This window comes from Streptococcus oralis (genome assembly GCF_001983955.1).
Lineage (GTDB): Bacteria > Bacillota > Bacilli > Lactobacillales > Streptococcaceae > Streptococcus > Streptococcus jiangnanensis.
Genome location: NZ_CP019562.1, coordinates 1807501 through 1865171, shown reverse-complemented (window position 1 = coordinate 1865171; position 57671 = coordinate 1807501). Strand labels below are relative to the sequence as shown.

General features: G+C 41.3%; 51 protein-coding genes, 2 tRNA genes, 2 rRNA genes and 1 pseudogene (2 of these 56 only partly in view). 34 read left to right on the top strand and 22 right to left on the bottom strand.

The window, feature by feature from the left end:
• The 9 genes in view from BWR56_RS09870 to BWR56_RS09250 are tightly spaced (at most 49 nt apart) and all read right to left on the bottom strand, a layout consistent with a single transcriptional unit that may run on beyond the window.
• Positions 1–1402: the 5' portion of a hypothetical protein gene (locus tag BWR56_RS09870; RefSeq protein ID WP_231110158.1), read on the bottom strand. It extends 83 nt beyond the left edge of the window; the window shows 1402 of its 1485 coding nt (coding positions 1–1402); its start codon is at positions 1400–1402; its stop codon lies beyond the left edge, outside the window.
• Positions 1399–2049 (bottom strand): DUF4176 domain-containing protein, encoded by a 651-nt coding sequence (locus tag BWR56_RS09285; RefSeq protein WP_049505352.1) that lies wholly within the window; start codon positions 2047–2049, stop codon positions 1399–1401. Before BWR56_RS09285 ends, BWR56_RS09870 begins: the two co-directional genes overlap by 4 nt.
• 1 nt (position 2050) lies before the next feature.
• Positions 2051–2323: a hypothetical protein gene (locus BWR56_RS09280; RefSeq protein WP_049505353.1), complete on the bottom strand. Its 273-nt coding sequence runs from the start codon at positions 2321–2323 to the stop codon at positions 2051–2053.
• Positions 2324–2334: 11 nt separating this feature from the next.
• Positions 2335–2742, bottom strand: coding sequence for a YwqH-like family protein (locus tag BWR56_RS09275; protein ID WP_038804228.1), 408 nt, complete (start codon positions 2740–2742; stop codon positions 2335–2337).
• A 42-nt stretch (positions 2743–2784) separates the two neighbouring features.
• Positions 2785–7230, bottom strand: coding sequence for a type VII secretion protein EssC (gene essC / locus BWR56_RS09270; RefSeq protein ID WP_076984848.1), 4446 nt, complete (start codon positions 7228–7230; stop codon positions 2785–2787).
• Positions 7231–8457 carry a type VII secretion protein EssB gene (gene essB / locus BWR56_RS09265; protein WP_049505355.1) on the bottom strand — a complete coding sequence of 409 codons (1227 nt, stop codon included), beginning with the start codon at positions 8455–8457 and terminating at the stop codon, positions 7231–7233. It abuts the gene before it with no gap.
• Positions 8458–8465: 8 nt separating this feature from the next.
• The gene (locus BWR56_RS09260) at positions 8466–8723 is read right to left on the bottom strand and encodes a hypothetical protein (protein WP_049505356.1); all 258 of its coding nucleotides are present in this window, start codon (positions 8721–8723) and stop codon (positions 8466–8468) included.
• Complete coding sequence (locus tag BWR56_RS09255) at positions 8686–9168, bottom strand: type VII secretion protein EssA (protein WP_231110157.1); 483 nt, start codon at positions 9166–9168, stop codon at positions 8686–8688. The genes BWR56_RS09260 and BWR56_RS09255 overlap by 38 nt, the downstream gene beginning before the upstream one ends.
• A 49-nt stretch (positions 9169–9217) precedes the next feature.
• Positions 9218–9508, bottom strand: coding sequence for a WXG100 family type VII secretion target (locus BWR56_RS09250; RefSeq protein ID WP_049505358.1), 291 nt, complete (start codon positions 9506–9508; stop codon positions 9218–9220).
• Between the two features lie 778 nt (positions 9509–10286).
• Between BWR56_RS09250 and BWR56_RS09865 the strand changes: the two are divergent.
• Positions 10287–11638 (top strand): annotated as a pseudogene (locus BWR56_RS09865) (IS3 family transposase).
• Between the two features lie 201 nt (positions 11639–11839).
• Here BWR56_RS09865 and rpmG read toward each other — a convergent pair.
• Together rpmG and rpmF are read right to left on the bottom strand one after the other, a co-directional pair.
• Positions 11840–11989, bottom strand: a complete 150-nt coding sequence (gene rpmG / locus BWR56_RS09235) for a 50S ribosomal protein L33 (RefSeq protein WP_001265622.1) — start codon at positions 11987–11989, stop codon at positions 11840–11842.
• 15 nt (positions 11990–12004) lie between these two features.
• Positions 12005–12187, bottom strand: a complete 183-nt coding sequence (gene rpmF / locus BWR56_RS09230; RefSeq protein ID WP_000290417.1) for a 50S ribosomal protein L32 — start codon at positions 12185–12187, stop codon at positions 12005–12007.
• 230 nt (positions 12188–12417) lie between these two features.
• Between rpmF and ilvD the strand changes: the two genes are divergently transcribed.
• Positions 12418–14121 (top strand): dihydroxy-acid dehydratase, encoded by a 1704-nt coding sequence (gene ilvD, locus BWR56_RS09225; protein WP_000137343.1) that lies wholly within the window; start codon positions 12418–12420, stop codon positions 14119–14121.
• Between the two features lie 166 nt (positions 14122–14287).
• Here the strand turns inward: ilvD and BWR56_RS09220 are convergent, their stop codons facing one another.
• On the bottom strand, positions 14288–14629 hold the full coding sequence (locus BWR56_RS09220) for a metal-sulfur cluster assembly factor (RefSeq protein WP_001204052.1): 342 nt from the start codon (positions 14627–14629) through the stop codon (positions 14288–14290).
• A gap of 124 nt (positions 14630–14753) precedes the next feature.
• Between BWR56_RS09220 and BWR56_RS09215 the strand changes: the two genes are divergently transcribed.
• The 14 genes from BWR56_RS09215 (at position 14754) to BWR56_RS09145 (ending at position 25484) form a co-directional block, all read left to right on the top strand.
• Positions 14754–15605: a helix-turn-helix domain-containing protein gene (locus tag BWR56_RS09215; protein WP_049505359.1), complete on the top strand. Its 852-nt coding sequence runs from the start codon at positions 14754–14756 to the stop codon at positions 15603–15605.
• Positions 15606–15802: 197 nt separating this feature from the next.
• Entirely contained in the window at positions 15803–17050 is a 1248-nt protein-coding gene (locus BWR56_RS09210; RefSeq protein ID WP_049505360.1) for an MFS transporter, read from the top strand.
• 77 nt (positions 17051–17127) lie between these two features.
• Positions 17128–18408 carry a histidine--tRNA ligase gene (gene hisS, locus BWR56_RS09205; RefSeq protein WP_049505361.1) on the top strand — a complete coding sequence of 427 codons (1281 nt, stop codon included), beginning with the start codon at positions 17128–17130 and terminating at the stop codon, positions 18406–18408.
• 146 nt (positions 18409–18554) lie between these two features.
• Positions 18555–18758: a helix-turn-helix transcriptional regulator gene (locus BWR56_RS09195; protein WP_000916945.1), complete on the top strand. Its 204-nt coding sequence runs from the start codon at positions 18555–18557 to the stop codon at positions 18756–18758.
• Positions 18758–18946 (top strand): hypothetical protein, encoded by a 189-nt coding sequence (locus BWR56_RS09190; protein WP_049505362.1) that lies wholly within the window; start codon positions 18758–18760, stop codon positions 18944–18946. Before BWR56_RS09195 ends, BWR56_RS09190 begins: the two co-directional genes overlap by 1 nt.
• Positions 18933–19130, top strand: coding sequence for a hypothetical protein (locus BWR56_RS09185; protein WP_049505363.1), 198 nt, complete (start codon positions 18933–18935; stop codon positions 19128–19130). Before BWR56_RS09190 ends, BWR56_RS09185 begins: the two co-directional genes overlap by 14 nt.
• Before the next feature lie 3 nt (positions 19131–19133).
• Complete coding sequence (locus BWR56_RS09180) at positions 19134–19484, top strand: PspC domain-containing protein (RefSeq protein ID WP_049505389.1); 351 nt, start codon at positions 19134–19136, stop codon at positions 19482–19484.
• Positions 19485–19502: 18 nt separating this feature from the next.
• A complete protein-coding gene (locus BWR56_RS09175) occupies positions 19503–20237 on the top strand; it encodes a DUF3169 family protein (protein WP_049505364.1) in 735 nt (244 codons plus the stop codon).
• Positions 20238–20247: 10 nt separating this feature from the next.
• Positions 20248–21072 (top strand): ABC transporter ATP-binding protein, encoded by an 825-nt coding sequence (locus BWR56_RS09170; protein WP_049505365.1) that lies wholly within the window; start codon positions 20248–20250, stop codon positions 21070–21072.
• On the top strand, positions 21065–21763 hold the full coding sequence (locus tag BWR56_RS09165) for an ABC transporter permease (protein WP_049505366.1): 699 nt from the start codon (positions 21065–21067) through the stop codon (positions 21761–21763). The genes BWR56_RS09170 and BWR56_RS09165 overlap by 8 nt, the downstream gene beginning before the upstream one ends.
• A gap of 9 nt (positions 21764–21772) precedes the next feature.
• Positions 21773–22414, top strand: coding sequence for a CPBP family intramembrane glutamic endopeptidase (locus BWR56_RS09160; protein WP_049505367.1), 642 nt, complete (start codon positions 21773–21775; stop codon positions 22412–22414).
• Between the two features lie 17 nt (positions 22415–22431).
• The gene (locus BWR56_RS09155; protein WP_000832174.1) at positions 22432–22650 is read left to right on the top strand and encodes a hypothetical protein; all 219 of its coding nucleotides are present in this window, start codon (positions 22432–22434) and stop codon (positions 22648–22650) included.
• A 151-nt stretch (positions 22651–22801) separates the two neighbouring features.
• A complete protein-coding gene (gene aspS / locus BWR56_RS09150; protein WP_071852020.1) occupies positions 22802–24565 on the top strand; it encodes an aspartate--tRNA ligase in 1764 nt (587 codons plus the stop codon).
• Positions 24543–25484, top strand: coding sequence for a YitT family protein (locus BWR56_RS09145; protein WP_000806300.1), 942 nt, complete (start codon positions 24543–24545; stop codon positions 25482–25484). Before aspS ends, BWR56_RS09145 begins: the two co-directional genes overlap by 23 nt.
• Positions 25485–25517: 33 nt before the next feature.
• Here the strand turns inward: BWR56_RS09145 and BWR56_RS09140 are convergent, their stop codons facing one another.
• From BWR56_RS09140 to BWR56_RS09120, 5 genes are all read right to left on the bottom strand, one after another.
• Positions 25518–26504: a LacI family DNA-binding transcriptional regulator gene (locus tag BWR56_RS09140; RefSeq protein WP_076984846.1), complete on the bottom strand. Its 987-nt coding sequence runs from the start codon at positions 26502–26504 to the stop codon at positions 25518–25520.
• Between the two features lie 9 nt (positions 26505–26513).
• Positions 26514–27314: a DUF1189 domain-containing protein gene (locus tag BWR56_RS09135; RefSeq protein ID WP_076984845.1), complete on the bottom strand. Its 801-nt coding sequence runs from the start codon at positions 27312–27314 to the stop codon at positions 26514–26516.
• A gap of 180 nt (positions 27315–27494) precedes the next feature.
• Positions 27495–28337 (bottom strand): sugar ABC transporter permease, encoded by an 843-nt coding sequence (locus tag BWR56_RS09130; RefSeq protein ID WP_001065654.1) that lies wholly within the window; start codon positions 28335–28337, stop codon positions 27495–27497.
• A 1-nt stretch (position 28338) separates the two neighbouring features.
• Entirely contained in the window at positions 28339–29631 is a 1293-nt protein-coding gene (locus tag BWR56_RS09125; protein ID WP_196769362.1) for a carbohydrate ABC transporter permease, read from the bottom strand.
• Between the two features lie 126 nt (positions 29632–29757).
• Positions 29758–31029, bottom strand: coding sequence for an extracellular solute-binding protein (locus BWR56_RS09120; RefSeq protein WP_000095461.1), 1272 nt, complete (start codon positions 31027–31029; stop codon positions 29758–29760).
• A gap of 473 nt (positions 31030–31502) precedes the next feature.
• Here BWR56_RS09120 and malQ point away from each other — a divergent pair, with 473 nt between their 5' ends.
• Positions 31503–33020: a 4-alpha-glucanotransferase gene (gene malQ, locus BWR56_RS09115; protein ID WP_076984843.1), complete on the top strand. Its 1518-nt coding sequence runs from the start codon at positions 31503–31505 to the stop codon at positions 33018–33020.
• A 24-nt stretch (positions 33021–33044) separates the two neighbouring features.
• Positions 33045–35303, top strand: coding sequence for a glycogen/starch/alpha-glucan family phosphorylase (gene glgP / locus BWR56_RS09110; protein WP_076984842.1), 2259 nt, complete (start codon positions 33045–33047; stop codon positions 35301–35303).
• 62 nt (positions 35304–35365) lie between these two features.
• Here glgP and BWR56_RS09105 read toward each other — a convergent pair whose 3' ends face one another.
• Positions 35366–36214, bottom strand: coding sequence for a putative RNA methyltransferase (locus BWR56_RS09105; RefSeq protein ID WP_049505372.1), 849 nt, complete (start codon positions 36212–36214; stop codon positions 35366–35368).
• 54 nt (positions 36215–36268) lie between these two features.
• The gene (gene tyrS / locus BWR56_RS09100; protein ID WP_049505373.1) at positions 36269–37525 is read right to left on the bottom strand and encodes a tyrosine--tRNA ligase; all 1257 of its coding nucleotides are present in this window, start codon (positions 37523–37525) and stop codon (positions 36269–36271) included.
• 140 nt (positions 37526–37665) lie between these two features.
• Between tyrS and pbp1b the strand changes: the two genes are divergently transcribed.
• From pbp1b to BWR56_RS09070, 6 genes are all read left to right on the top strand, one after another.
• A complete protein-coding gene (pbp1b, locus tag BWR56_RS09095) occupies positions 37666–40170 on the top strand; it encodes a penicillin-binding protein PBP1B (protein WP_076984841.1) in 2505 nt (834 codons plus the stop codon).
• A gap of 77 nt (positions 40171–40247) precedes the next feature.
• Complete coding sequence (locus BWR56_RS09090; protein WP_076984905.1) at positions 40248–41159, top strand: DMT family transporter; 912 nt, start codon at positions 40248–40250, stop codon at positions 41157–41159.
• 84 nt (positions 41160–41243) lie between these two features.
• Complete coding sequence (gene dapD / locus BWR56_RS09085) at positions 41244–41942, top strand: 2,3,4,5-tetrahydropyridine-2,6-dicarboxylate N-acetyltransferase (protein WP_049505376.1); 699 nt, start codon at positions 41244–41246, stop codon at positions 41940–41942.
• Between the two features lie 61 nt (positions 41943–42003).
• Complete coding sequence (locus tag BWR56_RS09080) at positions 42004–43134, top strand: N-acetyldiaminopimelate deacetylase (RefSeq protein ID WP_049505377.1); 1131 nt, start codon at positions 42004–42006, stop codon at positions 43132–43134.
• A gap of 11 nt (positions 43135–43145) precedes the next feature.
• A complete protein-coding gene (locus BWR56_RS09075; RefSeq protein WP_049505378.1) occupies positions 43146–43685 on the top strand; it encodes a 5-formyltetrahydrofolate cyclo-ligase in 540 nt (179 codons plus the stop codon).
• Complete coding sequence (locus tag BWR56_RS09070; RefSeq protein WP_049505379.1) at positions 43669–44349, top strand: rhomboid family intramembrane serine protease; 681 nt, start codon at positions 43669–43671, stop codon at positions 44347–44349. Before BWR56_RS09075 ends, BWR56_RS09070 begins: the two co-directional genes overlap by 17 nt.
• Positions 44350–44507: 158 nt before the next feature.
• On the opposite strand, the gene BWR56_RS09065 is transcribed toward BWR56_RS09070, so the two are convergent.
• From BWR56_RS09065 to BWR56_RS09055, 3 genes are all read right to left on the bottom strand, one after another.
• Entirely contained in the window at positions 44508–44795 is a 288-nt protein-coding gene (locus BWR56_RS09065; RefSeq protein ID WP_000401878.1) for a hypothetical protein, read from the bottom strand.
• A gap of 219 nt (positions 44796–45014) precedes the next feature.
• Complete coding sequence (gene galU / locus BWR56_RS09060; protein ID WP_000811022.1) at positions 45015–45914, bottom strand: UTP--glucose-1-phosphate uridylyltransferase GalU; 900 nt, start codon at positions 45912–45914, stop codon at positions 45015–45017.
• Between the two features lie 21 nt (positions 45915–45935).
• The gene (locus tag BWR56_RS09055; RefSeq protein WP_049505381.1) at positions 45936–46952 is read right to left on the bottom strand and encodes an NAD(P)H-dependent glycerol-3-phosphate dehydrogenase; all 1017 of its coding nucleotides are present in this window, start codon (positions 46950–46952) and stop codon (positions 45936–45938) included.
• Between the two features lie 206 nt (positions 46953–47158).
• Here BWR56_RS09055 and BWR56_RS09050 point away from each other — a divergent pair, with 206 nt between their 5' ends.
• The 10 genes from BWR56_RS09050 to BWR56_RS08995 all read left to right on the top strand — a co-directional run.
• Positions 47159–48865 (top strand): ABC transporter ATP-binding protein, encoded by a 1707-nt coding sequence (locus tag BWR56_RS09050; protein WP_076984840.1) that lies wholly within the window; start codon positions 47159–47161, stop codon positions 48863–48865.
• Position 48866: 1 nt separating this feature from the next.
• Complete coding sequence (locus tag BWR56_RS09045; protein ID WP_076984839.1) at positions 48867–50633, top strand: ABC transporter ATP-binding protein; 1767 nt, start codon at positions 48867–48869, stop codon at positions 50631–50633.
• 139 nt (positions 50634–50772) lie between these two features.
• Positions 50773–51462 (top strand): gamma-glutamyl-gamma-aminobutyrate hydrolase family protein, encoded by a 690-nt coding sequence (locus BWR56_RS09040; protein WP_076984838.1) that lies wholly within the window; start codon positions 50773–50775, stop codon positions 51460–51462.
• A gap of 168 nt (positions 51463–51630) precedes the next feature.
• Entirely contained in the window at positions 51631–52980 is a 1350-nt protein-coding gene (locus BWR56_RS09030; RefSeq protein ID WP_071852036.1) for a glucose-6-phosphate isomerase, read from the top strand.
• A 127-nt stretch (positions 52981–53107) separates the two neighbouring features.
• On the top strand, positions 53108–54568 hold the full coding sequence (gene gltX, locus BWR56_RS09025; protein ID WP_049505386.1) for a glutamate--tRNA ligase: 1461 nt from the start codon (positions 53108–53110) through the stop codon (positions 54566–54568).
• A gap of 12 nt (positions 54569–54580) precedes the next feature.
• Positions 54581–55015: a cytidine deaminase family protein gene (locus BWR56_RS09020; RefSeq protein ID WP_076984836.1), complete on the top strand. Its 435-nt coding sequence runs from the start codon at positions 54581–54583 to the stop codon at positions 55013–55015.
• A 114-nt stretch (positions 55016–55129) separates the two neighbouring features.
• Positions 55130–55201, top strand: a tRNA-Glu gene (locus BWR56_RS09015).
• A 230-nt stretch (positions 55202–55431) separates the two neighbouring features.
• A 16S ribosomal RNA gene (locus BWR56_RS09005) occupies positions 55432–56978 on the top strand.
• 51 nt (positions 56979–57029) lie between these two features.
• Positions 57030–57102, top strand: a tRNA-Ala gene (locus BWR56_RS09000).
• A gap of 122 nt (positions 57103–57224) precedes the next feature.
• Positions 57225–57671, top strand: a 23S ribosomal RNA gene (locus BWR56_RS08995); it runs 2454 nt beyond the window's last position.
• The 16S and 23S rRNA genes sit together here with 2 tRNA genes alongside, the layout of an rRNA operon.

Sequence of the window (57671 nt, the reverse complement as noted above, 5' to 3'; positions counted from 1 at the left end):
AGACTCCAAATCCAAATGTAGATGCACTAAGTGTAACACCATAAATTATAGCACCAATAACAAAAACTGTAGCAACTACTACTTTCCCCGCTTTTAATATCTGTTCTCCATGATCCACCGTTCTCACCCCTGTTTCAGTGGTTGTTTTAACTGTTGCGTAGTCTTGTTTGACCTGGTTATGTTCTTTTACATAGGAAACACGATAGCCATTCTCTGACTTGGTACCAACCTCAAGAGAGCGATTCTTATAGCCAAAGCCAATGGAAAGGTTGGGGGCGAGTCTCCCGTAGCTTGAACTAATCTTGTCTGCTAGACTGAACTCACCCGTTATAGAATAGTCCTTTAGCCCTATCTTCGTCTTATAATTGGGCTTTTCATCTAGGAAATCTGTACTCAGTCCCCCTACGCTATACTCTCCTTCTTGACTTAACTTACCATCTTTATATTTAGTGTTAAAAGTGATGGCACTTTCCCCTTTGAAGTGACCTTTTATCTGGATTTTACTCTTGAGATAGTGCTGACCATCGTCATATACTGTGATCTCCTTCTCAAACGTAACTTCATTCCCTTTCAAGAAATCAATCAGCTCCTGAGGTTTCTTACCGCCATTCCCATGGGAGGCAAGAGAGATCGTACGACCCAAGGTCTGTAGTTCCTGCTCACTCATCTGGCTCAAGTCAAAGGTTGTTTCTGGATTATAATGTCGAATATAACGGATTAGCTCCTCATGCAGAGCTTTAGAATTCTCAATCTGTTGATCCCGTAACTTCGTGTCCTTAAAAATTGCAAGGGCTTCCACATTGTGATAAGGGTCTGTCATAGCAACAGCTTTGCGAGACCGACTCAAACCACTTGCGATTGTGGATAGGGTAGTGGTCACGCCGCTCCCCAACAGTTCACTATTAAATGATTCCATCCGACTTTCAGTTGTACGAAGAGATTGCAGGGCTTCTTCCTTATGGCTTTTGATATCTGCGGAAGAAGGATTGCTGATGCCCACCATACCTCCAATTGCAGAGTAAGCTATTGTCAGGTCTGGATGGGCAATCAAGTTCAAAATCTCTTGAGTCGGTTTTCCCACAGCTGTTTTTAAACCAGAAAATTCTGACGTATCAATGACAGCAGCAGGACTATGCTCATCAACCAACTCCTGAAAGCGTAACATCAGCCGATCCCACTCATTATATAAACCATTGGCTAAATCATGGTAACTAAATAATAAAGGCAGGTTATAATTACTCAGTTCTGCATTAATCGCATCTTTGGTGGCAGAACGAAAACTTTCGGTGCCAATCAACTCTCGAGTCCCTTGAATCGCTGCTAGAATCTTATCCTCAAATCCACTTTTTGAACGATAAAGTCCCTCGCGCGCTATCAATAATTCAGAATACTTATATTTCATTGGCTAGCCTCCATTTGATAATTGTGAAAAGTATAAGAATCCAGATCCTTTGCAAGTAGTTGGCGACGTAGGTTTAAGACATGTTGTTCCTGAATATCATTCTTCTCTGGCCCCCTAAAAAGGACGGATGCAATCATGTCATCGGATATAACTAAGGTTTCTTGATTTGGAATCAAACCTTTGGGCCAAAAATATCCTGTGTAATCTAGATAAAATTTGTTTTCAATTGATACCCGTTGTCCTGTAATTAATACATAGATAGGCATTTCTTCAATAAAATCCTCAAGAGCATCTTTGGGTAACTTTTCTCTATTTATTTGAATAACACTACCTAATGGCAGAATTTCTGTATAAATTTTATCAATTAATCCAAGTAAACGCACAAACTCAGATGTGGAAAAAAGCTGAGTTTCCCCAAGACGAGTGATAATAACCTCTCCCTTATTGAAGCGAAAATCAATACTTGCTCCAATTGTTGGATTGTATTCATAACTCATATCACTCTGAGACAAATTTGAAACCAATGTTCTAAATAAATCTGGTCTATAAATAATAGCTTTAGCGATTTGATCGATGAGTGAATTTGGCTTAAATCCAAGATAGGACTCTGTAAAATACTGCGCCCATAACATTTCTTGTGAAATCATCTTATCCTCCTCTAAAACCTGCAGCCCCAGCAACATCATCAGACACTTTATTCGCTACAGCTTTGGACATATTCCTAGTCTGATCTATTGAATTGCTTTTAAATGTTTTTATCGAACTGTTTAACTCATCTATCATCGTATTAATTTTAAGGAAAGGTTGTAAGTCATTCTCGCTCAAGGCAGGTTTTGAAAGATCGGACAAAGCATCAATTGATGAAGAATATGAAACAACATCAACAGACCAAATATTATAATCTAATTTTATTTCTCCCATAACTCTCCCCCTTAATCTTCATTTTGGCTTTGAAGATAAATATAAGTATTTAGTGATTGGCTAGCGTAATTCATACCAATTGCTAAATTAGAAGCTTCAGCCGTATAGGTTGAGATTTTTTGGTCAATCAAATCAATATTATTCTGGGTATTCTCCAACCATTGGGAAATCGATCCCTTTAGCGTCTCTATTTTATTATTAAAATCATCTCTTCTATTTCCAGCAAAATTAGAAGTAGCTTTTGCCTTTATCAAATCGTATTGAGACAATTGTTCTGAAATTGCGCTTTTCTTGCTCTGTATTTTACTCTTATTCTGTTTTAGAATACTAATTTTATTTAATATATCCGCTCTTTCACTAGACATTGTTGAAATCTGTTGTCGTAAAGAGTAAATCTCATAACTGTAATCACGAGACATAGCTATATCTCCTTTGTTTTTTATCAACTTATGTTAAAGATTCTATCCATTATCTGTAACCAATCGTAAACGATAACCTATTCTACCCACAAAAAAGTTTGTCTCATCCTCTGCTACAACTGGCTCGCTGAAGCTCGTTTGTACTTTTGAAATATTTTGATCTTTGAACCTTGTTCCAACACATCCAGCAGGAACATTGCTCTTTAAGACCTTGTCAACATCTAAGTAGCCTACACTAATAGCTTGTTGTTCTCCCATAAATACAAAATGAATGTGAACTTTCCCGCTATTTCTAACAATCTTTTTAAATACATCCTCGGTTATTTTCATATTTAATAAAGCCCCTAGCATATGCGCCTCTGGGATAAATACGTACATCATTGAAGCCTCTTTACCATTGTGACGGCTTTCAATTTCTCCTTGAATATCGTTAAAGAAACTAGGTATATTATCTCTATCAATAATTTTATCAAATACTTCTGTTTTTTTGTAACTATTGTTGGTATTTAATAATATTTTTTCAATATTTACTAATCTATTCAGACCTGGCATCAAACTATTTTCACAATATTCCAATTGTTGCGGGGTATCATATAAGAATTCAAAATACCCATCTCTATCGGGAACAAACCCTTGAGGATCCGTTGTTTCTTTATCAAACCCTATTGGTAATTCTCCCCTCGACCACATCTCAAGTACTTTAGGATGATTACTAAAGTGTGTAAGCGTCACTTCATTTGGCAACATTGGGATTGGTTCTGGGCAAACTCCTGTCCAGCTTCTTGCAATCAACTTGACTTCTTCTTCCAAGTTATATAGGCGCTCAATGTCCCCTTCTCCACTTATAGGGAGATAAACCTGAATGGCATAAGGAATATCTTCTTTCAACTGGGCACGACCAAAAATTTCTTGCTGAATTAAAGCATCGCGTCCGATAATTTCCTTAGAAGCTCCTTCATCAACCAGGTAAAAGGCCAAGCGCGAGGTGATATTACTTGACATACTGATTTTAAGGCTATTTGAACGAAGTGCTGTCAAAATCACATAGCATCCAAGACTCGCTCCCTCACGTAGGATGCGGTTAATCATACTTTCAATAGCTTCTTCTAGTGGTGTGTCTTTTATAGTATCAAACCCGTCAAAAATAGTAAGAATAGCAGGGAGTTTCTCACCCGATTTTTGTTCGTATTGAGAAAGGCTTGCTACATTATAGAGGGCAAATTTTTCCTTGCGAATCTTCAACTCTTGGTCAATACGTTTTAAAAACTTAACCAGTTTTTCTTCTTCATCAAACCGTGTCAAATCAACTACATGAGGTAAATCTTTTAGTGGCAAGAGTCCATTTGTCCCAAAGTCAAATAAATTGATTTGTACTTGCTCTGAAGTATTCAAACGAGCGAGATTTAACACTAGAGTTTGAAGAGCTAGGGATTTCCCAAAACCAGGTGAACCATAGAAAACTGTATGCCCCATTTTTTCCAAATCAAAATGATAATCCTTCTGACGTTGCTCTGTCGGAATATCCATTCGAGCAAAAGGAACGGCCAATACTTTTTCGTCGGTCCAGTGAATATCTGTTTGAGGGGATATGATGGCTGTCTCTAGTGGTTCTAACCACGGTTTATCTGGCAGGTTGAGGGGAACAGTCTTGCTCACTCTTGCTATGTAGTTTACAACAGCTGAGAGTTCCGTGATTTCTTCCGTCTGATCAGCAGTATAATTTTCGTCCTTAGATAGGTCATCAGATAGTAATTCATATTGTCCTAGGTCATTTATCAACCAGATTCGTTCATCAACAACTTCTTGAACTCCCTCTGTTTGTGGGGCATACTGCGCACCACTCCATGCAGACTGGAACAATTCATAGATTTCGTTGTTTCCTACTTGTAGGTAAGCACGCCCTGGTTCAGTAATGCTCGCCGCATCTGGTGTTTTAATAATTTCATTTGAATCAGACTCATCTGACACTTTCAAAGCTAGTTTGAAACGCGAGTTTGACCATATTTGATCATTCACGACACCTGATGGCTTTTGTGTAGCAAGAATTAGATGAACTCCAAGCGAACGTCCAATACGGGCTGTCGAAACCAGCTCTGTCATAAATTCTGGTTCATGTTCTTTCAATTCAGCAAACTCATCACTAATAAGGAAGAGATGAGGTAATGGTTTGTCTGGATAACCTGATTTGTCAGTAGCTTGTTGACCTTCCTTATATAATTTAGTGTATCCATTGATATGGTTGACGCCAAATTGATTAAATAGTCGTTGACGTTTTTGTAACTCTGCTTTGATAGAAGCTAGGGCACGCGCACTAGCAGCTCCCTCTAAGTTAGTAATAGACCCAAGCATATGTGGTAAATCTTTGAAAAGATTCGCCATCCCACCACCCTTGAAGTCAATGGTAAGAAATCCAACATCCTCCGGACTAAAATTTACAGCCATGGATAATATATAAGACTGAAGAATCTCCGATTTACCTGAACCAGTAGTTCCTGCTACGAGGCCGTGTGGTCCATGTGCACGTTCATGTAAGTTGAGCTCCACCTGATCATCTTTCCCACGCAATCCTAATGGCACCGCTAACGTTTTAAAAGTATCCGCTTTGGACCATCTAGTCGCAACCTGTAACTCTTCAACTTCTCTGACTTGATAGAGTTCCAAAAAAGTAACAGATTTAGGAATCGTGTTCTTCTCTACTTCCATGTGTTTTAGATTTGCTAAAGTACGAATAGAATCTTCATAGCAATCCAACAGCGGATGGGGAATAAAGGTTTGAGCACTATAGGCACCTTCATCATTAATGATTTGACCTAAATTTTGATTCTTATATTCAATTAGAGTTGTGATAGTTTCTGGCAAAAGACGACGTGCCTCTTTCACCCAAATGACTGTTACACCCAACTCTGTCAAATCCTTGGCTAGATACTCATTCAAACTATGGCCAAGTAAATGGGAGTCATCCATAATCGTTAAGACATAATGAGGTTTAAAGCGTGCATCTTTTTCCCCCATTTCACGTTTGATTTGGGAACGTTTTTGAATGATACGGTAAAGCGAATTTAGAACAGCATCACGGCTTCTAGCATCATGAACAAAACCACGAATATTTCGTTCCTGCATATTAAAATGAGGGAGAAAGCGCCACTCAGACCAATCTTTCTCATATCTCTGTTCTTGAACAAGATTGATAAAATTAACATCTAAGTAGCTATGGAACATTGCCATCTGTAAGAGCATATTATACACAGCTGTCCTAGTTACTTCACTGTTTCCAACAAGACCAACTGTCGCTTCAAAGATATTAACCGTGATCGGAACTTTCTTTTGCAAACTGTAGTCTTGCAAGACTGTTCGAGCAAACTGCGATATTTCATCTTTACTTTGCTCATCAAAATTTGTTTGCAACTCTAGCTGACTTAATTTATCTCCTAATCCTAAAGACACCTGTAAGAAATCTTCATTATAGTCCATTCGCTCATAAATTCTAGAATCATACTTTGCAATCAGCTCAGTAATGGTTGATATTGACGGTTGATTGTAATGTAGAATCTTAGTTTCTTCTTTGTAGTAGCTTTCTAAGTCGGATACTTGTTTTAATAAATATGCTTCGTAATCTTGAATACGATTTTTTTCCTGTTCTTTGGTATCCTTTCTCTCCTCAAAATACTGACTCATAGTTGTCGCTGCCGTCAGGAGGCTAAAACCACCCATCCCTAGCATCATTACAGGATTCCCTTTTGTCCAAATTGAACTCAATGCAGTTAAAGTAAACATCCCTAAAGCTGGGACAATGGCTCGGATGAGCGAATTTTTGGGTGGCTTTATCGGCTGTGGAGGTTGATTGATAATGATTTTCCCACTATGGATAATAGGGTTGACTCTCGGACTCCTTCTATACTCTGGAAAATCCATCGGATATTCATTGTTTTTTTCTTGTATCAGAATTTGACTCTTATTCAATTGTGGTTCTTCAAAAAGACATCCAATCTTCCACTGGTTCTTTCTTTTTTCTATAAAATAGTTAGAAACCTTCATTCGGCTCCCCACTTCAAATGGATAAAGTCCTTCCTCTTTGATAAGACAGTCGTTTAGATAGATCGGAGATTCCCCAAGAGTAACCTGTACTTGATTATTTGAGAAAATAAGTTGGTTTGAAGGTGACCAACTAATGTCAGCTGATTCTTTCTTGCTACAAATAAATCGTTGTGGCGGAAAAATATAAGTGATAAAAATATCTTCTTCAGGGACCAATAAGGTTACAGTTTCTTTATCAAAGGTAGATTTTCCTCTTTCTAATTCCTTACCATTTCGATAGACTCTTCTGCCTTCTACTGTATACTCGTTAGTACCTACTCTTACCTCTTGTCCTTCAAACAAATCAATTTTTTCCAATTTTTCTTGTTCAATCAACAAGGTATAAATAGGTTTATGAAGTTCTCCTAATTGGTCTCCCAGTTGATGATCATATTCTAGCTTTTTTGCCTTCATTTATCGTTCACTCTTTTCTTTTGTTTGGTTGTCCTTAGGAGTTGTGGTCTCAGTAGATGCTTTTGTATCACTACTATTTGTAGATGCTTTTGTATCACTACTATTTGTAGTAGCTTCTCCAATCTCAGCAGAAAGTTCTTTTATTTTCTTTTCATATTCTTCAAGTTTCTTTTGTTTTTCAGAACCGTTCATATTGATATCTGCTTTGACTGATTCATATAGATTTGTATAAGCGTGTAAAATCAATTGTGTGTCCCCGATATTTTGTGCCACATCCAGAGCCTTTTCAAATTTTCCACGTCCAAGATAAATCCAATAATAGAAAATTGTATCATCTGTAGATTCTGTAATCGTATTTAAAATAACTTCCTTTTGCTTATCGCTCAAACTATCTAAACGGACATAGCTTGCTGCTAAGATATACTTAGCTTCTTTTGGTAATGATTCTGCACCATAATTTTTTAATGATTCAACTGTTTCAGAATAGTCTTTTCGCATGAAATTTGATTGGGCCATAATGACTGATGATTTTAGGGGGCCGTCTTTAAACATAGACTTATAAGTGGCAAAACTTAAAATGACTGTGGTTGTAGCAAGCAAGGCTCCCCCTATTAACAAAGTCTTCCATTTTTTCTTGTTCACCAACAAATTAGATTTTGAACTCTCTTCTGATAATTTTGCATACTTTTCTGCAATATATTTATTAACATCAGCTACACTCTCTAAGGGACTAATATCCTGTGCCACCTTTTCCTTTATTGCATCAATCCCATGGATGACTAAGTCAAAATCTACCTTGGGTAGTAAAATGGAAATCATTAAAGCTTTATAAGATTCTAAATAGAATTCAGAACTATGCTGTTGAGGTGCAAGTAATTTTTCGATTCCATAATGTAACATTTGTACATTACTGCCAAAAACAATGATGTTCTCAGGATGGATATATGGAATTTTATAATCATTTTCAGAATGAACTAATACCGACATGCTTTGTGCCAAACTAAAACGCTCAAGCTCCGTAGTTCTGTCTAAAATTTCTTCTTTAACAGTTTTAAAATACTCTGGAATAATATAATGCAAAGAAAGAACTCCATCTTTCTGCACTATTTCTACTGGACAATATTCTTTAATCAATTCAAGCTGTTCTCTATGGTAACCTGATGAAGAAATTTGAACTGATATTTGGTTGCCTTCTCTCACAAATTGTAGTTGATCTGCTTCAAACATTTTTTCTCCTATGATACATCTTTAATCTCTATATAATCCCCATCACTAACTGGATAAGCAGCCAAGATATCCGTTGTTTCGATATGAATTTGTTTATTTCTAACTTTGAAACAAAACGAACTATTTAGGGGTAAATTCAACTGTTCTCTAACTTTGGTATCTTTTAATAATTCTTCTAATCTTAACCAAGTAAGGGATTTTGAAACTCGAATATCTATTTGTTTTGTTCTATACTCTAGAGTTAACTTTATTTTTCCGTAATCCATGCCATTTCCTTCCTAAATAGATACCCAAAAAAACCATAAACAACAAGAAAAAACTTGTCAATACACTTCCCATCCAATCCTTAAAAATTGAATAGTCACTTTGTTTAAAAGAGGGTTTCTCCTCTACAGTGTATTGATTAAACAATGATGTTTTAACGCCAGTAGTTTCTAAACGATAAATAGAATGATTTTCACTATCGGTAAATATAGTCTGCTCTGCCCCCTGTAAAAGTTCTTTTGTTGTTTGAGTTCTCTGGTCCACAACCTTTTGGGTACGATTTAAAAATAAATTTGGAGCATATTTGGATTCTATCCTATTTTTGACCGTGTCCTGTGTACTATTTGTAATGATATCTGTATCAAGTTTTAAGCTACCATCGTCTGCATAAACTAGCACAGGAAATACGATACAAAGAATTAATAGGTACTTTTTAATTTTCTTCATCATGGTATAAAAATAAGCGTCAAGTTTCCCTGACGCTCCTCAAAATTAACTACAAACCAAAGCTTTGTGCATCTTGTTGGTCACGTTCAGCTACTGTTTGAGCATAGTTGTTCAATTGTTGGTTGATGCTCACTAGAAGCTCCTCGAATTTTTGAACATGTGTATACAACTGGTTGTATTGCTCAAGGTAAGCATTAAATGCTTGCCCTTTCCATTGTGATGCCATTTCTCCATTTGTGCGATTAACGGTTTGTACCGCTTGTTCAATTTGATCTTTAGCGCTAAGATAAATAGCCGCCTGAGATTGTAACTGTTCTGGAGTCAAACTAATTGATGACATAAGGATTCTCCTTTTAAATTTTTTCCTACTTTAGTTTATCATATATTTTAGTGTTTGTCTATCAGTTACACACTCGTAATACAAATTTGTACAAAAAAAGTATCTGCAAAAACATTTAGATAGAAAGAAGCCTGTATTCAAAGGTTTCGTACGCCCTAAAATGTCAAATCAAGTGCACATTTTCCTCATAGAAAACTTCATATTCTCATTTCATAGTATGTTGAATTAAAGTATCAATTATGATTTTCTTATTTCTATAAGAAGAAACTAAAATAGTTCTGGTATATTTTATCTGAATCATGTGTAATTGCGACCTGTTTTTCAGTATATAATTATTTCTTTAAGATAAGAATATTCTATGGCCAAATTTTGTCTAATTAATTTAAAAATCATTAACAAGGGGGATATTATGGCTGAAAGAATAATACATCAAGCTGATCTTTGAGCTATCGAGAACAACTTGCGCTCTATCCATGAAGGATTGCGAACAATTGGTTTTCATACTTAAGTTTTGTCCCAGCTTTATCCTTTTGATATTCCTTTTGAAGCTCATGAAGTTCTAGTCTCTCATGATTGTAAATACAGTATTGAAATTTGTTTTTTGCAAACATAATAATCCTTTCTAGTTATCAACAATTAAATCTTGTTTAAAAAATCTGAAATGAGTAGTTATCTAAAACCAACATCTAATTTTCTTAAACAACACAAAAACGCTCTAGACAATTGAACTGACCCCAAAAGTTAGACAGAAAACATCTAACTTTTGGGGTGTTTTATTATGAAATTGAGTTATAAAGATAAAGTTCAAATCTATGAACTAAGAAAACAAGGACAAAGTTTCAAACAGCTTTCAAATAAATTTGGGATAAACAATTCTAATCTTAGGTACATGATTAAATTGATTGATCGTTACGGAATAGAGTTCGTCAAAAAAGGAAAAAATCGTTACTATTCTCCTCACTTAAAACAAGAAATGGCTGAGGAAGTTCTGCTAGAAGGTTGTTCACAAAGAAGTGTAGCTTTAGATTATACTTTGCCCGACCGTTCGCTGTTGACAAATTGACTAGCACAATATAGGAAAAACGAGTATACTCTGTTGAGAAAACAAGAGGGAGACCATCTATAATGGGGGGTAAACGGAAGAAAACTTGGGAAGAGTTGACAGAATTAGAACGACCTCAGGAGGAGAATGAACGATTACGGACTGAGGTGGCCTACCTAAAAAAGTTAAAAGAGTTAGAGGAAAGGGACGAAGCCCCAGAGCGAGAAAGGCAGAGACAGTTGGAGAAATGGTTTCAGGAGAATTTCGACTAGATTTTCTTCTTGAAACAGCCCATTTAGCTCGCTCGACTTACTATTATCAAGTTGAAGCAACTAGATGTGTTTGATAAAGATAAAGAGCTTAAAACCGAAATTCAGGCCATTTATAATGACCATAAAGAAAATTATGGCCATCGTAGAGTTACTCTTGAACTAAGAAATCGCGGTTTTGTAGTGAATCATAAGAAAGTTCAACGTCTGATGAAGGTCCTTGGTTTAAAGGCTCGAATTCGTCGTAAACGGAAGTATTCTTCTTATCAAGGAGAGATTGGCAAGAAAGCAGAGAATCTCATTCAACGTCAATTTGAAGTATCAAGGCCAATGGAAAAGTGCTATACGGATGTGACAGAGTTTGCCATTCCAAATAGCACACGGAAACTCTATTTATCGCCTGTTTTAGATGGCTTTAACAGCGAAATTATTGCTTTTAATCTTTCTCGTTCGCCTAATTTAGAACAAGTAAAAACGATGTTGGAGCAGGCATTCACAGAGAAATACTATGAGAATACGATTCTCCATAGTGATCAAGGATGGCAATATCAACACGATTTTTATCACAGGTTTTTAGAGAGTAAGGGAATTCAGCCATCCATGTCACGTAAAGGTAACAGCCCAGACAATGGTATGATGGAGTCCTTCTTTGGCATTTTAAAATCCGAAATGTTTTACGGTTATGAGAAGTCGTTTCAGTCGCTTAAGCAATTGGAACAAGCCATTGTAGACTATATTGATTACTACAACAATAAACGAATTAAGAAAAAACTAAAAGGACTTAGTCCTGTGCAGTACAGAACTAAATCCTTTGGATAAATTAATTGTCTAACTTTTTGGGGTCAGTACAAATATAGCTAGAGCGTTTTCTATATATCCGAACATCTAATTTATTTCACAAAAAATGTAGTCAAAAATGTAGCCATTCGGTTGATTTTTATTGCAATACATTGAACTTTGAAAATTCAAGAATCGCGTTAAATCAAGGTTTTTTCGTTTCTACTGAAACGTAATGACCCACTATTTAACCTCTGTAAACACAACGTGCTTGCGAAGTTTTGGTGAGTATTTCTTCAATTGAAGACGGTCTGGAGTGTTACGTTTGTTTTTAGAAGTAAGGTACAAGCGTTCACCAGATTCTTTGTGTTCAAGTGTGATATTTACGCGCATGATATCTCCCTTCTATTATTCAGCTGATGCAGCTTTAGCGATTTTACGTCCTTTGTAGTATCCTTTAAGTGATACGCGGTGAGAACGTGAGTAATCTCCAGTAGTTTCGTCAAAGTTTACAGATGGAGCTGTTACTTTGTAGTGTGTACGACGTTTGTTTTTCTTCGCTTTTGAAGTGCGACGTGCAGGTACTGCCATTTTGATTTCTCCTTTAGGTATTTAAATTCGATTCAATCTAGTGATTTTCATCAACCATACTAGGATAACACATTTTTTTTGTAAAGTAAAGTTACTTGACAAAAAAAGATGAAAAAATTAGAAGTCATTCAATCAAATTAATCGAAATTTTCTGAAAATTCAAGAATTTTCTTCTGTTCATTGCCTTTAAAATGTGCTATAATAGTAAAAACTGAAATGGGAGGGAACAAATGACTGAATTAGATAAACGTCACCGCAGTAGCATTTATGACAGCATGGTTAAATCACCAAACCGTGCCATGCTGCGTGCGACTGGTATGACAGATAAGGACTTTGAAACACCGATTGTGGGAGTGATTTCGACTTGGGCGGAAAATACACCATGTAACATCCACTTGCATGATTTCGGGAAATTGGCTAAAGAAGGTGTCAAATCCGCAGGCGCTTGGCCTGTTCAGTTTGGTACCATTACCGTAGCGGACGGGATTGCCATGGGAACGCCTGGTATGCGTTTCTCTCTAACATCTCGTGATATCATTGCGGACTCTATCGAGGCGGCGATGGGTGGTCACAACGTCGATGCCTTCGTCGCTATCGGTGGCTGTGATAAGAACATGCCTGGTTCTATGATTGCCATTGCTAATATGGATATTCCAGCCATTTTCGCCTATGGTGGAACTATTGCACCGGGAAATCTTGATGGCAAAGACATTGACTTGGTTTCTGTTTTTGAGGGAATCGGAAAATGGAACCACGGTGACATGACAGCTGAGGACGTGAAACGTCTCGAATGTAATGCCTGCCCTGGCCCTGGTGGCTGTGGTGGTATGTATACAGCTAATACCATGGCGACTGCTATTGAAGTTCTAGGTATGAGTTTGCCAGGATCTTCCTCTCACCCAGCTGAATCAGCCGACAAGAAAGAAGATATCGAAGCAGCAGGACGTGCTGTTGTCAAGATGTTGGAACTTGGTCTCAAACCATCAGATATCTTGACTCGTGAAGCCTTTGAAGATGCCATCACTGTAACGATGGCTCTCGGTGGTTCTACAAATGCCACTCTTCACTTGCTTGCCATTGCCCATGCGGCTAATGTTGACTTGTCACTTGAGGACTTCAATACAATCCAAGAGCGTGTGCCTCACTTGGCCGACTTGAAACCATCTGGTCAGTATGTCTTCCAAGACCTCTACGAAGTCGGTGGTGTCCCTGCGGTTATGAAATATCTCTTAGCGAATGGTTTCCTTCACGGAGACCGCATCACATGTACTGGTAAGACAGTCGCTGAGAACTTGGCCGACTTTGCAGACCTCACACCAGGTCAAAAAGTCATCATGCCACTTGAAAATCCAAAACGTGCAGATGGTCCGCTTATCATCTTGAACGGGAACCTCGCTCCTGATGGTGCGGTTGCCAAGGTATCAGGTGTTAAGGTGCGTCGTCACGTTGGACCAGCTAAGGTCTTTGACTCAGAAGAAGATGCTATTCAGGCCGTTCTGACAGATGAAATCGTTGATGGTGATGTAGTCGTTGTTCGTTTCGTTGGACCTAAGGGTGGTCCTGGTATGCCTGAGATGCTGTCACTTTCATCCATGATCGTTGGTAAAGGTCAGGGAGACAAGGTTGCTCTCTTGACGGATGGCCGTTTCTCTGGTGGTACTTATGGTCTGGTTGTCGGACATATCGCTCCTGAAGCTCAGGATGGTGGACCGATTGCTTACCTTCGTACAGGGGATATCGTTACAGTTGACCAAGATACCAAAGAAATTTCTATGGCCGTATCCGAAGAAGAACTTGAAAAACGCAAGGCAGAAACAACCTTGCCACCACTTTACAGCCGTGGTGTTCTCGGTAAATATGCCCATATCGTATCATCTGCTTCACGTGGAGCCGTGACAGACTTCTGGAATATGGACAAGTCAGGTAAAAAATAAACTCATACTCTTCGAAAATCAAATTCAAACCACGTCAACGTCGCCTTGCCGTACTCAAGTACAGCCTGCAGCTAGTTTCCTAGTTTGCTCTTTGATTTTCATTGAGTATCAAAAAGCAAGCCATCTTCGGCTTGCTTCTTTTTATCTTCAAAAGTGATTTGCCTCATTAACGAGGTGGCAGTCCAAGGGCAATGCGTCCGTAGCGACTAATTCGTGTAATCTTCCAAGCGGGAGACCAGGTAACTTCAACCTTGACATCTTCGATACCCTCGATTTGTTTTAGACCTGCAACGATTTCGATAGGCAAACTTTCGGCACAATCGCAGGCAGTATCGGTGAAGGTCATGACAATCTTACAGAGACCTGTTTCATCCAGATTGATTTCATAAATCAAGCCCAGATTGTAAACATCCAATTCCACATCTGTATCAAAAACCTTCTCTAGTTTTTCGATAATTTGGTCTTGCAAGGCCAAAGCGCGGTCATTGATTTTGATATCGTCTCTCATAACAGTCCCTCCACGTGATAAATATCCTCTATTTTCTCATAATTCTGACAATTTGGCAAGTTTTTGATGAATTTTCTGAAAAAATATGATAACATAAATAAAATACCGAATTAAGGGGAAGTCTATGGAGCAGATTGGAAAAGTCTTTAGACAATTACGAGAATCAAGAAATATCTCGCTGAGACAAGCAACTGGGGGACAATTTTCGCCGTCCATGTTGTCCCGATTTGAAACAGGTCAGAGTGAACTTTCGGTGGGAAAGTTTCTGTTTGCCCTAGAAAATATATCTGCGAGTGTAGAGGAAATCCTCTTTCTGGCGAGAGGTTTTCAGTATGATACAGATTCTGAGTTGAGAAAAGAGATCACAGATATCTTGGATCCAAAGAACATAGCACCTCTCGAGGACTTGTATCGTAAGGAGTATCAAAAGCATGCCCATTCTCAAAATAAACAGAAACATATTCTAAATGCCATTATGATTAAGTCTTATATGAAGAGCATGGATGAAACGGTAGAGTTAACAGCAGAGGAAGGGGAAGTCCTTCATGATTATTTGTTTTCTACCGAGATTTGGGGAATCTATGAACTCAATTTGTTCTCAGTTAGTTCCTCACTCTTATCTATTCCTCTTTTTACTAGATATGTACGAGAAATGCTCCGCAAATCTGATTTTCTAATGGAAATGTCTGGTAATCGCAACCTTTTTCACACCATGCTATTGAATGGTTTTTTAGCCAGCATTGAGTGTGAAGAATTTACCACTGCCTATTATTTTAAACGTGTCATCAAAGAGCATTTCTACAAGGAAAATGAGATCTATTTCCGAATTGTCTATTTGTGGGCTGAAGGTCTTCTTGATAGCAAGCAGGGTAGAGTCAAGGAAGGTCAGAAAAAGATGGAAGATGCTGTCCATATTTTTGAGATGCTTGGTTGTAACAAATCTGCTGAATACTACAGAAATACAACCGATTGTTGAATATCTGCAAACTAAGAAAATAATTTGAAAATTTAAGCGATAGAACTTTTGACTACTCTCAGGTCGTTACAAAAGTTCTATCGTTTCTTTGCTCATTTTGTGTGTTGCATATATTCAAAAGTTTTCCCTTTCAATTTCTAAGTGCTATACTATAGTCATACTTCATATAGGGATTATAACAAGAAGGGAGATTACCTATGAAACTATTGTTTAGAAATCAAGCTTATCGTGTCTTGACTTTATCACGATTCTTCAATGCTTTTGGTGCTTCGATTTTCAACCTGGTATTTATCGTTTATGCATCGACCTTGCCACAAGCCTCTTTTGCTGTTGCTATGGCGAATATTGTCATGATTCTTCCGACTCTCTTTACAGTTTTTGTAGGGATTCGGGCAGATTATACAAGGGACAAGGTCAAATGGATGGTCTATAGCGGTTTGTTTCAGGCAGTTTTATTTTTTCTAGCAGCTTTAGTTGTTCAGCAAGCTAGTCTCTTTGCCTTTTCTAGCCTGTGTTTGATCAATGTCATCAGTGATGTCATCAGTGATTTTGCTGGTGGTTTGCGCATGCCTCTCATCAAGGAAAAAGTAGCTGAAGATGATCTAATGGAGGCTTATTCTTTTTCTCAGTTTATCACCTATATTTCAGCTATTGGTGGTCAAGCTTTTGGAGTTTGGCTCTTAGGTCTATCGGTCAACAATTTTTCCCTTGTTGCGGGAATCAATGCCTGCTTTTTCCTAGTATCAGCCTTTATTCTCTTTTTAGGAAAAAGCAAATTGAGTCTGTCAATGTCATCTGCTGATGGTGAAAACCTAAAAAATGAGAAGCTTTCTATCAAAGACCAGTTCCTAACAATTTACCGAAATTTACGTCTCGTTTTTCTTAAAGGTGGACAGAAAAACTTTGGTTTCATGATCTTTGCTGTCTTGCTTATTAATGCCTTGGGTGGGGCTTTAGGAAGCATCTATAACATCTTCTTTTTGAGCCATTCTCTCTTGAATTTTTCTTACACAGAGGCACTATTTATCAATCAATTCTGTGTTTTAGTAGCAATCATCATCAGTAGCCTTACGGGCAATGATTATTTTGGGAAGCAGTCTTTGCCTAGATTGATGATGTGGGCGACCGTAGGACTCAGTCTAATTGGTCTAGCTAATGTATTCAATCAAGTCGTACTTGGTTTACTATTTCTCTTTTCAACTCTCTATGTGTCTGGTAAAGTTCAACCAAAGATTAGTGCCATGCTCATGAAAAATCTAGCTCCAGATGTTTTAGCTCGTACCAGTAATTTTTTAGGTTTATTGTTTACCTTATCCATACCTGTGGGAACAGCTTGTTTTTCACTTATAGCTGTATGGAATATACAGTTGACTTGGATGCTATTTGTTGGTCTTTCCTTGCTAGCTATTCTTTTGACAGTTATTAATCTCAAAAATGATATTTGAATCCTAATTTTATTCATACTGTTTTAATCCCTCTATTTATGGTAAAATAAGACTATTAAGTTTAAAGAGGATTCCCTATGAAATTACAAAAACCAAAAGGAACGCAGGATATTTTACCTGCTGAGTCTGCCAAGTGGCAGTACGTTGAGGGCTTTGCCCGTGAGATTTTCAAGCGCTATAACTACGCAGAAGTGCGCACGCCTATTTTTGAGCATTACGAGGTCATCAGTCGCTCTGTCGGAGATACAACGGATATCGTAACCAAGGAAATGTATGATTTCTATGATAAGGGTGATCGTCATATCACCCTCCGTCCAGAAGGAACTGCGCCCGTTGTTCGTTCCTATGTGGAAAATAAACTCTTTGCCCCAGAAGTGCAAAAGCCAAGTAAGTTCTATTACATGGGCCCTATGTTCCGCTATGAGCGTCCACAGGCAGGTCGTTTACGCCAGTTCCACCAGATTGGTGTCGAGTGCTTTGGTTCTAGCAATCCAGCTACCGATGTGGAAACCATCGCTATGGCGGCTCATTTCTTGAAAGCGATTGGCATTCAAGGTGTTAAATTGCACCTCAACACTCTTGGAAATCCTGAGAGCCGTGCGGCTTACCGCCAAGCCTTGATTGACTATTTGACACCGCTCAAGGAGACCTTGTCTAAGGATAGCCAACGTCGTTTGGAGGAAAATCCTCTCCGTGTCTTGGACTCTAAGGAAAAAGAAGACAAGGTGGCAGTAGAGAATGCGCCGTCTATCTTGGACTTCCTTGATGCAGAAAGCCAAGCTCATTTTGATGCCGTCCGTCAGATGTTGGAAAATCTGGGTGTAGACTATATCATCGATACCAATATGGTGCGCGGTCTGGACTATTACAACCACACGATTTTCGAGTTTATCACTGAGATTGAGGGTAATGATTTGACAGTCTGTGCGGGTGGTCGTTACGATGGTTTGGTTGCTTACTTTGGTGGTCCTGAGACTGCAGGCTTTGGCTTTGGACTTGGTGTAGAGCGCCTGCTTCTCATCCTTGAAAAGCAAGGTGTGACCCTCCCTATCGAAAATACCCTAGATGTTTATATCGCAGTCTTGGGTGAAGGAGCAAATGTCAAGGCCTTGGAATTGGTACAAGCCCTTCGCCAACAAGGATTCAAAGCAGAACGTGACTACCTCAACCGAAAACTCAAAGCTCAGTTCAAGTCCGCCGATGTCTTTGCGGCTAAGACTCTCATCACGCTAGGGGAGAGCGAAGTCGAAAGCGGACAAGTGACAGTTAAGAACAACCAAACTCGAGAAGAAGTGCAAGTGTCACTTGATGCTATCAATCAAAATTTCTCAGAAATCTTTGAAAAATTAGGCTTTTAATAGTAGAAAAACTGGTCAGGATCTTACTCCTGACCGTTTTCTTTTGCAAAATAACAAAAATCTTAAACTTTTTGACAAATATGATTGTCAAAAATAAAAAGATATGTTACAATGAAATCAAGATAAGAACAAAGGAGAAAAAAGACATGCTAAAAAATCGTCTAAAAGAGCTTCGGGCTCGCGATGGTCTCAATCAGACCGAACTTGCCAAGCTAGCAGGGGTCTCCAGGCAAACCATCAGCTTGCTTGAGCGGGATGAGTACACGCCATCCATCGTCATTGCCCTGAAGATTGCTCAGATATTCAATGAGCCAGTCGAGTCAGTCTTTCGCTTAGAGGAGGATGAGTGATGAACAAGTATAAAGTGATTTATTATCTATCTATAGTTGTGTTTATCGTGAATCTTTTGGCTATGATTGGAAGCCTATTTGGTTGGTTTTATTTTGTTGAAAGTAAGTATTTGTTTTGGATTAATTTAGTCCTCTTGTCCATTTTCAATTGGTTAAAGAAGAAGGAGAAAAATGATGAACAAATATAAAGTAATCTATTATGTAGTTGCCATAGCTCTATTAGTCAGCGTATTTCTACTGATTGGGATGGACCTAGGCTGGTTTAATCTGTATCAAAGTGACCAATTTATTTGGGGCTACTTTGCTCTCATCCCAGCAGTTGAATGGATTGAAAAGAAATCAAAAAATCTAACAAGTGAAAAAGGAGAATGAATGATGAAAAAGTTTTTAGCAGATTTTCAAGTAGATACTGAACATAAAGAACTTGCGGGTGTTTGTGCAGGTTTAGGAAATTATTTTAACATTCAAGCCAATATCGTTCGTTTGGTGACAGTCTTGCTGTTTCTCTCTTCGACAGAGATTGGGATTATAACAGTAACTCTCTATGCCTATCTAGCAGGTTGGCTTGGCAATGAACCCTTGGGAGATGGAGCAAAAAAAGCTAGAAACCAAGCTATTCTCTTGTTTGCTGTTTGTTTGATTTTAGTATCACTTGGAACAGAGGGCTTGACAGCTATTTATGAATCAGGTAAAGTGTTTGGTCAGTGGTTAGTTGGATTGGTTTAGTTTAGAAAGAGTATGAATATGAAAAAGAAACGTGGATTGTTATTTTTAATGGCTGTTATCTTGGGAGGCTTCTTGGGCATGTTTGCAGGGATGTTTAAAGCGCGTGCTGAATCCCACGGAATTATGTTAGATGTAAAAGTCTTGATACCATGGATATCAGTTATTTGTTTACTGCTAGGTTTCATTAGTCTTCTTTTGACATTCAATTTCTTAAAGAAAAGCAGAACATTTCACTCCTTGTACAAAGAGGAAACGGATGATGATTTGAATGAAACCTATTATGTGCAAATGTATCGCAATCTTGAGTTTGGAACCATTGCTTTTAATATTACAGGCGTAGCAATTTTATTGTCTCTCTTCATTTCAGGAAGTGAGGTAATTGTATTAAATGTAAGTCATCTAACTTTATCTCTTTCTTTTTTGACATTAGTGTTGGTTTTCAGTGCTCAAAAATATCTCTATAAGACCATTGCGATCGTTCGTCAGTTTGATTTGGAATTCTTCTCTACACCAAAAGATGTCTTGGACTATATAAACTCCTACGATGAAGGGGAGCGCAAGGCTAATTTAGAACAGAGTTTTCGAGTTTTATTCCAATTAAACCAGTATGTCTTGCCAGCTCTCTATTTTCTAATCGTTCTCTTTTCCTTACTGACAGGAGAGATTCAGTTACTAGCCTTCTTGCTTGTAGGAGCGATCCATATTTATATCAATGTGATGCAATTACCTATGGTAAAACGTTATTTCAAATAAAGGAGTTCCTATGATTCGTGTTGAAAATGTAAGCAAAAGTTTTGGAAGCAAGAAAGCTCTGCATCAGATTTCTTTTGAGATTCAAGAAGGTGAAATTTTTGGCTTCCTAGGACCTTCAGGTTCAGGTAAAACAACTATGATCAATGTTTTGACGGGTCAGTTAGCTGCAGATCAGGGTGAGACCGTTCTCCTAGGGAAGTCCTCTCGAAATTTGACTTCAAATGATTTGGAACAAATCGGGATTGTTAGTGATACCAGTGGTTTTTATGAAAAGATGAACCTCTATAAAAATCTGCTCATTTATGCAAAATTATATGGTCTTAAAGCTTCTAGAGTAGATACAGTACTTGATCAAGTTGGGTTATCAGATGCCAAAAACATTATCGCAGAAAAACTATCCACAGGTATGAAACAACGGATGTTCTTGGCTCGTGCTCTTCTAAATGCTCCCAAAATCCTCTTTCTGGATGAGCCAACAAGTGGTCTTGATCCTACCACCTCAAAATCGATTCATGCTCTCTTACAAGAATTGAAGCAGGCTGGGACAACGATTTTCTTAACAACCCACGATATGAATGAAGCAACCTTGCTTTGTGATCGCCTCTCTTTTTTAAATAAGGGAAACTTGATTGAGTATGGCAGTCCACAAGAGATTATCCAGAAATACCATGAGGATAAAAAGGTTCGTTTACGCTATCAAGATGGACGCGAACAAGTGGTTCCTTTTGAAGAATTGCCTCATCTGGATACAACAGATCTGATTGCTGTTCATTCTTGTGAACCGACTTTAGAGGAAATCTTTATTAGATTGACAGGAGAAAAGTTAGATGTTTAGAAAATTAAATGCCCTTCTTTGGTTAAGGTTACAAGTTCTTATTAGTAATTCAACCTTGTTAGCGACATTATTGATGCCCTTTGGTATTGCTATCCTATATAATGAGTTCTTAAACAAGAGTGGAGAATTGACTATGTTTCTCCTCTCTACGAGTTTGACGATGGTCTTGAGTATGGGAAGTGGTTATATGGTATCGATTATGATGGCTGAGGACAAGGAAAAACGTAATCTTAAATCCCTCATACTAAGTGGTGTGACAGCAACGGAGTATACTCTGAGCATGATGGCTCTTCCTCTTCTAGTGGTGCTTTTTTCGATGGTTGTTCTCCCTCTATATCTTAAAGTTGATTTGACAAACTACTTTCTTACCTATGGTCTCTATCTGCTTCTGGCAACTATCAGCATTATCTTTCTTAACATTCTTATCGGTGCAGTATCAGATACTCAGTCTAAGGCGCAAGTGTATAGTATTTTTCCTATGCTGATCTTCTCTTTCTTGCCCACTCTTGCTGTTCAAAATGCAACTGCGCAAAAATTGTTGGACTATTCTTTCATTGGGCCATTGGTAAGTCTGTTAAAAGCAGGTGGTGGAGAGTTATCTTTGAGAAGTCTTGCTCTCTTGCTAGCATGGATCCTTTTGCTAGGATTAGCTAGTCTCTTCGTATTGAAAAATAGTTATAAAGGAAAATAGGAGGCTCATATGAAATTACTTAAAAATCTTGGTTGGTTTCTTCTAGCCATTCTATCCTTTTTCTTTGGCTATGGTCTGGTTCAGAGTATGGCGCTGTCAGCTCTTGGACTAGGGGCTTCAATCTTTGGAGTTTTGCCACTCTATATCGTCCTGTCAGGGGCCTATGTTTATGGAGTTTACAGATGGTATCAGACAGAAAAGGTTAGCATCCAGACGACGGTTTTTAATCGTTATATCTGGTTGCCTACTCTGGTTTTGCTAGTGGCGATTACAGCCCAGTTCTTTTTGCCAGAAGATCCGTCAGTCAATCAACAAATCGTATCACAATTGACAGTTGCTCAGCCTGTCTTTGGTTTCTTTATGGTAGTGGTCTTTGCTCCTCTGACGGAAGAACTCATCTTTAGAGGGTTGCTGGCGCGCTATCTCTTTCCTAAGCAGAACAACAGCAAACAGACAGCTCTGTTTCTCCTCGTATCGAGTGTGCTTTTTGCCTTGATTCATTTTCCAGGGACTTTGCAACAGTTTTTAGTTTATGCTAGTCTGGGATTAAGTTTGGGTCTGGCTTATGTAAGCCGAAAAGGTCTTCTTTATAGTATTTCTCTCCACGCTTTGAATAATTTAATCGGCTTTTTGATGATACTCATGCTATAATAGAGTCAGGAGGTCACATGAAACGAGTAATTTTATTAGCAGTGATACAGGCGGTCGTTCTCTTCTTTATCATCGGGGCACTTGCCTATGCCTTTAAAGGCGATTTCTTTTACAACTATCTAGCAATTGTCTTTGCGCCTATTGCAGGTGTCTTGCGTTTTGCTTCGGCTTATGCGACGGAGATTGTTCTACCTAAAAAGGCAGCCGAGATTGCTGAAAAGCGTAAAAAAGGTTAAGAATCATAATCAGAGAATCCGATGACGTTTTCATCGGATTTTTTGTCTGTTCGTTTTGATTTCTAAAGACAATCAAACTTTTCTGCTGATTTTCATGAAGAGCCTGCGCTTTTATGGTAAAATAGTAACAGAATAAAAGAGGAGAGAAAACATGAAACGTAGTATGTATGCTGGTCGTGTTCGTGAGGAGCACATCGGACAAGAAATGACCTTGAAAGGCTGGGTTGCTCGTCGTCGTGACTTGGGTGGTTTGATCTTTATCGACCTTCGTGACCGCGAAGGGATCATGCAGTTGGTTATCAACCCTGAAAAAGTATCTGCAGAGGTCATGGCAACAGCTGAAAGTCTTCGTAGCGAATTTGTCATTGAGGTCACTGGACAAGTTGCTGCACGTGAGCAAGCCAATGATAAGTTGCCAACGGGTGCAGTTGAGTTGAATGTGACAGCTCTGGCAGTGCTGAATACAGCTAAAACAACACCTTTTGAGATTAAAGATGGGATTGAGGCCAATGACGATACACGTTTGCGTTACCGTTACCTTGACCTTCGTCGTCCAGAAATGCTAGAAAACCTTAAGCTTCGTGCTAAGGTGACCCACTCAATCCGTAACTACTTGGATGAGTTGGAGTTTATCGATGTGGAGACGCCATTCCTTTCTAAATCAACGCCAGAAGGGGCGCGTGACTATTTGGTTCCCTCTCGTGTCAATAAAGGGCATTTCTATGCTCTTCCTCAAAGTCCGCAGATTACAAAACAGTTGTTGATGAATGCTGGTTTTGACCGTTACTACCAAATCGTCAAATGTTTCCGTGACGAGGACTTGCGTGGTGACCGTCAGCCTGAGTTTACTCAGGTCGACTTGGAAACGTCTTTCCTAACTGAGCAAGAAATCCAAGATATCACAGAAGGCTTGATTGCGCGTGTGATGAAAGAAACAAAAGGTATCGAAGTAACGCTTCCATTTCCTCGTATGAAATACGATGATGCGATGGCTCTTTACGGTTCTGACAAACCTGATACCCGTTTTGACATGTTGCTTCAGAACTTGACAGAAGTGGTCAAGGGTGTTGATTTTAAAGTCTTCTCAGAAGCACTTGCCGTTAAAGCCATTGTGGTCAAAGGAGCTGCAGATAACTACTCACGTAAAGACATTGACAAGATGACTGAAGTAGCCAAACAGTACGGTGCCAAGGGTCTTGCTTGGGTCAAGGTGGTTGATGGAGAATTAAATGGACCAGTTGCTAAGTTCTTGACTGGTATCCAAGCAGAATTGACTACAGCACTTGGTCTTGAAGATAAGGATTTGGTTCTCTTTGTGGCGGATACGCTTGAAGTGGCCAATGCAACCCTTGGTGCCCTTCGTGGACGTATTGCCAAAGAGCTTGACTTGATTGATAACGATAAATTCAACTTCCTTTGGGTGGTTGATTGGCCAATGTTTGAATGGTCTGAAGAAGAAGGTCGCTACATGAGCGCCCACCATCCGTTCACCCTTCCACAGGAAGAAACAGCCCACGAATTAGAAGGTGATTTGGCTAAGGTTCGTGCCATTGCTTACGATATCGTCTTGAACGGTTATGAGCTTGGTGGTGGTAGTCTTCGTATCAATCAAAAAGATCTGCAAGAACGCATGTTCAAGGCTCTTGGTTTCTCAGCTGAAGAAGCAAATGACCAGTTTGGTTTCCTTCTTGAAGCCATGGACTATGGTTTCCCACCACACGGTGGTTTGGCTATTGGACTTGACCGTTTTGTCATGCTCTTAGCAGGAGAAGAAAATATCCGTGAAGTCATTGCCTTTCCTAAGAACAATAAGGCAACCGACCCAATGACTCAAGCTCCATCAACAGTCGCTCTCAAACAACTAGAGGAACTCAGCTTACAAGTAGAAGAAGATGAAACAAGCAAAACGAATTAAGCGGTGGCGCTATTATCTGCGTCGCTTTGCTTATCAGATAAAAATCTTACGAGTTTTACAAAGTATCTCTCGGGAAAAATACGATGAGAAAGTATCGGCTTCTCTGGTTTATGGCTTTCTGTCAGCAGTAGCAGTCAATTTCTTTTTTCAACCAGGACACGTTTACTCCAGTGGCGCGACAGGTCTGGCACAGATTATCTCTGCCTTGAGTAATCACTGGTTTGGTTTTTACATTCCGATATCGCTAACCTTTTATGCTATCAATTTTCCATTGATGATTTTGGCTTGGTATCAGATTGGGCATAAGTTTACAATCTTTACCTTTATCACAGTATCCATGAGTTCCCTCTTTATCCAGCTTGTGCCAGTTGTGACCTTGACAGAGGATCCCATTATCAATGCCCTTTTTGGGGGTGTTGTCATGGGCTTGGGGATTGGTTTTGCGCTCCGTAACAATATTTCTAGCGGAGGTACAGATATCGTCAGTCTGACCATTCGAAAGAAAACAGGGAGAAATGTCGGTAGTATTTCTTTCTTAGTGAATGGGACGATTATGCTGATAGCAGGATTGACCTTTGGTTGGAAATACGCCCTCTACTCCATGATTACTATTTTTGTCTCCAGTCGTGTGACAGACGCGGTCTTTACCAAGCAAAAACGCATGCAGGCCATGATTGTGACCAATAATCCTGACAAGGTAATCGCAAAAATCCATAAAAAATTGCACCGCGGAGCAACTATGATCCACGATGCAGAAGGAACCTATAATCATGAGAGAAAAGCAGTCTTGATTACGGTTATCACACGAGCAGAGTTTAATGATTTTAAACACATCATGAAACAAGTTGATCCGACAGCCTTTGTCTCTGTATCCGAAAATGTCCACATCCTAGGACGATTCGTAGAAACAGACAATTAATAATACTCAAAAGACCAGCCTTGGGGCTGGTCTTTATTTTTCGATAATTTTGTGTCCAATCAACTGGCGGTAACAAATCTGTTTATTGTTTTTAGCATCGTTGATGATCTGGAGAATGGTTTCAAAGGAAACGCGCCCAAGTTCCAGACTATTGATATCGACATAAGCTACGAGGTCAAGTCGAGGATTGACAGAGTCGAAACTCAAGACAGGAACATCCAGTTTGTGCTTAGCGATATAGTCACAGACTCCTTCGGCTAGGAGACTGTCGGTTGTGATGATAGCATCAATCTGCGGATCGTGATTGAATAGGAGTTCACTGAACTGATACCCTTTTTCTTCTAGAAATTCGGTCGCAAAGTAGGTTAAGTTGGTATCAATCGGAAGTTGGTGTTGTTTGAGTGCGGACTCATAGCCGGTTAGACGATCTTGCGTTACGAAGAGTCGCTTTGTACCCCCGATAAAGGCAATTCGTTTGCATCCTTTTTTGATGAAATACTCTGTTGCATCAAAGCCCGCTTGTACATTGTCATTATCAACAAGAGGGATAAAGGGTGAAGTAGATTTTCCGAGAATGAGGAAAGGGAACTGCTCATCGGCTACTAGTTTGACCAGAGGATCCTCTTCCTCAGCGTAGAGGAAAATCAAACCGTCAACACGCTTGCCATAAACCATCTGAGAAATCGCATTGAGACGTTCTTTCTCATCTTTCCCCGTTGCAATCTGAATAGCGTAGTGGTTTTCAGACGCGACTTGGGCGATACCACGAAGGACAGATGGGAAGAAAGGATTTTGGTAAAAGGCATCCGAGTCATCAGGGAGCACCAAGCCGATAACTTGAGTATAGCTACTTACCAAGCTACGAGCATTGAGGTTGGGATGGTAGTTGAGCTCCTTCATCGCCTTGCGAACTCGTTTTTTGGTTTCATCACTAATCGTTGATTTATTTTGAATGACGCGGGTAACAGTTGAAGGTGAGACACCTGCTACTTTAGCCACATCTTTAATCGTCACGGGCATAAAAATCTCCTATTTATGATAATCTGGATCACGGAAATGTGTCTTGTAAAAAATAGTGACCAGATAAAGAACAAAAAGAATGTTTTGTACAGTGATAAGCGTTGTCATATTTTGGCCAAAAAGTCCCAAAATAAGCGTAATCAGAGTGGGTAATCCTAAACAGTTCAAGATAAAATGGTAGCACTCTTTAAAGGTCCTAAATGAAAAGAGGCGTGATTTTTTGGTGATATAAAGGAGAAGACTAGCTCCAAGAGAGACAATGAAGAAATTCAATCCAAAGAGAAAGCTTGCACCAAGAACGAGAAAGAGACTGATATAGACCCGATTTTGTTGGTACCAATCTTTAGAAATGGCCTGGGTTAGATCTTCCTTACTCTGGAAACTCTCCGTTTGAATCGCGTGGTAGCGAATGCGAGTCAGTTCCTTACTTTCCTTACTGATGACGAGTTCTTCCGTATCAAAATGAAGTTGCAAGTCCTTTGGCAATTCCTTACTTGGACTTGGACCAATCAGAAGAGAAGCTTGCTGATTTTTAGTTCCAGCATAGCTCAGTTTTCCATCTACTATCTGCGCATTCTCTGACAAGTCCATGATGGCTTCATCTGTCAGGGGGCTGTAGACATTATCGATAAACGTATCCAGTGGATACGTTTCCTGTGAGCTGTTTTGGATGGCAATCGGAACCATAGACAAACTGATGAGGAAAATGCTCGTAAAGAGAAGCTGAAACCAGTTGAGACCGAAACGTTTTGACAGGGGATTACGAAATCCCCAAATACTTGAAAAATATGAAAATGGATATGGAAGCATTTGTATCTTTCTAAAAGGTGTTTTCTATATGAGTATTATTATATAGAGAAATGTAGTTTATTTCAAGTCTAGTAGATAAATTGCTTACTGAAAAGCTGATTTTGCTACTATTTGCGGTCTTGTGTCTAATCTTTCAACTTTAGAAACAAGATCAAAATGAAAAAGGGTGGCGGGGATAAATTATCCCTTGTCGCCACCACTTGTAAGTCCTGAAACAAAGTTCTTTTGTAGGAAGAAGAAGAGAATACAGATTGGAAGCGCGATGAGGATAGCACCTGCTGAGAAGTAGGCAATCTTCAAGTTTTTCACATTGCTGACAAAGGTCTGTAGACCAACGGCAACTGTAAAGTATTCTTTCTCACGAAGCAAGAAACTAGAGAGGATATAGTCTCCGAAAGGTCCCATGAAGGCCCAGAGCGCTTGTACTGCAACCATTGGACGAACGAGAGGGAGAACAATTTGCCAGAAGCGACGGAAGTGTCCTGCACCATCTAGTTTTGCAGATTCGTCTAGAGACATTGGTACTGTGTCGAAGTAACCTTTCATCAACCAAGCGTTCATTGGGATACCACCACCGACATATAGGAAGATGAGGAACCAGCTATGGTTAAGGGCGTTCAACATAAGGGCCATAACGAAGAAGGCTGTCAAAGCGGCCATAGTTGGCACCATTTGGATGATCAAGAAGAAGACCAAACTTTGTTTACGAGCCAAGAAGTTGTAACGGCTGTAGGCATAACCAGCAAGTACGATGATACTTGTTTGAACAGCCATTGTAATCAAGGCGATAATCAAAGTGTTGAGATACCAAGTGCCGTACAAGGTTTCAGTGAAGAGCCCTTGGAAGTTGGCAAAGCTAAAGTCGACGTTAGCATCTAGTTTAAAAGCTACGACGTTACCAGTCTTGAAGGCTGACATAATAGTAATCAAAAGTGGATAGATAATCACGATTGAAAGACCAATCAAGTAGAGGTAAGTGAGGGTTTGAGTCAGTCTACGTTTGAGTTTGATTGAGTTATTCATCTTAGACGTCCTCCATATCAAATGCGTGTAGTTTCTTGAATGCGATCATAGAGATAGAGATGACAATGATAGAGATGATCAAGGTAACAGCTGCCGCCATAGAGTATTGAGGAGATGTACCTGTTGTCAAACGATAAATCCATGAGATCAAGATATCAGTTGAACCGGCTCCACCACCAACGCTACCAGGACCTCCGCCGTTGAAGAGGTACATGATAGAGAAGTTGTTAAAGTTGAAGGTGTATTGGCTAATCAATGTTGGAGCTGCAACAGCCAAGATCATTGGGAAAGTGATGTTGCGGAATTTTTGCCAAGCATTGGCACCATCGATGTAAGCCGCTTCGTAGAGGTCGTTAGGAATCGACTGCAAGATACCCAAGGTCAAAACGTAGATGTATGGGAAACCTAGCCAACCTTGCATCATAATCAAGGCAATCTTAGTCCAAGTCGGATCGGTTTTCCAAGGGATAAGAGCCCCATCTAGGAAAGGAAGAATCTTAGACAAAAGAGGCAAGACTTGAGTGTTGATCGCTCCGACACTATCGTTAAACATGTTTGAGAATGTCAAGATAGTGATGAAAGCTGGAACAGCCCAAGGAAGAAGGAAAATAACACCAAAGATACGTTTTCCTTTGATAAATGATTGGTTAGCAATGATAGCGGTGAAGATACCAATCACAATCTGCAAAGTAGAAGCAGACAAGGCCCAGATGATGGTCCAAGAAAGAACCGCACCGAAGGCTGAACGGAAGGTACTTAAGCTCCAGATATTTGTAAAGTTAGTCAAACCAACCCAGTCCAACAATTTGTTTGGTGGCAAGTGTTGGAAGTCATAGTTGGTAAAGGCAATCATCAAGGTTACGATAACTGGGAAGATAATCGCAAATGTCATAGCGACGTAAGATGGGATGATCAAGAGGTAAGGGAAACCATTCTCATAAATACCTTTGATCATATCTTTAAAAGTACGTGGGACAGGAATTCCATTGTTAATACGTTTTGCGATTGTATGTGCATCTTTAATATTTAAGAAATAAAAGAGCACATAAACGACTACAAAGATTAAATGGAAGGCACCACGAATCAGCATAAAGAGGGAATTATCACGACCTGGCTTGTCACCAAGAGTGATCAAATTGTGCAATTCAGGGGCTGCAAGTGCTAGGAAATAAAGAACAAATACGATAGTTACACCAAGGAAGATAAAACCTTTGGCCTTTTGTTTATTGTAAATCTGTCCTAACCCAGGAATCACTGAAAGCAAGGCTGCTTTGCGAGGTTGTTGGTTTTCCATGAATACTCCTTTCATAGGATACGAGATTGAAGTTTGTCTCCAATCACTAGATAGGCAACTGCAATCATTTGGAAATTTATAAAATCAAAGGGGGATTTGTATTCTCCCCCCTTGTAACGAATTCAATTATTCACCAAATTTTTGTTTGATTGTTTCTTTGATCAATGTTACAGCATCGTTAGCAGCTGTCTTAGCATCTTTTTTACCACTTACAGCATCAAAGAGCATTGTTTTAGCTGGATCCCAAACAGCTGACATTTGAGAAATGTTTGGCATTGGTTGAGCGTTCTTGAACTGTTTGATAACAGCTGTTGTCAACTCATCGTTTTTACCTTCAGCGTATGAACGAGCTTCAGTGTTAGCTGGGATTTCGTTAGTTGCATCGTAGAATGCTTTTTGTTGTTCAGTTGAAACAAGGAAGTCTACAAATTTTTGTGCAGCTTCAAGGTTCTTAGTGCTTGATGGGATGATCCAAGCTTTACCACCACCGAATGGTGTGTATTCTTTACCATTTGGAAGAGTTGGAATAGTAGCAACACCGTAGTTTACTTTAGCATCTTTGAATGCTTGAGCTTTCCAAGGACCGTCGATGATAGCAGCTGTTTTACCTTCTTGGAATTGAGTTTGGATCAAGTTTGCAGCACCTTCAGTATCTTGCATACCTTTAGGCCATTTTTCATACCAAGATTTAGCGTAGTTGACACCAGTGATAGAACCGTCGTTTGCAAGACCGATGTCTTTAGCGTCTTTACCGTTTTGTCCGAATACGTAACCACCGTTACCAGCAAGAAGTCCGTATGCGTAGTAGAAGTTTGTCCAGTCAGCTAGGAATGCAGTAGTTTTGCCATCTTCACCAGCGAAAGCGTATTTGCTGTCTTTAGCAAGTTCTTCTAATTCAGCAAAAGTTTTTGGAGCTTCTTTAAGCAAGTCTTTGTTGTAGTACATAACAAGTGACTCAATAACGGCAGGAGCACCGTAAACTTTACCGTCAGCAGCTGTTACAAGAGATTTAGTTTTATCATCTGTTTTTGCACCGTCGCTCAAAGTAACTTCTGAAAGTTGTCCGTCAGTACCAAGGCTACCTACGCGGTCGTATGGTGCCATCATAACGTCAGCAGCTTGACCTGATTGGTTGTCAAGAGAAAGTTTGTCAAGTCCACCAAGTTGGTCACCTGATTTGATGTTAACTTTTGTACCTGATTCTTTTTCATAAGCTGCAGCAACTTTTTCAGCGTAGGCTTTGTATTGGTCTTCAACGTAGAAAGTGATTTCTTTTGCTTCAGATGAGCTAGTATCAGCTGCTTTATCAGCAGTTTTGCTTCCGCAAGCTACCAAAAGTAAGCTAGCAAGAGTAGCAGTTCCGAGCACAGCAGCGCTCTTCATGAATTTAGATGACATAGTGTATTCCTCCTAAAGAATAACAAAAATAATTTAATGAGAAAACGCAAACGTTTTCTTTTACGAACTTAGTATAGCACAAATAGAAAACGGTTGCAAGCGTTTTTAGGAAAATTTTTAAAAAAAATTTAAGGTTTCAAACATTTGTCAAAGCCTATATATAGGAAAGAACTTAAAATGTTTGTTTTTTTGAATTGAAAATATATTAGGAAAACGATTGCGTAAATTCGGCTCGATTTTTCAGAAAATAGAGCAGATATTGGGAATAAATTATCTTAAATCAGAAAATCTTTAAATTTTTTTCGCTTATTTCATAAAATATCAGTGGGAACAAGTTTTGTTTGATTAAAATAATTCAAAAAAATTTTTTAAAAACGCTTGCATTTGTGTTCAAAATACGCTATACTTAACTTAACGCAAACGTTTGCGCCTTGATTGCGCAACGTTTTATAACAAACACATGAGGTGCTATTATGAAAAAACGTCAAAGTGGTGTGTTGATGCACATCTCTTCTCTACCAGGAGCATACGGGATTGGATCATTTGGCCAAACTGCCTATGATTTCGTCGATTTCTTGGTTCGTACGAAGCAACGTTACTGGCAAATTCTCCCTCTTGGGACAACAAGCTATGGAGATTCTCCATACCAATCATTCTCGGCTTTTGCTGGAAATACGCATTTTATCGACCTTGATATCTTGGTAGAGCAAGGCTTGCTCGAAGCTAGTGATCTTAAAGGTGTTGACTTTGGTAGCGATGCATCTGAAGTTGACTATGCGAAGATTTATTATGCACGTCGTCCGCTTTTAGAAAAAGCAGTTAAACGCTTCTTGGAAGTGGGTGATGTCAAAGATTTTGAGAAGTTTGCTAAAGACAACCAATCATGGCTCGAACTCTTCGCAGAATATATGGCGATCAAAGAGCATTTTGACAATCTTGCTTGGACAGAATGGCCAGATGCAGATGCTCGTGCTCGTAAAGCTTCAGCACTTGAAAGCTACCGTGAGAAATTGGCAGACAAGTTGGTTTACCACCGTGTGACTCAATACTTCTTCTTCCAACAATGGTTGAAATTGAAAGCCTATGCTAACGATAACCACATCGAAATTGTTGGGGACATGCCTATCTACGTAGCGGAAGATTCAAGCGACATGTGGGCAAATCCACATCTCTTTAAGACAGATGCCAATGGTAAAGCAACTTGTATCGCAGGATGCCCACCAGATGAGTTTTCTGCCACTGGTCAGCTTTGGGGGAACCCAATCTATGACTGGGAAGCAATGGACAAAGACGGTTACAAATGGTGGATTGAACGTTTGCGCGAAAGCTTCAAGATCTACGATATCGTTCGTATCGACCACTTCCGCGGGTTCGAATCTTACTGGGAAATTCCTGCTGGTTCCGATACAGCAGCACCTGGTAAATGGGTGAAAGGTCCTGGCTACAAACTTTTTGCAGCCGTTAAGAAAAAACTTGGTGAGCTAAACATCATCGCAGAAGACCTTGGTTTCATGACAGATGAAGTGATTGAGTTACGCGAACGTACTGGCTTCCCAGGAATGAAGATTCTTCAGTTTGCCTTCAACCCAGAAGACGAAAGTATCGATAGCCCACACTTGGCGCCTGCCAACTCTGTTATGTACACAGGAACACACGATAATAATACGGTCCTTGGTTGGTACCGTAATGAGATTGACGATCCAACTCGTGAATACATGGCTCGTTACACGAACCGTAAAGAGTACGAAACAGTGCCACACGCTATGCTTCGTACAGTATTTTCATCCGTTAGCTTCATGGCTATTGCAACCATGCAAGACTTGCTAGAACTAGATGAGTCAGCTCGTATGAACTTCCCATCTACTCTTGGTGGAAACTGGTCATGGCGTATGACAGCAGATCAATTGACACCAGCTGTTGAAGAAACTTTGCTTGACTTGACTACAATTTATCGCCGAATTAATGAAAATTTGGTAGAATTAAAGAAATAAGACAATATCAGGAGACACATAAACATGTTACCATTAAACGAATTTGTACAAAAACGTTACAATAAAACCATTGCAGAATGTAGCAATGAAGAGCTTTACCTTGCTCTTCTCAACTACAGCAAGCTTGCTAGCAGTCAAAAACCAGTCAACACTGGTAAGAAAAAAGTTTACTACATCTCAGCTGAGTTCTTGATCGGTAAACTCTTGTCAAACAACTTGATTAACCTTGGTCTTTACGATGATGTGAAGAAAGAACTTGCAGCTGCAGGTAAAGAGTTGATCGAAATTGAAGAAGTAGAATTGGAACCATCACTTGGTAACGGTGGTTTGGGACGTTTGGCGGCCTGCTTTATCGACTCAATCGCTACACTTGGTTTGAATGGTGACGGTGTTGGATTGAACTACCACTTCGGTCTTTTCCAACAAGTTCTTAAAAACAACCAACAAGAAACAATTCCTAACGCTTGGTTGACTGACCAAAACTGGTTGATTCGCTCAAGCCGTAGCTACCAAGTGCCATTTGCACACTTCACATTGACATCTACTCTTTACGATATCGATGTACCTGGTTACAAGACAGCTACTAAAAACCGCTTGCGTTTGTTTGACTTGGATTCAGTTGATTCTTCTATCATCGAAGACGGTATCAACTTTGATAAGACAGATATCGCTCGCAACTTGACTCTCTTCCTTTACCCAGACGATAGCGACAAGCAAGGTGAATTGCTCCGTATCTTCCAACAATACTTCATGGTTTCAAACGGTGCACAATTGATCATCGACGAAGCAATCGAAAAAGGAAGCAACTTGCATGACCTTGCGGACTATGCAGTTGTACAAATCAATGATACTCACCCATCAATGGTGATTCCTGAATTGATTCGTCTCTTGACTGCACGTGGTATCGAACTTGATGAAGCAATCTCTATCGTTCGTAGCATGACTGCCTACACTAACCACACAATCCTTGCTGAAGCCCTTGAAAAATGGCCTCTTGAATTCTTGGAAGAAGTGGTTCCTCACTTGGTACCAATCATCAAAGAATTGGACCGCCGTGTTAAAGCAGAATACAAAGATCCAGCTGTTCAAATCATCGATGAGAGCGGACGTGTTCATATGGCTCACATGGATATCCACTATGGATATAGCGTAAACGGGGTTGCGGCTCTTCACACTGAAATCTTGAAGAATTCAGAGTTGAAAGCTTTCTACGACATCTACCCAGAAAAATTCAACAACAAAACAAACGGTATCACATTCCGTCGTTGGCTCATGCATGCTAACCCAAGCTTGTCTCACTACTTGGATGAGATTATTGGAGAAGGTTGGCACCATGAAGCAGATGAGCTTGAAAAACTCTTGTCATACGAAGACAAGGTTGCTGTTAAAGAAAAATTGGAAAGCATCAAGGCTCACAACAAACGTAAATTGGCTCGTCACTTGAAAGAACACCAAGGTGTGGAAATCAATACAAACTCTATCTTTGATATCCAGATCAAACGTCTCCACGAGTACAAACGCCAACAAATGAACGCTTTGTATGTGATCCACAAATACCTTGATATCAAGGCTGGTAACATCCCTGCTCGTCCAATCACAGTCTTCTTTGGTGGTAAAGCGGCTCCTGCCTACACAATTGCCCAAGACATCATTCACTTGATCCTTTGCTTGTCAGAAGTGATTGCTAACGACCCAGCTGTAGCTCCACACTTGCAAGTAGTTATGGTTGAAAACTACAACGTTACTGCAGCAAGCTTCTTGATCCCAGCATGTGATATCTCTGAACAAATTTCACTTGCATCTAAAGAAGCTTCAGGTACTGGTAACATGAAATTCATGTTGAACGGAGCTTTGACTCTTGGTACTATGGACGGAGCTAACGTGGAAATCGCTGAATTGGTTGGCGACGAAAACATCTACATCTTCGGTGAAGATTCAGAAACTGTTATCGACCTTTACGCAAAAGCAGCTTACAAGTCAAGCGAATTCTATGCTCGTGAAGCTATCAAACCATTGGTTGACTTCATCGTCAGCGACGCTGTTCTTGCAGTAGGTAAGAAAGAACGCTTGGAACGTCTTTACAACGAATTGATCAACAAAGACTGGTTCATGACTCTCCTTGACTTGGAAGACTACATCAAGGTGAAAGAGCAAATGCTTGCTGACTACGAAAACCGTGACGCATGGTTGGATAAAGTCATCGTCAACATTGCCAAAGCAGGATTCTTCTCATCTGACCGTACCATCGCTCAGTACAACGAAGATATCTGGCACTTGAACTAATAATTACATAATTTAAACCCGTACCTTGAAGGTGCGGGTTTTGTCTTATCTGAAAGTTTTAATTACTCTGCTTTCCCAACCAAAATCTCTGCTTCGATGGTAATCTCTGTCAGTTGGCTCCAGTCAATCTTAGTATGATCAACGTGAAAGAGTAAGGGTGTCATGGCAAGCAGGGCTTGGCGTTGCTCTGCTGTGATGTGCTTTGTTAGGGAAGCTATTTGGCTAGATTGGATGCTGAAGTGTTCCTGGAAATGTTCTTTGATATCTTGATTAGAATAGTCCTTCTTTGTCAGCTGGTCCTGCACCATTTGGCGGATTTCTTTGAGGTGATTTTCAGTTGGGATGACCTTGATTAAAATACCGTATTTGGATAGAACACGACGAAATTCCCCATAGTTGGCAGGCGAAAAGATATCAAGCAGGATATCCATGCTGGCGTCTTTTATAGGGAGGCGAGCCAGGTCTCCAACAAACCAGTTGACCGCCCAGTTGGGTTCGCTCTTGGCAGCGATTTGAACGGAATCTTTGGAAATATCAAAGGCGTAGAAAGTTTTGTCAGGATGACTTTCTTGGAGTTTGCGAGAGTAGAAGCCTTCGCCACAACCGATATCCAAGATAGTTTTGGCAGTTTCTAGTCTTGCAAGCAGGTCTGAGATGGTTTCTAAGATAGTCTGATAAAACCCAGCCTCTAGGATTTGTTGTCGGTTTTGGAAGTTTTCCTTGTCGTAGTTGGCAGATTGCTTGATTTGAGGAGCCAGATTGACATAGCCAAATTTTGCCAAGTCAAAAGAATGGCGATTGCTACACTTGAGACTGGTTTCGACCAAGGTCAGATTTTCTTGGCAGATAGGGCAGGCAAAGGAGCTAGCAGTAGCAAAGCGTTGGAGTTTTGGTTTGAGGTTTGTATTCATAGTTTTAGTCTAGCAAAAAAAGGACTGGATGGCAAATGCCTCCAGTCTGCTTTTTTAGTATGTAAGAACGAAGTATTTTTTCTTACCTCGGCGAATAACAGTTAGTTCGTTTTCTAACTTATCTGCGTCACTCAAGACATAGTCAAGGTCTTGGATACGGTCGCCGTTGACGTAGATAGCTCCGTTTTGAACGTCTTCACGGGCTTGGCGTTTTGAATTGACCACACCAGATGAGACGAGAAGTTCCACGATATTGTGGTTTTCGTCTGCTTGTACTTGGTAGTTTGGCACTCCACGAAGTCCTTGTTTGAGTTCCTTGACAGAAAGGTTTTTGATGTTTCCAGCAAAGAGTTGCTCAGTGATGTTGAGGGCTTCTTTGTAAGCTTCTTCTCCGTGAACAAGAGTCACGACTTCACGAGCCAGGACTTTTTGAGCCAAGCGTTCGTGTGGAGCTGCTTCAAACTGTTTGCGGATGTCTTCAATCTCATCAAGTGTCAAGAAAGTAAAGATCTTCAAGAAACGTACAGCATCAGCATCCATGACATTCATCCAGAATTGGTACATTTCGTATGGAGAAGTCTTTTCAGGATTGAGCCAGACTGCGTTTCCTTCTGATTTACCAAATTTCTTACCAGTTGCGTCTGTGATGAGTGGCACAGTGATCACGTGACCAGTCTTGTCAGCCTTACGACGAAGCAATTCGGTACCAGCAGTCATATTGCCCCACTGGTCAGAACCACCGATTTGTAGCGTTACGTTGTGCTCTTGGTTAAGGACAAAGAAGTCATAACCTTGCATGATTTGGTAAGCAAACTCCGTGTAAGAAATCCCTGTTTCGATCCGTTTTTTAACAGACTCCTTGCTCATCATGTAGTTGACAGTGAAGTATTTTCCGATATCACGGAGGAAGTCGATGAAGCTGATGCTGCCAAACCAGTCGTAGTTGTTGACCATGACAGCCTTGTTTTCACCATTTTCAAAGTCAAGAAAACGAGAAAGTTGTCCTTGGATAGACTTGACCCAGCCCTCTACTGTGTCTTTTGTTTGGAGACTACGCTCAGCATCTTTGAAGGACGGATCTCCGATGAGACCTGTAGCACCGCCAACGAGCGCATAAGGTTTGTGACCTGCTAATTGCAAACGACGACTGGTCAAGATTGCGACAAGGTGACCGAGGTGAAGGCTGTCAGCAGTTGGATCGTAGCCGGTATAATAGGAAACTTGACCTTTTTCTAGGGCTTTACGCAAAGCTTCTTCATCAGTCGTTTGAAAAATCAAACCACGCTCTTTTAGCTCATCAAAAATGTGCATGTGTCTTTTCTCCTTTATAAAATATTGTTTCTACCTATTGTATCACAAACTTGATTAATAGCCTAGTGGAATAGGGAAGAAAGTGGCTATTTTATTGAAAGTTTCCCTTTTATGGTATAATAGAGAAAGTGAGGACATTCATGAAAGAAAGAATTAATGAATTAAAAACAAACATGCTGCATTTTTTCCAGCAACTAACTGCCAAATGGAAGAAAAAACAAGCAAGTAAAAAGACTGATAAGAAAGTAGCTTCTTCTAACAAACTCAAAAGGGTAGGGTCCATTTTTGCTAAGGTTTTGAGTGGGTTTAAAATAGTTTTTAACACTCTCTTTATCTTAGGTTTTATCGGTGGACTGTTTGGCGCTGGTGTAGCTATGGGTTATGGAGTCGCTCTATTTGACAAGGCCCAGGTACCTCAAGCAGAAGAGTTGGTCAAGCAAGTGAAGGATATTGCTTCCATCTCAGAAATCACTTATTCTGACGGCAGTACCATTGCCTCGATCGAGGGCGATTTATTGCGCACTTCAGTCGCTTCAGATGCTATCTCAGACAACCTTAAGAAAGCCATTGTTGCGACAGAGGACGAGCATTTCAATGAACACAAGGGAGTTGTGCCTAAGGCCGTTATTCGTGCGACCTTGGGAACCTTTGTCGGTCTAGGCTCGTCTAGTGGTGGTTCGACCTTGACCCAGCAGGTCATCAAGCAGCAAGTGGTGGGGGATGCTCCAACTCTAGCTCGTAAGGCTAAAGAGATTATTGATGCTCTAGCTTTAGAGCGGGCCATGGGTAAGGATGAGATTTTAACAACCTACCTTAACATAGCACCTTTTGGTCGCAATCATAAAGGCCAAAATATTGCAGGTGCCCAGCAGGCTGCAGAAGGAATCTTTGGGGTCAATGCTTCGGATTTAACGGTCCCTCAAGCTGCCTTTATCGCAGGATTGCCACAGAGTCCAATCAGTTATTCTCCTTATGAATCTGATGGTAGCATGAAGAGTGATGAGGACATGGCTCTGGGAATTAAGCGTGCCAAGGATGTTCTCTACAATATGTATCGGACAGGAGCTCTAAGTCAGGAAGACTACGATAAGTACAAAGATTATGACTTTAAGAAAGACTTCCTACCATCAGGTAGTGTTAGTGGTACTTCGCGTGACTATCTCTACTATGCAACCTTGGCAGAAGCTACTGACCGCATGTACGACTACCTCGTCCAACGAGATAATGTTTCTGCGCAAGAATTAAAGAATGAGTCCATTCAGAAATCCTATCGTGATTTAGCCACTAAGGAAATTGAAAATGGTGGATATAAGATTACGACAACTATCAATAAAAATGTTCATGCTGCGATGCAAAATGCGGTTGCGACCTACGGCTATCTGCTAGATGATTCGACAGGCCAGCCTGAGGTGGGGAATGTCCTCATGGACAACCAAACGGGAGCTATCCTTGGATTTGTTGGTGGTCGTAATTATCAAGAAAATCAGAACAATCACGCTATCGATACCAAGCGTTCTCCTGCTTCAACCACAAAACCTATATTGGCCTATGGTATCGCTATTGACCAAGGTTTGATGGGAAGTGCAAGTATCTTGTCAAACTATCCAACCAACTTTTCAAACGGTAATCCCATCATGCATGTCAATAGTCCTGGTACAGGCATGATGACATTGGGAGAAGCCCTTAACTACTCATGGAATATCCCAGCCTACTGGACTTATCGTACGCTTCGAGAGAAGGGTGTTGATGTCAAAGGCTATATGGAAAAAATGGGTTACGAAATCCCAGAATATGGTATTGAAAGTTTACCGATGGGTGGAGGGATTGACGTTACAGTTGCCCAGCATACCAACGGGTATCAAACTCTGGCCAACAATGGAGTTTACCATAAGAAACATATGATCGCGAAGATCGAGTCAACGGATGGCCGACTGGTATACGAGCACAAGGATGAGCCTGTGCAGGTTTATTCAAAAGCGACAGCAACCATCATGCAAAGTCTGCTCCGTGACGTCATTTCATCTCGGATTACTTCTAGCTTCCAGACCGACTTGGCTTCGATCAATCCAGGCCTAGCTCGTGCTGACTGGATCGGAAAAACTGGTACGACTAATGAAGATGAAAATATGTGGCTCATGCTTTCTACCCCTAGATTGACGCTAGGTGGCTGGTTAGGTCATGATGATAACCGACCGCTAGCCAAGGGTGCTGGTCACTACCGCAATGCCAAATACATGGCTTACTTGGTCAATGCTATCCAGCAAGCTGAACCTGGAATATGGGGAAATGAGCGCTTTAATCTTGACCCAAGTGTGACTAAGTCCCAAGTTCTCCAATCAACAGGCCAAAAGCCCGGCAAAGTTTCTATCAATGGTAAGGAAATCGAACTTTCTGGCTCTACAGTGACAAGCTACTGGGCTAGCAAAGAAGGGGCGCCAGTAACCACTTACCGCTTTGCCATCGGAGGTAGCGACGCAGACTATCTGAATGCTTGGAAAACCATTCTTGGAAGCCTACCTGCAGTGACTCCTCCAAGTTCAAGCAGTGGATCAGGATCAAGTTCAAGCAGTAGCTCTGGAAGTTCAAGTTCGAGTGGAAATACTCAAAGTGGTTCTTCAGGACGTTCACGTCTATTTAATCGTTAAGAAAGAGTAGTAGCAAGGTTAGTAATTTCTCCTTGTTGCTACTTTTTTCTTTGTTGGTTTCGTGTTACAATAATAATATGAATCATTATCAGAAAAAGATTGTTAAGGGAACAGTATACTCGCTACTCTCAGGCCTAATCTGGGGGATTTGTGGGATTTTAGGAGAGTATTTTTTCACTCATTATCCAGTGTCTTCTGGATGGATTACTTCTATGCGTTTACTAGTGGCGGGGAGTTTGGTTTTAGGTCTATCTGCCTTTCAGTTGCGTAGCCGCTTGTTGGACATCTGGCGTGATAAGAAAAATTATCTACCTTTTTTAGCCTATGCTATTCTAGGTATTTTTTCTGTGCAGTTTTTCTTCTATCTTTGCGTTGAGTATTCCAATGCGACGACGGCGACCATTTTGCAATTTATCAGCCCTGTTTTTATCCTGTTTTACAATCGAATCATTTACCAGAAGAAGGCTTCTATTACAGCTGTGTTCTATGTTTTGATTGCCATGCTAGGTGTTTTTTTGATGGCTACAAAAGGGGATTTGTCCCAGTTATCCATGACACCTTTGGCTCTAGTGACAGGTTTGCTCAGTGCAGTAGGGGTCATGTTTAATGTTATCCTTCCTCAACGCTTTGCACGGCGCTACGGATTTGTTCCGACTGTTGGTTGGGGGATGATTCTGGCAGGTCTCTTTAGTAATTTCCTTTACCCTATTTATCAGATAAGTTTTCAAGTGGATCTGGTAAGTGTGCTGATTTGTCTGACGATTGCCGTGTTTGGTACTGCTTTTGCCTTCTTCCTATCTATGAAGGCTGTGTCACTCGTTTCCCCGCTGGTTGTATCAGTGGTGAGTGCTAGTGAACCGCTCTCTTCAGCTTTATTAAGTGTTCTTTTTCTGGGATCGGTCATGGATGGTTTTTTGGCTTTAGCTATGGCATTGATTATCGTTCCGATGATTTTCTTATCTGTAGAAGAAGCAAAACAAGCCCAGTAAAGATGATTATTTGATAGTTTAGGCTTCAAATTTGAAGTCTTTTTTGGTAGAATAGGTATCATTATAATGAACCAGGAGGCGCCTATGACTGCCACAAAAATGAATGCCCAAGAAATCATCCAATTTATCGCCAATGCAGAGAAGAAAACCAGTGTCAAAGTAACCTTTGAAGGACAACTAGCGTCTGCTGTTCCTAGCTCTGTTGTCAAACTAGGCAATGTTCTTTTTGGAGATTGGAAGGATATCGCTCCGCTTCTCGAAGGCTTGGTAGAAAATCAAGATTATGTTGTCGAGCAAGATGCTCGTAATTCGGCAGTTCCCTTGCTAGACAAGCGTGATATCAACGCTCGTATCGAACCAGGTGCTATTATCCGTGACCAAGTGGAAATTGGTGACAATGCTGTCATTATGATGGGAGCTGTCATCAATATCGGAGCAGAAATCGGTGCAGGAACCATGATTGATATGGGTGCTATCCTTGGTGGTCGTGCCATCGTTGGGAAGAATAGCCACGTTGGTGCAGGGGCAGTTTTAGCAGGTGTGATTGAGCCAGCTAGTGCCGATCCAGTCCGTGTCGGGGACAATGTTCTTATCGGAGCCAATGCAGTGGTCATCGAAGGTGTCCAAATCGGTAGTGGTTCAGTTGTCGCTGCAGGAGCTATCGTGACTCAAGATGTCCCAGAAAATGTTGTGGTAGCAGGCGTTCCGGCTCGTATCATCAAAGAAATCGACAGCCAAACCCAACAAAAAACAGCGCTAGAAGATGCGCTTCGTACCTTGTAAAAATAAAAAGAGGCGGATACTTCTTCCAGCCTCTTTCTTCTATCAAAAGGAGGATCGATAGATGTTAGATTTGATTCAGACTCGACGAGATTTGCACCAGATTCCAGAGATTGGCTTAGAAGAGTTCAAGACTCATGCTTATTTGCTGGATGTGATTGAAAAATTGACTGCGGGTAAGGACTTTGTTCAAGTCCGTACTTGGCGGACAGGGATTTTGGTCTATTTGCAGGGAAGCCAGCCGAAGCGGACTATTGGTTGGCGAACAGACATTGATGGCCTCCCTATCCTTGAACAAACAGGCCTTCCTTTTTCTTCCCAACATCAAGGTCGTATGCATGCTTGCGGACATGATTTCCACATGACCATTGCCTTGGGCTGTTTAGAGCGTGCTCTTGAGGAGCAACCCAAGAATAATCTGCTTTTTCTGTTTCAACCTGCTGAAGAAAATGAAGCTGGTGGTATGCTCATGTATGAGGACGGCGCTTTTGGGGACTGGCTACCAGACCAGTTCTATGGCCTTCATGTTCGTCCGGATTTGAAAGTTGGTCAGATTGCGACCAATACACACACGCTCTTTGCAGGGACTTGTGAAGTGAAGATTCGTTTCAAAGGAAAAGGTGGACACGCTGCTTTTCCACATGAGGCCAATGATGCTTTGGTGGCTGCTAGCTATTTTATCACTCAGGTGCAGTCAGTGGTTAGCCGCAATGTTAACCCCATCGAGGGAGCAGTGGTGACCTTTGGTGTTTTCCAAGCTGGTGTTGCGAATAATGTCATCACAGACACAGCCTTTTTACATGGAACCATTCGCGCTTTGACTCAGGACATGAGTCTACTAGTACAAAAAAGAGTCAAGACAGTAGCAGAAGGTGTTGCAGCATCCTTTGGGATGGAAGTCGAAATCGAACTTAAACAAGGGGGCTACCTACCTGTTGAGAACAATCTAGCCTTGGCGCGTGAACTGATGGACTTTTTTGAAGAGAAAGAGGGAATTGAGTTGATTGATATCGAGCCTGCTATGACAGGTGAGGACTTTGGCTATCTCCTTTCGAAGGTAGATGGCGTTATGTTCTGGCTAGGTATCGATAGTCCCTACGCCCTTCATCACCCTCAGATGAGCCCTAAGGAAGAAGCCTTAGCCATTGGGGTAGATGCGGTCTCTAGTTTCTTGAAAAAGAAGGCAGCAGAGTAGAGGAGTTGTCTATGAAAGCAGAACTACGCAAGAAAATTTTGCAAGAAATGAAGGCTTTATCTCAGGAGCAAAAACATGCTATGGATCGAGTTTTAACTGAGCGTTTCTTACAACACCCTTTTTACCAAGAAGCCAAGACTATCGCAACCTATCTCTCCTTCACTCATGAATTTCAAACGCAAGAACTGATTGAGCGGGCGCTGAAGGACGGCAAAAAGGTTCTGATACCCAAAACCTATCCCAAGGGACGAATGGAGTTTGTGGTCTATGATCCGCAACAGTTGGTAAAAACTTCCTTTGGTTTACTGGAACCGCAAGGAGACTTGGAAGTGGTGGAACCGTCTCAGATTGATTTAATTCATGTTCCGGGTTTGGCTTTTACAACAGAGGGCTATCGGATCGGATATGGTGGAGGCTACTACGACCGCTATCTGGAACATTTTGCTGGGCAGAGCCTGAGTACAATCTATCCTTGTCAAGTTCAGGAGTTTAACTCGGAAAACCATGATATTCCCGTCCAGGAGGTGCTAATCTATGAAGGAAATCTTTGATAAACGTTATCCTGTGACTAGTTTCTTCCTCCTAGTAACAGCATTGGTATTTCTCTTGATGTTGGTTCTTACAGGTTTAAATTTTGAACGAGCAGATACCTTACTTCAGTTTGGAGCCATGTATGGACCGATCATTCGTTTGTTTCCCGAGCAGATATGGCGCCTTTTTTCGGCTATATTTGTACATATCGGTTGGGAACATTTCATTGTCAATATGATTTCACTCTACTTTCTTGGACGACAGGTGGAGGAGATTTTCGGTTCTAAGCAATTCTTCTTTCTCTATCTCTTATCAGGAATGATGGGCAATCTCTTTGTTTTTGCTTTCACGCCGAAAGTTGTAGCAGCAGGAGCGTCCACTTCTCTTTACGGACTATTTGCTGCGATTATCGTCTTGCGTTACGCAACTCGCAACCCCTATATCCAGCAGTTGGGGCAATCCTATCTGACACTTTTCGTGATAAATATCATTGGAAGTGTTCTGATTCCAGGAATCAGCCTAGCAGGCCATATCGGAGGTGCAGTAGGCGGTGCCTTTCTAGCAGTCATCTTTCCAGTCAAATGGGAGAGAAGGATGTACAGTACCAGCCAGCGAATCGGAGCAACTGTACTTTTTATTGCACTAGCCGTTTTCCTTTGCTATAAGGGAATGAGTTATGTGTAGGGGGGATAGTTAAAAAGCTACTCAAAAATGAGTAGCTTTTTGTGTAGATTGGAACCATTCGAAACAACACAGCTCTATAACTAGGAAATATTGATACTATCAACTCCGCACATCCTACATAGACAGTTTACCTAATGTTTTTTTAATATTCTCCAAAACTATATCTTATACAAATTATTTAATCTTTCTAACTCTAATACATTCATGCATACTTCTACTCCAGTAACTACCCCCTTGCTATGAATAAATCCACAAGAAAACACAATCCTCTCCTTACTCAAAATATTTGACAATATTACTAATGCTTCTAAAACATAATCCTCTATGGCAATAAAACTATTGTTTTCATCTTTGAAAAACTTTATAAATCCAATATCCTTACACCTATCACCAAAATAAAACCTAAGTGATTTTAAATAATAATCAAAAAACACATCAATCTCCATAGAAACCCCCTTCATTTTTAAAATATTCTGTTATATTATACAAAAAAGTTTTGGAACCATTCGAAACAACACAGCAAGTTAAAATAAGGCTTTGTCCGTGCACAACTTGAAAAAGTGAGCACCGACTCGGTTGCTAATAAGTCATCTGCAAAGATGGCTTTTTTTATTGCAAACTTCAACACAAAAACAAAGCCCTTCTTTAAGAGCCTTGTTTTTCTTCTATTCCCCCTCAGCTAGCTCTTTCCCAAGTTGGATGAGATAGTCTTTCAAGTCGTCTTTGACCTGTGGGTGTTTGAGAGCGTAGTCGATGGAGGTTTTCATAAAGCCAAACTTGTCTCCGACATCGTAACGAGCCCCTTTGAACTCACGAGCAAATACACGTTGTGTTTTATTGAGGGTATCGATTGCATCTGTCAGCTGAATTTCATTTCCTGCACCTGGAGCTTGGTTTTCGAGGATTTGGAAAATTTCAGGAGTGAGGAGGTAGCGTCCGATGATAGCAAGGTCGCTAGGAGCATCCTCTGGCGCTGGTTTTTCAACGAAGGTTTCAACGCTGTAAAGGCCGTCTTTTCCTTCGCCTTGCGGAGCAATAACCCCATAGGCAGATACTTCGTCATGAGGGACTGGCATAACAGCGATAGTAGACGCGTGAGTACGCTCGTAGTCATCCATGAGTTGTTTGGTAAGTGGAACAGCCTTTTCGTCCGTGATATCCATCAAGTCATCACCAAGCATAACGACAAAAGGTTCATTTCCGACGAAAGCTTTGGCTTGCAAGACAGCATCTCCGAGACCACGTGGATGCGTTTGGCGGATAAAATGCAGGCGCATACCAGTTGTCTCATCAACCAGCTTCAAAAGATCTGTTTTCCCTTTTTCTTTGAGGTTGTATTCCAATTCGAAGTTTGAATCGAAGTGGTCCTCAATAGAACGTTTTGACTTACCCGTAACAACCAAGATATCTTCGATGCCAGACTTGAGGGCTTCTTCAACGATAAACTGGATAGTTGGCTTGTCTACGATTGGCAACATTTCCTTGGCCAAGGCCTTAGTTGCTGGGAGGAAACGGGTTCCCAATCCAGCGGCAGGGATGACTGCTTTTCTGACTTTTTGTTTCATGATGTTCCTTTCTATAAGGGTCTATGACCATTCGTTTTCTGCTTTAAATTCATTGTTCATGATGTCAGTGATTGCTTCTTTGATATTGACACCTTCGTAGATAACTCGGTAAATAGCCTGTGTGATTGGCATGTAGACACCCAATTCCTGAGCCAGTTCGTAAGCTGCTCGAGTTGTTGAAATGCCTTCAATGACCATGCCCATGTTTGCTTCGATGTCTGCGAGGGATTCTCCACGACCGAGAGCATCACCTGCCCTCCAGTTACGAGAGTGGACAGATGTTCCCGTTACGATCAAATCCCCAACTCCAGAAAGCCCGCTATAAGTCAGAGGGTTAGCTCCAAGAGCGACCCCTAGACGGGTGATTTCAGCTAAGCCACGAGCAATGATAGCCGCCTTGGCATTGTCGCCAAAGCCTAGACCATGTAGTGCTCCAGCGCCAACTGCGATGATGTTTTTGAGAGCACCAGCGGTTTCAACTCCGATAACATCCGTATTAGTATAGAGACGGAAGTAGTGATTGCTAAAGAGATTTTGGACGTACTGAGCAGTTTCAAGGTCTTTAGAGGCTGCGGTAATCAAGGTAATATCGCGTACAATCGTTTCCTCAGCATGGCTAGGTCCTGAGACAACAACGACTTCACTACGGAGGTCAGCTGGAATTTCCTCTTCAAGAATAGTTGATAGACGTTTGTGGCTATCTGGTTCCAAGCCTTTGGAGGCATGCATGATGACAACCTTGTGATCGAGCACCTTTGCTACTTGTTGGGCAACCAGTCTCGTTACTTTTGTTGGGACTACAAATAAAACAGCATCCACATCCTTTAGTGTTTCTTCTAAGTCATGATAGGCTTTAATTTTTTCGTCGAGTAGAATATCTTTAAAGTAGCGTTTGTTTGTATGCTGGTTATTGATTTCATCAATTTGGTCAGAAATATTTCCCCAAATTCGAACCTCGTGTCCATTGTCGTTTAGGACCTGCGAAAGGGCAGTTCCCCAAGAACCAGGACCCAAGACAGCGATGGTTTGTTTCTTCATCTTTTCCTCCTTGTAAGAGTTCTTCCTTTCATTTTACCATAAAAAGCCTTTTCATGCATCACCTGTAGATGAAAGCGTACTAATTTATAATAATGAGACTTCTTTGACAAGATGCCTCTTTTTTGCTAGAATAGCATCAATATGAACGAATGAGAAGGAGCTGACGCAAGATGTCGCTCCCTTTATCTATTTTATTAGGAGGAAATATGCTCATTAAAAAAATAAAAACCTATAAATGGCAAGCCTTGGCATCCCTAATGATGACAGGCTTGATGGTTGCGAGTTCGCTCTTGCAACCGCGCTATTTGCAAGAGGTGTTAGAGGCTTTGTTGGCCGGACAAAATGAGGCTATTTATAGTATTGGCGCTTGGCTGATAGGAGTAGCCCTAGTCGGTCTGGTTGCAGGTGGGGTCAATGTAACGCTTGCAGCCTACATTGCTCAAGGAGTGTCTTCGGACCTTCGGGAAGACGCCTTTCGCAAGATCCAGACTTTTTCTTATGCCAATATCGAGCAGTTTAATGCCGGCAACCTTGTCGTCCGTATGACCAATGATATCAACCAAATTCAGAATGTGGTGATGATGGCTTTTCAAATCCTCTTCCGTCTCCCTCTTCTCTTTATCGGTTCCTTTATCTTGGCGGTCCACACTCTCCCGTCACTTTGGTGGGTGATTGTCCTCATGGTGCTCCTAATCTTTGCACTTACAGCCATCATGATGGGGATGATGGGACCACGATTTGCTAAGTTTCAAACCCTTCTTGAACGGATCAATGCTATCGCCAAAGAAAATCTACGTGGTGTGCGCGTGGTCAAATCCTTTGTACAAGAAAAAGCACAATTTGACAAATTTACCGAGGTTTCTGACGAACTTCTCGGCCAAAATCTTTATATTGGTTATGCCTTCTCAGTTATAGAACCTGTTATGATGCTAGTCGGTTATGGGGCAGTCTTCCTCTCTATCTGGCTGGTGGCCGGAATGGCTCAGTCAGATCCATCTGTTGTGGGCTCGATTGCTTCCTTTGTCAACTATCTCAGCCAGATTATCTTTACTATTATCATGGTTGGATTTTTAGGAAATTCTGTCAGCCGTGCCATGATTTCCTTGCGTCGTATCCGCGAAATTCTAGATACCGAGCCAGCAATGATCTTTAAAGATCTCCCAGATGAAGAGTTAGAAGGAAGTCTCTCTTTTGAAAATGTGACCTTCACCTATCCTAATGATGATGAGCCTATGCTGAAGAATGTAACCTTTGATGTTGCGCCTGGTCAGATGGTGGGTGTGGTTGGGGCTACTGGAGCAGGGAAGTCCACTCTAGCTCAGTTAATTCCACGACTGTTTGATCCACAGGAGGGATCTATCAAGATTGGTGGCAAGGATATTCGAGACGTTAGCGAGGGAACTTTGCGTAAAACAGTTTCCATTGTCTTGCAACGTGCTATTCTCTTTAGCGGGACTATTGCAGATAATCTTCGTCAAGGAAAAGGCAATGCCAGCGTATCCGAACTGGAACGTGCGGCACGGATTGCCCAAGCCAGTGAATTTATCGGACGCATGGAAAACAAATTTGAGAGTCAGGTCGAAGAACGTGGCACCAACTTTTCTGGTGGACAAAAGCAACGGATGTCCATTGCCCGTGGGATTGTCAGCAATCCCCGTATCCTGATTTTTGACGATTCGACTTCGGCCTTGGATGCCAAGTCAGAGAGACTCGTGCAGGAGGCTTTGAACAAAGACCTAAAAGGGACAACAACCATTATCATCGCTCAAAAAATCAGTTCAGTCGTCCATGCAGACAAGATTTTAGTCTTGGACCAAGGGCGATTGATTGGAGAAGGACGGCATGCAGACTTGGTAGCTAACAATGCTGTCTACCGCGAAATCTACGAAACACAAAAGGGAAAGGAGGAATAAAATGAAAACCGTTCGATTTTTCTGGAATTATTTTAAAGTTTACAAGTTCTCCTTTGTCATTGTGATTCTGATGGTTGCAGTTGCGACGATTGCCCAAGCCCTCTTTCCAGTTTTTTCAGGTCAAGCAGTAACAGAGCTAGCTAACCTAGTTCTAGCTTATCAAAATGGAACTTCCGACCTAGCCTGGCAGAGTTTATCGGCTCTGATGCTGAATCTAGCTCTGGTTGTCCTCGCCCTAGTAGTATCCAGTTTGATTTACATGACCTTTATGACTCGTGTGATTGCTGAGTCAACAAATGAGATGCGAAAGGGCCTCTTTGGCAAACTTTCCTGTTTGACGGTTTCTTTCTTTGATCGCCATCAGGATGGTGACATCCTCTCTCGCTTCACAAGTGACTTGGATAACATCCTTCAAGCCTTCAATGAAAGCCTAGTTCAGGTCATGAGCAATATTGCTCTTTACATCGGTTTGATTTTTGTCATGTTTTCAAGAAATGTGACGCTAGCCCTGATAACAGTAGCCAGTACCCCAGTGGCCTTTCTCATGTTGGTTTTCATCGTGAAAATGGCCCGCAAGTACACCAATCTCCAGCAAAAAGAGGTTGGGAAACTCAACGCCTACATGGACGAAAGTATTTCAGGTCAGAAAGCTGTTATCGTACAAGGAATTCAAGACGACATCGTAGCAGGCTTTGTGGAGCAAAATGAGCGCGTGCGCAAGGCAACTTTTAAAGGGAGAATGTTCTCAGGCATCCTCTTTCCAGTTATGAATGGGATGAGCTTGGTCAATACGGCCATCGTCATTTTTGCAGGTTCGGCTGTCTTGCTGAACGATCCAAGTATCGAAACAACGACAGCCCTAGGTTTGATTGTCATGTTTACCCAATTTTCTCAGCAGTACTACCAGCCGATTATCCAGGTGGCTGCGAGTTGGGGGAGCCTCCAGTTGGCCTTTACCGGAGCGGATCGTATCCAAGAAATGTTCGATGCAGAAGAAGAGATCCGTCCGCAAAATGCGCCTGCCTTTAAGGAATTGCGAGAAGGTGTTGAAATCAATCACATTGATTTCTCTTATGTGCCAGACAAGCCGATCTTGAAAGATGTTAGCATTTCAGCTCCTAAGGGGCAGATGATAGCAGTTGTCGGCCCGACTGGTTCAGGGAAAACGACCATCATGAACCTCATCAATCGTTTCTACGATGTGGATGCAGGCAGCATTTGCTTTGATGGCAAAGACATCCGTGACTACGACTTGGACAGCCTGCGGAGTAAGGTCGGTATTGTCTTGCAGGATTCGGTCTTATTTAGCGGAACAATCCGAGACAATATCCGCTTTGGTGTGCCAGATGCCAGTCAGGAAATGGTCGAAGCAGCTGCCAAGGCAACTCATATTCATGACTATATCGTAAGCTTGCCTGACAAGTATGATACCCTTATTGATGATGAGCAAAATATCTTCTCGACTGGGCAGAAACAATTGATTTCCATTGCTCGAACCTTGATGACAGATCCTCAAGTCCTAATCTTAGATGAAGCGACTTCCAATGTCGATACCGTAACAGAAAGCAAGATTCAACATGCTATGGAGGCAGTAGTAGCAGGTCGAACCAGTTTTGTCATTGCCCATCGTCTCAAGACCATCCTCAATGCCGATCAGATTATTGTCCTCAAAGATGGAGAGGTCATTGAACGTGGAAATCATCACGAGTTGCTCAAACTCGGCGGTTTCTACTCAGAACTGTATCACAACCAATTTGTCTTCGAATAAAAAAGAAGTTGTCCTCATTGGACAGCTTTTTCTTATCCATAAAAAATACTTATCGCGGTCTTTTAAAAAACATATTAGACAGAAAAGGGTTGGAGTGATAAGATAAGACTGTCGCAAGAAAATCGAAAGGAGACACATCATGGCTAGAACGGTTGTAGGAGTTGCTGCAAACCTATGTCCTGTAGATGCAGAAGGGAAAAACATCCACTCATCTGTATCCTGTAAATTTGCAGAGAGCATTCGTCAAGTCGGTGGTCTTCCTTTAGTGATTCCTGTAGGGGATGAGTCCATTGTTCGCGATTATGTGGAAATGATCGACAAACTCATCTTGACAGGTGGGCAAAATGTCCATCCTCAGTTTTATGGGGAGAAAAAAACCATCGAGAGCGATGATTACAACCTAGTGCGTGATGAGTTTGAGCTGGCACTCTTGAAAGAAGCTCTTCGCCAGGATAAGCCCATTTTAGCAATCTGCCGTGGTGTTCAGCTGGTCAATGTTGCTTTTGGCGGTACTCTCTACCAAGAAATTGAGGGGCATTGGCAAGGTTTGCCTTTTGGAACATCTCATTCTATTGAAACAGTAGAAGGAAGCGTGGTTGCTAAGTTGTTCGGCAAAGAAAGCCAAGTCAACTCAGTCCATCGACAAAGTATCAAAGACCTAGCACCTAATTTCCGTGTGACGGCTGTAGATCCTCGCGACCAGACGGTGGAAGCGATTGAGTCTATCGACGAGCATCGTATCATTGGTTTGCAGTGGCACCCAGAGTTTCTGGTCAATGAAGAAGACGGCAATTTAGAACTGTTTGAGTATTTATTAAATGAATTGTAACGGTTAGAGTCTCTAGCCGTTTTTATTCGTCCTTTCAGATTTTTTATATTTTAGCATTTTTATGCAAACGTTTGAATTATGATAAAAATTGGGCAAATTCAATAAAAAAGCTTGAAAAAATCGAAGGTAAGCGTTATGATAGAAAAGAAGAAATATTGGAGGATTATCATGTCACATATTAAATTCGATTATTCAAAAGTTTTAGACAAATTTGTTGCTCCACATGAAGTGGAATACATGCAAGCACAAGTAACAGCTGCAGACGAATTGATTCGTAAAGGAACTGGTGCTGGTAGCGACTTTTTGGGTTGGTTGGACCTTCCTGAGAACTACGACCGCGAAGAATTCGACCGCATCTTGAAAGCTGCTGAGCAAATCAAATCAGACAGCGATGTTTTGGTTGTGATCGGTATCGGTGGATCTTACCTTGGAGCGAAAGCAGCCATTGACTTCTTGAACCACCACTTTGCGAACTTGCAAACAAAAGAAGAACGCAAAGCTCCACAAATCCTTTACGCAGGAAACTCAATCTCATCTACTTACCTTGCTGACTTGGTAGAGTACGTAGCTGACAAAGACTTCTCAGTAAACGTGATTTCTAAATCAGGTACAACAACAGAACCAGCGATCGCTTTCCGTGTCTTCAAAGAACTCTTGGTTAAGAAATACGGACAAGAAGAAGCTAACAAACGTATTTATGCTACAACTGACCGCCAAAAAGGTGCTGTTAAGGTTGAAGCAGATGCCAACGGTTGGGAAACATTTGTTGTTCCAGATGACATCGGTGGACGCTTCTCAGTATTGACCGCAGTTGGTTTACTTCCAATCGCAGCATCAGGCGCAGACATCAAAGCCCTTATGGAAGGTGCGAATGCAGCTCGTAAAGACTACACTTCAGATAAACTTTCTGAAAATGAAGCTTACCAATACGCAGCGGTTCGTAACATCCTTTACCGCAAAGGCTATGCAACTGAAATCTTGGTAAACTACGAACCATCACTTCAATACTTCTCAGAATGGTGGAAACAATTGGCTGGTGAGTCAGAAGGGAAAGACCAAAAAGGTATTTACCCAACTTCAGCTAACTTCTCAACTGACTTACACTCATTGGGTCAATTTATCCAAGAAGGAACTCGTATCATGTTCGAAACAGTTGTCCGTGTTGACAAGCCACGCAAGAACGTGATTATCCCTAGCTTGGAAGAAGATCTTGACGGACTTGGTTACCTTCAAGGAAAAGACGTTGACTTTGTAAACAAAAAAGCGACTGACGGTGTTCTTCTTGCCCACACTGACGGTGATGTGCCAAACATGTACGTAACTCTTCCAGAGCAAGACGCTTTCACTCTTGGTTATACTATCTACTTCTTCGAATTGGCAATTGCCCTTTCAGGTTACTTGAATGCCATCAACCCATTTGACCAACCAGGTGTTGAAGCTTACAAACGTAACATGTTTGCCCTTCTTGGAAAACCAGGATTTGAAGAATTGAGCAAAGAGCTTAACGCACGTCTATAATAGAAGAAAAGAGTGGTTTGCCCACTCTTTTTACTCTCTTTATTTCTAGACATTGGACTCAGACGAGACTTGTGATATAATATAGAAAGCAAAAAGGCAGACGCCTAGAGACTTTATAGGAGAAACTATGTCAAAAGATATCCGCGTACGCTACGCACCAAGTCCAACAGGACTACTACACATCGGAAATGCCCGTACAGCATTGTTTAACTACCTTTACGCACGCCATCATGGTGGAACTTTTATCATTCGTATCGAAGATACTGACCGTAAACGCCATGTTGAGGATGGAGAACGTTCACAGCTTGAAAATCTTCGCTGGTTGGGTATGGATTGGGATGAGAGTCCAGAAACTCATGCAAACTACCGCCAGTCTGAGCGTTTGGACTTGTATCAAAAATACATCGACCAATTGCTAGCTGAAGGAAAAGCCTACAAATCTTACGTCACAGAAGAAGAGTTGGCAGCTGAACGCGAACGCCAAGAAGCAGCAGGTGAAACACCACGTTACATCAATGAATATCTTGGCATGAGTGAAGAGGAAAAAGCAGTTTACATCGCAGAACGTGAAGCAGCTGGTATCATCCCAACTGTCCGTTTGGCTGTCAATGAGTCTGGTATCTACAAATGGCATGATATGGTCAAAGGTGATATCGAGTTTGAAGGTGGCAACATCGGTGGTGACTGGGTGATTCAAAAGAAAGATGGTTACCCAACTTACAACTTTGCCGTTGTCATCGATGACCACGACATGCAAATCTCTCATGTTATCCGTGGAGATGACCACATCGCCAACACACCCAAACAGCTTATGGTTTATGAGGCTCTTGGTTGGGAAGCTCCAGAGTTCGGTCACATGACTTTGATTATCAACTCTGAAACGGGTAAAAAATTGTCTAAACGTGATACCAATACCCTTCAGTTTATCGAAGACTACCGTAAAAAAGGCTATTTGCCAGAAGCCGTCTTTAACTTTATCGCCCTTCTTGGTTGGAATCCAGGTGGGGAAGATGAAATCTTCTCTCGTGAGGAATTGATTAAACTCTTTGATGAAAATCGTCTAAGCAAGTCACCAGCTGCCTTCGATCAGAAGAAACTAGACTGGATGAGCAACGACTACATCAAGAGAGCCGATCTAGCTACTATCTTTGAAATGGCCAAACCTTACTTAGAAGAAGCAGGGCGTTTGACTGACAAGTCTGAAAAAATGGTAGAACTCTACAAGCCACAGATGAAGTCAGTTGATGAGATTGTTCCGCTGACAGATCTTTTCTTCTCAGATTTCCCAGAGTTGACAGACGCTGAGCGCGAGGTCATGGCAGGAGAAACCGTTCCGGTTGTTCTAGAAGCTTTCAAAGCGAAACTAGAAGCGATGACAGATGAAGAATTTGTGACAGAAAACATCTTCCCACAAATCAAAGCAGTTCAAAAAGAAACAGGTATCAAAGGGAAAAACCTCTTCATGCCGATTCGTATTGCCGTTTCAGGTGAAATGCATGGACCAGAATTACCAGACACCATTTTCTTACTCGGACGTGAAAAGTCAATCCAGCATATTGAAAACATGCTGAAAGAGATTTCTAAATAAAAAGGACTTCTGATGGATGCATGGGAAAAAATGTATGAAGAAGCACGAACTTTATACAATCCCCATGAAGTTTCTGACTTTGTTTATGCTAACCATGTTGTTGCTGCGGTAGAAGCAGAAGATGGTCAGATCTTCACAGGATTTTGTATGGAGGGCACTTGTGGTGTTTTTCATCTCTGTGCAGAACGAGCGGCTCTCTTCAATATGTATCAATTTTCAGGACAAACTAAAGTTAAGAAAATCCTCGCCTTTCGAGACAAACCTCCCTACGGCGAAGGATCAGGCATGCCCTGTGGCGCTTGCAGAGAATTTCTCTTAGAATTGAATACTGAAAATAAAGAAGCAGAGTTCATGGTGGACTACGAAACAAGAGAAACAATTAAGGCTGCCGAATTGATCCCTTACTGGTGGGGAGAGGAACGCGCGACCAATTGGCAAGATAAATAGAAGGAGTCAGTTTAACTGGCTCTTTCCCCTATCTTTTCAGAATTTCGGTAAAGAGGAAAAAAGTCCTTGACAAAGGTAAAAAAGTAGGTATAATAGAAAGAGTTGAAAAGCTCAGGTCCGTTGGTCAAGGGGTTAAGACACCGCCTTTTCACGGCGGTAACACGGGTTCGAATCCCGTACGGACTATGGTGTATTGCGGTTAAAAAAACTTGAAAAAAGTTTAAAAAATCTGTTGACAGAGACAGGTAGCTGTGATATACTAATATAGTTGTCGCTTGAGAGAGAATGAGTGACAAAGACCTTTGAAAACTGAACAAGACGAACCAATGTGCAGGGCACTATAACTGAGGTTATAGTACTGAACAATGAAAAAACAATAAATCTGTCAGTGACAGAAATGAGTGAGAACTCAAACTTTTAATGAGAGTTTGATCCTGGCTCAGGACGAACGCTGGCGGCGTGCCTAATACATGCAAGTAGAACGCTGAAGGAGGAGCTTGCTTCTCTGGATGAGTTGCGAACGGGTGAGTAACGCGTAGGTAACCTGCCTGGTAGCGGGGGATAACTATTGGAAACGATAGCTAATACCGCATAAGAGTAGATGTTGCATGACATTTGCTTAAAAGGTGCAATTGCATCACTACCAGATGGACCTGCGTTGTATTAGCTAGTTGGTGAGGTAACGGCTCACCAAGGCGACGATACATAGCCGACCTGAGAGGGTGATCGGCCACACTGGGACTGAGACACGGCCCAGACTCCTACGGGAGGCAGCAGTAGGGAATCTTCGGCAATGGACGGAAGTCTGACCGAGCAACGCCGCGTGAGTGAAGAAGGTTTTCGGATCGTAAAGCTCTGTTGTAAGAGAAGAACGAGTGTGAGAGTGGAAAGTTCACACTGTGACGGTATCTTACCAGAAAGGGACGGCTAACTACGTGCCAGCAGCCGCGGTAATACGTAGGTCCCGAGCGTTGTCCGGATTTATTGGGCGTAAAGCGAGCGCAGGCGGTTAGATAAGTCTGAAGTTAAAGGCTGTGGCTTAACCATAGTACGCTTTGGAAACTGTTTAACTTGAGTGCAAGAGGGGAGAGTGGAATTCCATGTGTAGCGGTGAAATGCGTAGATATATGGAGGAACACCGGTGGCGAAAGCGGCTCTCTGGCTTGTAACTGACGCTGAGGCTCGAAAGCGTGGGGAGCAAACAGGATTAGATACCCTGGTAGTCCACGCCGTAAACGATGAGTGCTAGGTGTTAGACCCTTTCCGGGGTTTAGTGCCGCAGCTAACGCATTAAGCACTCCGCCTGGGGAGTACGACCGCAAGGTTGAAACTCAAAGGAATTGACGGGGGCCCGCACAAGCGGTGGAGCATGTGGTTTAATTCGAAGCAACGCGAAGAACCTTACCAGGTCTTGACATCCCTCTGACCGCTCTAGAGATAGAGTTTTCCTTCGGGACAGAGGTGACAGGTGGTGCATGGTTGTCGTCAGCTCGTGTCGTGAGATGTTGGGTTAAGTCCCGCAACGAGCGCAACCCCTATTGTTAGTTGCCATCATTCAGTTGGGCACTCTAGCGAGACTGCCGGTAATAAACCGGAGGAAGGTGGGGATGACGTCAAATCATCATGCCCCTTATGACCTGGGCTACACACGTGCTACAATGGCTGGTACAACGAGTCGCAAGCCGGTGACGGCAAGCTAATCTCTTAAAGCCAGTCTCAGTTCGGATTGTAGGCTGCAACTCGCCTACATGAAGTCGGAATCGCTAGTAATCGCGGATCAGCACGCCGCGGTGAATACGTTCCCGGGCCTTGTACACACCGCCCGTCACACCACGAGAGTTTGTAACACCCGAAGTCGGTGAGGTAACCTTTTAGGAGCCAGCCGCCTAAGGTGGGATAGATGATTGGGGTGAAGTCGTAACAAGGTAGCCGTATCGGAAGGTGCGGCTGGATCACCTCCTTTCTAAGGATAAGGAACTGCACATTGGTCTTGTTTAGTCTTGAGAGGTCTTGTGGGGCCTTAGCTCAGCTGGGAGAGCGCCTGCTTTGCACGCAGGAGGTCAGCGGTTCGATCCCGCTAGGCTCCATTGGTGAGAGATCACCAAGTAATGCACATTGAAAATTGAATATCTATATCAAATAGTAACAAGAAAATAAACCGAAACGCTGTAGTATTAAAAGAGTTTATGACTGAAAGGTCAAAAAATAAGGTTAAGTTAATAAGGGCGCACGGTGGATGCCTTGGCACTAGGAGCCGAAGAAGGACGTGACAAACGACGATATGCCTTGGGTAGCTGTAAGTAAGCGATGATCCAGGGATTTCCGAATGGGGGAACCCAACAGGTACTACCTGTTACCCGCATCTGTTAAGGATGTGAGGAGGAAGACGCAGTGAACTGAAACATCTAAGTAGCTGCAGGAAGAGAAAGCAAAAGCGATTGCCTTAGTAGCGGCGAGCGAAACGGCAGGAGGGCAAACCGAAGAGTTTACTCTTCGGGGTTGTAGGACTGCAATGTGGACTCAAAGATTATAGAAGAATGATTTGGGAAGATCAGCCAAAGAGAGTAATAGCCTCGTATTTAAAATAGTCTTTGTACCTAGCAGTATCCTGAGTACGGCGGGACACGTGAAATCCCGTCGGAATCTGGGAGGACCA

Excerpts from the sequence above, each read along its gene's own strand:
- BWR56_RS09285 (WP_049505352.1), bottom strand. The coding sequence starts at position 2,049 with ATGATTTCACAAGAAATGTTATGGGCGCAGTATTTTACAGAGTCCTAT.
- BWR56_RS09280 (WP_049505353.1), bottom strand. The coding sequence starts at position 2,323 with ATGGGAGAAATAAAATTAGATTATAATATTTGGTCTGTTGATGTTGTT.
- BWR56_RS09275 (WP_038804228.1), bottom strand. The coding sequence starts at position 2,742 with ATGTCTCGTGATTACAGTTATGAGATTTACTCTTTACGACAACAGATT.
- essC (WP_076984848.1), bottom strand. The coding sequence starts at position 7,230 with ATGAAGGCAAAAAAGCTAGAATATGATCATCAACTGGGAGACCAATTA.
- essB (WP_049505355.1), bottom strand. The coding sequence starts at position 8,457 with ATGTTTGAAGCAGATCAACTACAATTTGTGAGAGAAGGCAACCAAATA.
- BWR56_RS09260 (WP_049505356.1), bottom strand. The coding sequence starts at position 8,723 with ATGGATTACGGAAAAATAAAGTTAACTCTAGAGTATAGAACAAAACAA.
- BWR56_RS09255 (WP_231110157.1), bottom strand. The coding sequence starts at position 9,168 with ATGAAGAAAATTAAAAAGTACCTATTAATTCTTTGTATCGTATTTCCT.
- BWR56_RS09250 (WP_049505358.1), bottom strand. The coding sequence starts at position 9,508 with ATGTCATCAATTAGTTTGACTCCAGAACAGTTACAATCTCAGGCGGCT.
- rpmG (WP_001265622.1), bottom strand. The coding sequence starts at position 11,989 with ATGCGCGTAAATATCACACTTGAACACAAAGAATCTGGTGAACGCTTG.
- rpmF (WP_000290417.1), bottom strand. The coding sequence starts at position 12,187 with ATGGCAGTACCTGCACGTCGCACTTCAAAAGCGAAGAAAAACAAACGT.
- ilvD (WP_000137343.1), top strand. The coding sequence starts at position 12,418 with ATGACTGAATTAGATAAACGTCACCGCAGTAGCATTTATGACAGCATG.
- BWR56_RS09220 (WP_001204052.1), bottom strand. The coding sequence starts at position 14,629 with ATGAGAGACGATATCAAAATCAATGACCGCGCTTTGGCCTTGCAAGAC.
- BWR56_RS09215 (WP_049505359.1), top strand. The coding sequence starts at position 14,754 with ATGGAGCAGATTGGAAAAGTCTTTAGACAATTACGAGAATCAAGAAAT.
- BWR56_RS09210 (WP_049505360.1), top strand. The coding sequence starts at position 15,803 with ATGAAACTATTGTTTAGAAATCAAGCTTATCGTGTCTTGACTTTATCA.
- hisS (WP_049505361.1), top strand. The coding sequence starts at position 17,128 with ATGAAATTACAAAAACCAAAAGGAACGCAGGATATTTTACCTGCTGAG.
- BWR56_RS09195 (WP_000916945.1), top strand. The coding sequence starts at position 18,555 with ATGCTAAAAAATCGTCTAAAAGAGCTTCGGGCTCGCGATGGTCTCAAT.
- BWR56_RS09190 (WP_049505362.1), top strand. The coding sequence starts at position 18,758 with ATGAACAAGTATAAAGTGATTTATTATCTATCTATAGTTGTGTTTATC.
- BWR56_RS09185 (WP_049505363.1), top strand. The coding sequence starts at position 18,933 with ATGAACAAATATAAAGTAATCTATTATGTAGTTGCCATAGCTCTATTA.
- BWR56_RS09180 (WP_049505389.1), top strand. The coding sequence starts at position 19,134 with ATGAAAAAGTTTTTAGCAGATTTTCAAGTAGATACTGAACATAAAGAA.
- BWR56_RS09175 (WP_049505364.1), top strand. The coding sequence starts at position 19,503 with ATGAAAAAGAAACGTGGATTGTTATTTTTAATGGCTGTTATCTTGGGA.
- BWR56_RS09170 (WP_049505365.1), top strand. The coding sequence starts at position 20,248 with ATGATTCGTGTTGAAAATGTAAGCAAAAGTTTTGGAAGCAAGAAAGCT.
- BWR56_RS09165 (WP_049505366.1), top strand. The coding sequence starts at position 21,065 with ATGTTTAGAAAATTAAATGCCCTTCTTTGGTTAAGGTTACAAGTTCTT.
- BWR56_RS09160 (WP_049505367.1), top strand. The coding sequence starts at position 21,773 with ATGAAATTACTTAAAAATCTTGGTTGGTTTCTTCTAGCCATTCTATCC.
- BWR56_RS09155 (WP_000832174.1), top strand. The coding sequence starts at position 22,432 with ATGAAACGAGTAATTTTATTAGCAGTGATACAGGCGGTCGTTCTCTTC.
- aspS (WP_071852020.1), top strand. The coding sequence starts at position 22,802 with ATGAAACGTAGTATGTATGCTGGTCGTGTTCGTGAGGAGCACATCGGA.
- BWR56_RS09145 (WP_000806300.1), top strand. The coding sequence starts at position 24,543 with ATGAAACAAGCAAAACGAATTAAGCGGTGGCGCTATTATCTGCGTCGC.
- BWR56_RS09140 (WP_076984846.1), bottom strand. The coding sequence starts at position 26,504 with ATGCCCGTGACGATTAAAGATGTGGCTAAAGTAGCAGGTGTCTCACCT.
- BWR56_RS09135 (WP_076984845.1), bottom strand. The coding sequence starts at position 27,314 with ATGCTTCCATATCCATTTTCATATTTTTCAAGTATTTGGGGATTTCGT.
- BWR56_RS09130 (WP_001065654.1), bottom strand. The coding sequence starts at position 28,337 with ATGAATAACTCAATCAAACTCAAACGTAGACTGACTCAAACCCTCACT.
- BWR56_RS09125 (WP_196769362.1), bottom strand. The coding sequence starts at position 29,631 with ATGGAAAACCAACAACCTCGCAAAGCAGCCTTGCTTTCAGTGATTCCT.
- BWR56_RS09120 (WP_000095461.1), bottom strand. The coding sequence starts at position 31,029 with ATGTCATCTAAATTCATGAAGAGCGCTGCTGTGCTCGGAACTGCTACT.
- malQ (WP_076984843.1), top strand. The coding sequence starts at position 31,503 with ATGAAAAAACGTCAAAGTGGTGTGTTGATGCACATCTCTTCTCTACCA.
- glgP (WP_076984842.1), top strand. The coding sequence starts at position 33,045 with ATGTTACCATTAAACGAATTTGTACAAAAACGTTACAATAAAACCATT.
- BWR56_RS09105 (WP_049505372.1), bottom strand. The coding sequence starts at position 36,214 with ATGAATACAAACCTCAAACCAAAACTCCAACGCTTTGCTACTGCTAGC.
- tyrS (WP_049505373.1), bottom strand. The coding sequence starts at position 37,525 with ATGCACATTTTTGATGAGCTAAAAGAGCGTGGTTTGATTTTTCAAACG.
- pbp1b (WP_076984841.1), top strand. The coding sequence starts at position 37,666 with ATGAAAGAAAGAATTAATGAATTAAAAACAAACATGCTGCATTTTTTC.
- BWR56_RS09090 (WP_076984905.1), top strand. The coding sequence starts at position 40,248 with ATGAATCATTATCAGAAAAAGATTGTTAAGGGAACAGTATACTCGCTA.
- dapD (WP_049505376.1), top strand. The coding sequence starts at position 41,244 with ATGACTGCCACAAAAATGAATGCCCAAGAAATCATCCAATTTATCGCC.
- BWR56_RS09080 (WP_049505377.1), top strand. The coding sequence starts at position 42,004 with ATGTTAGATTTGATTCAGACTCGACGAGATTTGCACCAGATTCCAGAG.
- BWR56_RS09075 (WP_049505378.1), top strand. The coding sequence starts at position 43,146 with ATGAAAGCAGAACTACGCAAGAAAATTTTGCAAGAAATGAAGGCTTTA.
- BWR56_RS09070 (WP_049505379.1), top strand. The coding sequence starts at position 43,669 with ATGAAGGAAATCTTTGATAAACGTTATCCTGTGACTAGTTTCTTCCTC.
- BWR56_RS09065 (WP_000401878.1), bottom strand. The coding sequence starts at position 44,795 with ATGGAGATTGATGTGTTTTTTGATTATTATTTAAAATCACTTAGGTTT.
- galU (WP_000811022.1), bottom strand. The coding sequence starts at position 45,914 with ATGAAACAAAAAGTCAGAAAAGCAGTCATCCCTGCCGCTGGATTGGGA.
- BWR56_RS09055 (WP_049505381.1), bottom strand. The coding sequence starts at position 46,952 with ATGAAGAAACAAACCATCGCTGTCTTGGGTCCTGGTTCTTGGGGAACT.
- BWR56_RS09050 (WP_076984840.1), top strand. The coding sequence starts at position 47,159 with ATGCTCATTAAAAAAATAAAAACCTATAAATGGCAAGCCTTGGCATCC.
- BWR56_RS09045 (WP_076984839.1), top strand. The coding sequence starts at position 48,867 with ATGAAAACCGTTCGATTTTTCTGGAATTATTTTAAAGTTTACAAGTTC.
- BWR56_RS09040 (WP_076984838.1), top strand. The coding sequence starts at position 50,773 with ATGGCTAGAACGGTTGTAGGAGTTGCTGCAAACCTATGTCCTGTAGAT.
- BWR56_RS09030 (WP_071852036.1), top strand. The coding sequence starts at position 51,631 with ATGTCACATATTAAATTCGATTATTCAAAAGTTTTAGACAAATTTGTT.
- gltX (WP_049505386.1), top strand. The coding sequence starts at position 53,108 with ATGTCAAAAGATATCCGCGTACGCTACGCACCAAGTCCAACAGGACTA.
- BWR56_RS09020 (WP_076984836.1), top strand. The coding sequence starts at position 54,581 with ATGGATGCATGGGAAAAAATGTATGAAGAAGCACGAACTTTATACAAT.